52 protein-coding genes (2 of these 52 running past the window's edge) are annotated in these 56946 nt (G+C 63.3%); 33 read left to right on the top strand and 19 right to left on the bottom strand.

All coding sequences use genetic code 11. The features are described from left to right. The 6 genes in view from ACR0NB_RS09995 to ACR0NB_RS09970 are tightly spaced (at most 10 nt apart) and all read left to right on the top strand, a layout consistent with a single transcriptional unit that may run on beyond the window. Positions 1 to 966, top strand: partial view of an FAD-dependent oxidoreductase gene (locus tag ACR0NB_RS09995; RefSeq protein WP_480775549.1) — the final stretch only. The gene continues 1488 nt to the left of window position 1, outside the view; 966 of the gene's 2454 nt are visible here — the last part of the coding sequence; its start codon lies off the left edge, out of view; it ends in the stop codon at positions 964 to 966. Beyond that, positions 963 to 2042, top strand: a complete 1080-nt coding sequence (locus tag ACR0NB_RS09990; protein ID WP_480775548.1) for an alcohol dehydrogenase family protein — start codon at positions 963 to 965, stop codon at positions 2040 to 2042. The genes ACR0NB_RS09995 and ACR0NB_RS09990 overlap by 4 nt, the downstream gene beginning before the upstream one ends. Beyond that, entirely contained in the window at positions 2039 to 2617 is a 579-nt protein-coding gene (locus ACR0NB_RS09985; protein ID WP_480775547.1) for a dimethylsulfonioproprionate lyase family protein, read from the top strand. The genes ACR0NB_RS09990 and ACR0NB_RS09985 overlap by 4 nt, the downstream gene beginning before the upstream one ends. Continuing rightward, positions 2614 to 3720: a mandelate racemase/muconate lactonizing enzyme family protein gene (locus ACR0NB_RS09980; RefSeq protein WP_480775546.1), complete on the top strand. Its 1107-nt coding sequence runs from the start codon at positions 2614 to 2616 to the stop codon at positions 3718 to 3720. The genes ACR0NB_RS09985 and ACR0NB_RS09980 overlap by 4 nt, the downstream gene beginning before the upstream one ends. Then, positions 3717 to 4823, top strand: a complete 1107-nt coding sequence (locus ACR0NB_RS09975; protein WP_480775545.1) for a mandelate racemase/muconate lactonizing enzyme family protein — start codon at positions 3717 to 3719, stop codon at positions 4821 to 4823. Before ACR0NB_RS09980 ends, ACR0NB_RS09975 begins: the two co-directional genes overlap by 4 nt. A gap of 10 nt (positions 4824 to 4833) precedes the next feature. Beyond that, entirely contained in the window at positions 4834 to 6132 is a 1299-nt protein-coding gene (locus ACR0NB_RS09970) for an aspartate aminotransferase family protein (RefSeq protein WP_480775544.1), read from the top strand. Here the strand turns inward: ACR0NB_RS09970 and ACR0NB_RS09965 are convergent. From ACR0NB_RS09965 to ACR0NB_RS09955, 3 genes are all read right to left on the bottom strand, one after another. Beyond that, the gene (locus ACR0NB_RS09965) at positions 6129 to 6347 is read right to left on the bottom strand and encodes a hypothetical protein (RefSeq protein ID WP_093964526.1); all 219 of its coding nucleotides are present in this window, start codon (positions 6345 to 6347) and stop codon (positions 6129 to 6131) included. The two genes, ACR0NB_RS09970 and ACR0NB_RS09965, sit on opposite strands and share 4 nt — an antisense overlap. Positions 6348 to 6470: 123 nt before the next feature. After that, positions 6471 to 6866, bottom strand: a complete 396-nt coding sequence (locus ACR0NB_RS09960; RefSeq protein WP_480775543.1) for a carboxymuconolactone decarboxylase family protein — start codon at positions 6864 to 6866, stop codon at positions 6471 to 6473. A gap of 2 nt (positions 6867 to 6868) precedes the next feature. Continuing rightward, the gene (locus tag ACR0NB_RS09955; protein ID WP_170357027.1) at positions 6869 to 7687 is read right to left on the bottom strand and encodes a cyclase family protein; all 819 of its coding nucleotides are present in this window, start codon (positions 7685 to 7687) and stop codon (positions 6869 to 6871) included. A gap of 251 nt (positions 7688 to 7938) precedes the next feature. On the opposite strand from ACR0NB_RS09955, the gene ACR0NB_RS09950 reads away from it, so the two are divergent. The 6 genes from ACR0NB_RS09950 to ACR0NB_RS09925 all read left to right on the top strand — a co-directional run bounded on the left by ACR0NB_RS09950 (position 7939) and on the right by ACR0NB_RS09925 (position 15562). Then, the gene (locus ACR0NB_RS09950; protein ID WP_480775542.1) at positions 7939 to 10035 is read left to right on the top strand and encodes a 3-hydroxyacyl-CoA dehydrogenase NAD-binding domain-containing protein; all 2097 of its coding nucleotides are present in this window, start codon (positions 7939 to 7941) and stop codon (positions 10033 to 10035) included. After that, complete coding sequence (locus tag ACR0NB_RS09945) at positions 10035 to 11210, top strand: acetyl-CoA C-acyltransferase (protein WP_480775541.1); 1176 nt, start codon at positions 10035 to 10037, stop codon at positions 11208 to 11210. The genes ACR0NB_RS09950 and ACR0NB_RS09945 overlap by 1 nt, the downstream gene beginning before the upstream one ends. A gap of 102 nt (positions 11211 to 11312) precedes the next feature. Beyond that, positions 11313 to 12503: an acyl-CoA dehydrogenase family protein gene (locus ACR0NB_RS09940; RefSeq protein WP_480775540.1), complete on the top strand. Its 1191-nt coding sequence runs from the start codon at positions 11313 to 11315 to the stop codon at positions 12501 to 12503. A gap of 1 nt (position 12504) precedes the next feature. Beyond that, positions 12505 to 13632: an acyl-CoA dehydrogenase family protein gene (locus tag ACR0NB_RS09935; RefSeq protein WP_480632596.1), complete on the top strand. Its 1128-nt coding sequence runs from the start codon at positions 12505 to 12507 to the stop codon at positions 13630 to 13632. Beyond that, a complete protein-coding gene (locus ACR0NB_RS09930) occupies positions 13613 to 14032 on the top strand; it encodes a PaaI family thioesterase (protein WP_480775539.1) in 420 nt (139 codons plus the stop codon). The genes ACR0NB_RS09935 and ACR0NB_RS09930 overlap by 20 nt, the downstream gene beginning before the upstream one ends. A 39-nt stretch (positions 14033 to 14071) precedes the next feature. Continuing rightward, positions 14072 to 15562 (top strand): class I adenylate-forming enzyme family protein, encoded by a 1491-nt coding sequence (locus ACR0NB_RS09925; RefSeq protein WP_480775538.1) that lies wholly within the window; start codon positions 14072 to 14074, stop codon positions 15560 to 15562. Between the two features lie 96 nt (positions 15563 to 15658). Here the strand turns inward: ACR0NB_RS09925 and rpe are convergent, their stop codons facing one another. Further along, positions 15659 to 16348: a ribulose-phosphate 3-epimerase gene (gene rpe, locus ACR0NB_RS09920; protein WP_480775537.1), complete on the bottom strand. Its 690-nt coding sequence runs from the start codon at positions 16346 to 16348 to the stop codon at positions 15659 to 15661. 184 nt (positions 16349 to 16532) lie between these two features. On the opposite strand from rpe, the gene phnC reads away from it, so the two are divergent. From phnC to ACR0NB_RS09895, 5 genes are all read left to right on the top strand, one after another. After that, complete coding sequence (phnC, locus tag ACR0NB_RS09915) at positions 16533 to 17354, top strand: phosphonate ABC transporter ATP-binding protein (RefSeq protein WP_480775536.1); 822 nt, start codon at positions 16533 to 16535, stop codon at positions 17352 to 17354. 68 nt (positions 17355 to 17422) lie between these two features. Continuing rightward, entirely contained in the window at positions 17423 to 18325 is a 903-nt protein-coding gene (gene phnD / locus ACR0NB_RS09910) for a phosphonate ABC transporter substrate-binding protein (RefSeq protein ID WP_480775535.1), read from the top strand. Between the two features lie 66 nt (positions 18326 to 18391). After that, positions 18392 to 19273: a phosphonate ABC transporter, permease protein PhnE gene (phnE, locus tag ACR0NB_RS09905; protein ID WP_170585225.1), complete on the top strand. Its 882-nt coding sequence runs from the start codon at positions 18392 to 18394 to the stop codon at positions 19271 to 19273. After that, complete coding sequence (gene phnE, locus ACR0NB_RS09900) at positions 19270 to 20637, top strand: phosphonate ABC transporter, permease protein PhnE (RefSeq protein ID WP_480775534.1); 1368 nt, start codon at positions 19270 to 19272, stop codon at positions 20635 to 20637. Before phnE (ACR0NB_RS09905) ends, phnE (ACR0NB_RS09900) begins: the two co-directional genes overlap by 4 nt. A 24-nt stretch (positions 20638 to 20661) precedes the next feature. Then, complete coding sequence (locus tag ACR0NB_RS09895) at positions 20662 to 21279, top strand: LbetaH domain-containing protein (RefSeq protein ID WP_480775533.1); 618 nt, start codon at positions 20662 to 20664, stop codon at positions 21277 to 21279. Positions 21280 to 21285: 6 nt separating this feature from the next. Here ACR0NB_RS09895 and phnF read toward each other — a convergent pair whose 3' ends face one another. Beyond that, positions 21286 to 22002 (bottom strand): phosphonate metabolism transcriptional regulator PhnF, encoded by a 717-nt coding sequence (gene phnF, locus ACR0NB_RS09890; RefSeq protein ID WP_480775532.1) that lies wholly within the window; start codon positions 22000 to 22002, stop codon positions 21286 to 21288. A 102-nt stretch (positions 22003 to 22104) separates the two neighbouring features. On the opposite strand from phnF, the gene phnG reads away from it, so the two are divergent. The 7 genes from phnG to phnN all read left to right on the top strand — a co-directional run bounded on the left by phnG (position 22105) and on the right by phnN (position 27355). After that, positions 22105 to 22566 carry a phosphonate C-P lyase system protein PhnG gene (gene phnG, locus ACR0NB_RS09885; protein WP_480775531.1) on the top strand — a complete coding sequence of 154 codons (462 nt, stop codon included), beginning with the start codon at positions 22105 to 22107 and terminating at the stop codon, positions 22564 to 22566. Next, positions 22563 to 23138 (top strand): phosphonate C-P lyase system protein PhnH, encoded by a 576-nt coding sequence (gene phnH, locus ACR0NB_RS09880; protein ID WP_480775530.1) that lies wholly within the window; start codon positions 22563 to 22565, stop codon positions 23136 to 23138. The genes phnG and phnH overlap by 4 nt, the downstream gene beginning before the upstream one ends. Positions 23139 to 23141: 3 nt before the next feature. Then, the gene (locus tag ACR0NB_RS09875; RefSeq protein ID WP_480775529.1) at positions 23142 to 24233 is read left to right on the top strand and encodes a carbon-phosphorus lyase complex subunit; all 1092 of its coding nucleotides are present in this window, start codon (positions 23142 to 23144) and stop codon (positions 24231 to 24233) included. 235 nt (positions 24234 to 24468) lie between these two features. After that, a complete protein-coding gene (locus ACR0NB_RS09870; RefSeq protein ID WP_480775528.1) occupies positions 24469 to 25329 on the top strand; it encodes an alpha-D-ribose 1-methylphosphonate 5-phosphate C-P-lyase PhnJ in 861 nt (286 codons plus the stop codon). Then, positions 25326 to 26096: a phosphonate C-P lyase system protein PhnK gene (gene phnK / locus ACR0NB_RS09865; RefSeq protein ID WP_480775527.1), complete on the top strand. Its 771-nt coding sequence runs from the start codon at positions 25326 to 25328 to the stop codon at positions 26094 to 26096. The genes ACR0NB_RS09870 and phnK overlap by 4 nt, the downstream gene beginning before the upstream one ends. 24 nt (positions 26097 to 26120) lie before the next feature. Next, positions 26121 to 26804 carry a phosphonate C-P lyase system protein PhnL gene (gene phnL, locus ACR0NB_RS09860; RefSeq protein WP_170434290.1) on the top strand — a complete coding sequence of 228 codons (684 nt, stop codon included), beginning with the start codon at positions 26121 to 26123 and terminating at the stop codon, positions 26802 to 26804. Next, positions 26801 to 27355 carry a phosphonate metabolism protein/1,5-bisphosphokinase (PRPP-forming) PhnN gene (phnN, locus tag ACR0NB_RS09855; protein ID WP_480775526.1) on the top strand — a complete coding sequence of 185 codons (555 nt, stop codon included), beginning with the start codon at positions 26801 to 26803 and terminating at the stop codon, positions 27353 to 27355. Before phnL ends, phnN begins: the two co-directional genes overlap by 4 nt. On the opposite strand, the gene ACR0NB_RS09850 is transcribed toward phnN, so the two are convergent. Beyond that, a complete protein-coding gene (locus ACR0NB_RS09850; RefSeq protein WP_170434294.1) occupies positions 27331 to 28014 on the bottom strand; it encodes a DUF1045 domain-containing protein in 684 nt (227 codons plus the stop codon). The two genes, phnN and ACR0NB_RS09850, sit on opposite strands and share 25 nt — an antisense overlap. Positions 28015 to 28066: 52 nt before the next feature. On the opposite strand from ACR0NB_RS09850, the gene ACR0NB_RS09845 reads away from it, so the two are divergent. Continuing rightward, on the top strand, positions 28067 to 29209 hold the full coding sequence (locus ACR0NB_RS09845; protein WP_170357048.1) for an alpha-D-ribose 1-methylphosphonate 5-triphosphate diphosphatase: 1143 nt from the start codon (positions 28067 to 28069) through the stop codon (positions 29207 to 29209). On the opposite strand, the gene ACR0NB_RS09840 is transcribed toward ACR0NB_RS09845, so the two are convergent. From ACR0NB_RS09840 to ACR0NB_RS09810, 7 genes are read right to left on the bottom strand one after another with little or no spacing between them, the layout of a single operon-like run. Continuing rightward, positions 29210 to 29686 carry a class I SAM-dependent methyltransferase gene (locus ACR0NB_RS09840; protein ID WP_093964551.1) on the bottom strand — a complete coding sequence of 159 codons (477 nt, stop codon included), beginning with the start codon at positions 29684 to 29686 and terminating at the stop codon, positions 29210 to 29212. A gap of 18 nt (positions 29687 to 29704) precedes the next feature. Then, the gene (locus ACR0NB_RS09835) at positions 29705 to 30457 is read right to left on the bottom strand and encodes a polysaccharide deacetylase family protein (protein ID WP_480775525.1); all 753 of its coding nucleotides are present in this window, start codon (positions 30455 to 30457) and stop codon (positions 29705 to 29707) included. Next, entirely contained in the window at positions 30454 to 31596 is a 1143-nt protein-coding gene (locus tag ACR0NB_RS09830) for a glycosyltransferase family protein (protein ID WP_480775524.1), read from the bottom strand. The genes ACR0NB_RS09835 and ACR0NB_RS09830 overlap by 4 nt, the downstream gene beginning before the upstream one ends. After that, positions 31593 to 32177 carry a histidine phosphatase family protein gene (locus tag ACR0NB_RS09825; protein WP_480775523.1) on the bottom strand — a complete coding sequence of 195 codons (585 nt, stop codon included), beginning with the start codon at positions 32175 to 32177 and terminating at the stop codon, positions 31593 to 31595. The genes ACR0NB_RS09830 and ACR0NB_RS09825 overlap by 4 nt, the downstream gene beginning before the upstream one ends. After that, positions 32174 to 33250, bottom strand: coding sequence for a glycosyltransferase family 4 protein (locus ACR0NB_RS09820; protein ID WP_480775522.1), 1077 nt, complete (start codon positions 33248 to 33250; stop codon positions 32174 to 32176). The genes ACR0NB_RS09825 and ACR0NB_RS09820 overlap by 4 nt, the downstream gene beginning before the upstream one ends. After that, positions 33250 to 34497 (bottom strand): glycosyltransferase family 4 protein, encoded by a 1248-nt coding sequence (locus ACR0NB_RS09815; RefSeq protein WP_480775521.1) that lies wholly within the window; start codon positions 34495 to 34497, stop codon positions 33250 to 33252. The genes ACR0NB_RS09820 and ACR0NB_RS09815 overlap by 1 nt, the downstream gene beginning before the upstream one ends. Continuing rightward, positions 34494 to 35708, bottom strand: coding sequence for a glycosyltransferase family protein (locus tag ACR0NB_RS09810; RefSeq protein WP_480775520.1), 1215 nt, complete (start codon positions 35706 to 35708; stop codon positions 34494 to 34496). The genes ACR0NB_RS09815 and ACR0NB_RS09810 overlap by 4 nt, the downstream gene beginning before the upstream one ends. A 373-nt stretch (positions 35709 to 36081) precedes the next feature. Here ACR0NB_RS09810 and ACR0NB_RS09805 point away from each other — a divergent pair, with 373 nt between their 5' ends. Beyond that, positions 36082 to 38454 (top strand): mechanosensitive ion channel domain-containing protein, encoded by a 2373-nt coding sequence (locus ACR0NB_RS09805; protein WP_480775636.1) that lies wholly within the window; start codon positions 36082 to 36084, stop codon positions 38452 to 38454. Between the two features lie 84 nt (positions 38455 to 38538). Here the strand turns inward: ACR0NB_RS09805 and ACR0NB_RS09800 are convergent, their stop codons facing one another. From ACR0NB_RS09800 to ACR0NB_RS09780, 5 genes are read right to left on the bottom strand one after another with little or no spacing between them, the layout of a single operon-like run. After that, positions 38539 to 39888, bottom strand: coding sequence for a CoA transferase (locus tag ACR0NB_RS09800; RefSeq protein ID WP_480775519.1), 1350 nt, complete (start codon positions 39886 to 39888; stop codon positions 38539 to 38541). Then, positions 39885 to 41039: an ABC transporter permease gene (locus ACR0NB_RS09795; protein ID WP_170357056.1), complete on the bottom strand. Its 1155-nt coding sequence runs from the start codon at positions 41037 to 41039 to the stop codon at positions 39885 to 39887. The genes ACR0NB_RS09800 and ACR0NB_RS09795 overlap by 4 nt, the downstream gene beginning before the upstream one ends. Then, positions 41036 to 42064 carry an ABC transporter permease gene (locus ACR0NB_RS09790; RefSeq protein WP_093964561.1) on the bottom strand — a complete coding sequence of 343 codons (1029 nt, stop codon included), beginning with the start codon at positions 42062 to 42064 and terminating at the stop codon, positions 41036 to 41038. Before ACR0NB_RS09790 ends, ACR0NB_RS09795 begins: the two co-directional genes overlap by 4 nt. 13 nt (positions 42065 to 42077) lie before the next feature. Continuing rightward, positions 42078 to 43991 (bottom strand): ABC transporter substrate-binding protein, encoded by a 1914-nt coding sequence (locus tag ACR0NB_RS09785; RefSeq protein WP_170369774.1) that lies wholly within the window; start codon positions 43989 to 43991, stop codon positions 42078 to 42080. After that, positions 43984 to 45756 carry an ABC transporter ATP-binding protein gene (locus ACR0NB_RS09780; protein ID WP_480775518.1) on the bottom strand — a complete coding sequence of 591 codons (1773 nt, stop codon included), beginning with the start codon at positions 45754 to 45756 and terminating at the stop codon, positions 43984 to 43986. Before ACR0NB_RS09780 ends, ACR0NB_RS09785 begins: the two co-directional genes overlap by 8 nt. 230 nt (positions 45757 to 45986) lie before the next feature. Between ACR0NB_RS09780 and ACR0NB_RS09775 the strand changes: the two genes are divergently transcribed. The 7 genes from ACR0NB_RS09775 to ACR0NB_RS09745 all read left to right on the top strand — a co-directional run bounded on the left by ACR0NB_RS09775 (position 45987) and on the right by ACR0NB_RS09745 (position 53999). Continuing rightward, positions 45987 to 46484: a class I SAM-dependent methyltransferase gene (locus tag ACR0NB_RS09775; RefSeq protein WP_480775517.1), complete on the top strand. Its 498-nt coding sequence runs from the start codon at positions 45987 to 45989 to the stop codon at positions 46482 to 46484. A 92-nt stretch (positions 46485 to 46576) separates the two neighbouring features. Next, positions 46577 to 47206: a glutathione S-transferase family protein gene (locus tag ACR0NB_RS09770; protein ID WP_480775516.1), complete on the top strand. Its 630-nt coding sequence runs from the start codon at positions 46577 to 46579 to the stop codon at positions 47204 to 47206. Between the two features lie 78 nt (positions 47207 to 47284). Next, positions 47285 to 49687: a GcvT family protein gene (locus ACR0NB_RS09765; protein ID WP_480775515.1), complete on the top strand. Its 2403-nt coding sequence runs from the start codon at positions 47285 to 47287 to the stop codon at positions 49685 to 49687. A 2-nt stretch (positions 49688 to 49689) separates the two neighbouring features. Then, positions 49690 to 51234, top strand: coding sequence for a trimethylamine methyltransferase family protein (locus tag ACR0NB_RS09760; RefSeq protein ID WP_480775514.1), 1545 nt, complete (start codon positions 49690 to 49692; stop codon positions 51232 to 51234). Position 51235: 1 nt separating this feature from the next. Beyond that, the gene (locus ACR0NB_RS09755) at positions 51236 to 51922 is read left to right on the top strand and encodes a TetR/AcrR family transcriptional regulator (RefSeq protein ID WP_480775513.1); all 687 of its coding nucleotides are present in this window, start codon (positions 51236 to 51238) and stop codon (positions 51920 to 51922) included. Beyond that, positions 51909 to 53213, top strand: a complete 1305-nt coding sequence (locus ACR0NB_RS09750) for an NAD(P)/FAD-dependent oxidoreductase (RefSeq protein WP_480775512.1) — start codon at positions 51909 to 51911, stop codon at positions 53211 to 53213. The genes ACR0NB_RS09755 and ACR0NB_RS09750 overlap by 14 nt, the downstream gene beginning before the upstream one ends. Before the next feature lie 54 nt (positions 53214 to 53267). After that, on the top strand, positions 53268 to 53999 hold the full coding sequence (locus tag ACR0NB_RS09745) for a hypothetical protein (protein WP_170357064.1): 732 nt from the start codon (positions 53268 to 53270) through the stop codon (positions 53997 to 53999). On the opposite strand, the gene ACR0NB_RS09740 is transcribed toward ACR0NB_RS09745, so the two are convergent. Then, positions 53987 to 56946, bottom strand: partial view of an indolepyruvate ferredoxin oxidoreductase family protein gene (locus ACR0NB_RS09740; RefSeq protein WP_480775511.1) — the 3' portion only. The gene runs 469 nt beyond the window's last position; only the last 2960 of its 3429 coding nucleotides appear in the window; its start codon lies off the right edge, out of view; it ends in the stop codon at positions 53987 to 53989. The two genes, ACR0NB_RS09745 and ACR0NB_RS09740, sit on opposite strands and share 13 nt — an antisense overlap.

The following is a 56946-nucleotide window of genomic DNA, read 5'->3' as shown; positions in this document are numbered from 1 at the left end:
AAGGTCGAAATCAGCGGCCCGGATGCCCGGGTCCTGCTGGACCGGCTGGTCGCCAACCGCCTGCCGCAAAAGGTGGGCGGTATCGCGCTGACCCACATGCTGAACCGCCGTAGTCGGATCGAGCTGGAGACTACGGTCGTCAAACTGGCCGAGGACCGGTACTACCTCGTCTGTGCCGCCTTCTTCGAACAGCGCCTGCTGGACCACCTGACCCAGCATCGCGACGAAGAAAACGTCGATATCATCCTGCGATCCGACGACTGGGCCGCGCTCAGCCTCAATGGCCCCCGGGCGCGCGAAGTTCTGGCCGCCTGCACCGAAACGGACCTGAGCAATACCGGTTTCAAATGGCTGACCGCGCAGGAAATCGACGTGGCGGGTCACCAGCTCTGGGCTTTCCGCATGTCCTATGCTGGTGAACTGGGATGGGAACTGCACATGCCGCGTGACAGCGCCCTGGCCGTCTACGATGCGCTCTGGGCGGCGGGCGCACCGCATGGCATTACCGACTATGGCTCGTTCGCGATGAACGCGCTGCGGATGGAGAAGGCCTTCAAGGGCGCGGGCGAGTTGACCAACGAGGTCACCTTGGCCGAAGCTGACGTGCTGCGCTTTGCCCGCACCGACAAGGAATACCTGGGCAAGGACCGGACCCTGAACTCCGATCTGCGCTGGGTCTGCGCCTATCTGGAGATCGAACCGGATGGCCAGAACGATGGGCATGGCGGCGAGGCGGTCCTGCTGGACGGCAAGGTCGTGGGTTCCACCGCCTCGGTGGCCTACGGGCATACGGTCGGCAAGATCCTTGCCTTTGCCTATGTCAAACCACAGGCCAATGTGCCGGGAACCGAAGTGCAGGTGGTGATTGCGGGCGTGCCGCATCGCGCGCGGATCCTGGGCGCGCCCGCCTATGACCCGCAAAGCCTCCGGCCCCGCACCGACACCGCGATGGAGGCTGCGGAATGATCCCGAAGACGATGAAGGCCATGGTCCTGACCGGGCATGGCGATCTGGACAAATACGAATGGCACGAGGACTGGCCCACCCCCACACCCGGCCCGATGGAGGTGTTGATCAAGGTGGGCGCCTGCGGGCTGAACAACACGGATGTGAACACCCGCACCGGCTGGTATTCCAAGGCGGTGGACGAGGCGACCACCGGCGGCGCCTATTCCGATTTGGATGACGCCGACAGCACCTGGGGCGGCGCGCCCCTGACCTTCCCGCGCATTCAGGGCGCGGATGCGGTCGGAACGGTCGTGGCCGTGGGCGAGGGGGCCGATCCTGCGATCATCGGCCGGCGGGTGATCGTGGCGGGTTGGCTGCGCGACTGGTCCGAGCCGATGAACCGCGACAAGGCCGGGTACTTCGGCTCGGAATGTGACGGCGGCTTTGCCGAATACACCAAGGCCGACATCCGCGGCGTGGCGGCGATCGACTCCGACCTGAGCGATGCCGAACTGGCGACCTTCAGCTGTTCCTATGTCACGGCTGAGGGCATGTTGGACAGGGCGCAGGTCGGCCGGGGCGATACGGTTCTGATCCCCGGCGCCTCGGGCGGTGTGGGCGGGGCGCTGATCCAGCTGTCCAAGCTGCGCGGCGCCCGCGTGATCGCCATGGCCAGCGAGGCCAAACACCCCGAGGTCGCCAAACTGGGCCCGGATCGCATTCTGCCGCGCAACCCCAGAAACTTGCGGGCCGAGCTGAAAGGCGAACGGATCACCGTCGTCGCCGACGTCGTGGGCGGAGAGATGTGGCCCAAACTGATCGACATGCTGGAGCGTGGCGGGCGCTATACCTGTTCGGGCGCGATTGCCGGTCCGATCGTGCAGTTCGACCTGCGCACCTTCTATCTGCGCGATCTGACCTTCACCGGGTCAACCGTGAACACGCCGCAGAACTTCTTTGATGTCGTGAAATACATAGAAAACGGGCAAATCAAGCCAGCATTGGCCGCCACTTACCCGTTGACTGAGCTGCGTGAGGCCCAGCAGGCCTTCATCGACAAGCATCATACCGGCAACATCGTTGTGATCCCATGACCCTGGAAAACGTTCTCGAAGCCGCGCGGCACCTGCATCAGACCCTGCCGGCGCTGTCCGAATTCGGTACCTGGCCCACCGACCTGACCGCAACCGGTTTGCAACCGCGGGCGATCCCCGCCACACCACTGGTGCAGGCGCTGGATCAACCCGGATCACCCCGGACAACGGGGTTGGTTCAGGCGATCCGGTCGGCGGCGCATCTTGCCCACTGGAAACGCACCTATACCGAGGCAGAGGTCGGTGCCGATTTCCGCAATCGGTACGGGTATTTCGAGCTGTTCGGGCCAACCGGTCATTTCCATTCGACCCAGCTGCGGGGCTATGTCGCCTATTGGGGCGGCGGGCTGGACTATGACTGGCACAGCCATCAGGCCGAGGAGCTTTACCTGACGCTGGCGGGTGGCGCGGTCTTCAAGGTTGAAGGAGATCGGGCCTTTATTGGCGCTGAGGGCACGCGGTTGCACGCCAGTTGGCAAAGCCATGCCATGTCCACGGGGGATCAGCCGATCCTGACATTCGTACTGTGGCGGGGCGAGGGATTGAACGACCTGCCCAGGATGGACGCCGCATGAAGATCACCCGCATCTCGGTCTTTCAAGTCGATCTGCCGCTTGAACACCCCTATTGGCTGTCCGGCGGACGTCTGAAATTCGAGGTGCTGGATGCCACTTTCGTCAAGATCGAAACCGATGCCGGGCTGACCGGCTGGGGCGAGGGCACGCCATGGGGCCACACCTATGTGCCCGCGCACGGGCCGGGCATCCGGGCGGGGATCGAGACCATGGCGCCCTTCGTACTGGGGCTGGACCCACGTCGGGTTTTGGCGGTCGAGCGGGCGATGGACCACGCGCTGCCCGGGCATCTTTATGCCAAGTCGCCGATCGACATGGCCTGCTGGGACATTGCCGGACAGGCGGCGGGGTTGCCGATTGCCGATCTGATGGGCGGCGGGTCGCGCAGCCCCGCGCCGATCGCCTCCTCGGTCGGGGCCAAGACCGTCGACGAAACCCGCGCGGTGATGGATCGCTATCGCGGCCGCGGCTATTGGGTGCATTCGGTCAAAGTGGGTGGCGACGTGGATCGCGACATAGAACGCATCCGCGATGTCGAGGCGCACCGCCCGGCGGGTGAGCGCATCCTCTATGACGTCAACCGCGCCTGGACGCGGCAGCAGGCGCTGCGGGTGATGAAGGCCACCGAGGATCTGGGCGTGATGTTCGAACAACCCGGCGAGACGCTGGACGACATTGCCGCCATCCGGGCCTTGCATTCCGCCCCGGTCAGCGTGGATGAAAGCCTGGTCACCCTGCAGGACGCCACACGCATTGCCCGCGACGGGCTGGCCGAGGTCTTTGGGATCAAGCTCAACCGTGTCGGCGGCCTGACCAAGGCTTCGCGGATGCGGGACATCGCGCTGGCGCATGGCATCGACATGTATGTGATGGCCACCGGCGGCTCGGTTCTGGCCGACACCGAGGCGCTGCATCTGGCCGCCACCATCCCCGACCACAACCGCTTGGGCGTCTGGGCCTGTCAGGACATGCTGACGCTGGACCTCGCGGGCGGGCGCGGCCCGCGCAACCGTCAGGGCCATCTTGAACTGCCCCAGGCCCCCGGCCTCGGCGTAGCCCCGGATGAAGATGCACTGGGGGAACCAAAGGCCGTGTACCAATGACCCGCATCACCCGCATTTCGCTCTGGCATGTGCCGCTGACCAGCCATCAGGCCTATTACATGGCTGACGGCAAGGCCTGCGACACGGTTGAAACGGTGGTTCTGGCGCTGGACACCGATGACGATCTGATCGGCTGGGGCGAGGTCTGCCCGATTCCGCATTACCTGCCCGCCTATGCGCGCGGTGTGGCCCCAGCGGTGCAGGAAATGGCCGCGGTTCTGCTGGGCGCCGACCCGATCGGACCCGAGGCGTTGATGGCGCGGCTGGACCGGCACCTGCCGGGGCATGTCTATGCCAAATCGGCGATCGACATCGCGCTGTGGGATCTGACGGGGCAGGTGGCAGGGCTGCCCCTGCACGCGCTGCTGGGGGGGCGGCAGGCGCAGACGATGCCGCTCTATCACTCGATCACCTGTATCGCCCCGGCCGAGATGGCCCGCATCGCCCACGAGGCGCAGGCACAGGGTATCACCCAGTTCCAGGTCAAGCTGGGCGCGGATGCCGATTGGCAGGCCGATGTCGAACGCCTGCGTCTGGTGCGCGAGGCGGTGGGCGACGGCCCGCTGGTCTATGGCGACTGGAACTGCGGCGCCACGTCTCTGGATGCCAGCCGGGTGGGGCGGGCGGTCGCGGATCTGGACGTGATGCTGGAACAACCCTGTGCTACGATCGAGGATTGCGCCCGCGTGCGCGCCGCCACCGGCCTGCCGATGAAGCTGGACGAATGCGCACACGACACCGCCAGCCTGCTGGCTGCCCATGCGCTGGGCTGCATGGACGCGGTCGCGGTGAAGCTGTCGAAATTCGGCGGGCTGTCGGCGGCGCGCCGCGCGCGTGACCTGTGCCTGCATCTGGGGGCGAAGATGTGCGTCGAAGACACCTGGGGGTCTGACATCACCACAGCCGCCCTGCTGCATCTGGGCGCGGCTACCGAACCGGCGCGCCTGATGAATGTGTGCGACCTGTCGGGCTATGTCGTGCCGCGGCTGGCCCCCGATGGCCCGACCCGCAAGGGCGGCCGGATCGCGCCGCCTGACGGTGTCGGCCTGGGCGTTGCGCCCGACCGCGAATACCTGGGCGCGCCGGACGTAATATTGGATTAGGGAGGCGACCATGCCGCGACATCTCAGCCAATCCGATTGGGGCCAACGCGCCCGCGCGGTGCTGCCCGGCGGTGGCTTTGGCAATTTCGACCCGTCGGTCTTCATCCGCGAGGGCCGGGGCAGCCGCGTCTGGGACGAAGACGGGAAGGAATATGTCGACCTGCTGATCGGCTCGGGGCCGATGCTGCTGGGCCATGGTCACCCCGAGGTGTTGGAGGCCGTCGCCGAACAGATGCCCAAAGGCATGACGTTCTTCGCCAACAACGCGCGCGCGGTCGAGCTGGCCGAGGAGATCTGCGCCGCCGTGCCCTGCGCCGATCAGATCCGCTATGTCTCGTCCGGCGGTGAGGCTGACATGTACGCGATCCGGCTGGCCCGCGCTTTTACCGGCCGCGACAAGATCGTGAAGTTCGAAGGCGGCTATCACGGCATGAGCGCCGAGGCACAAATGAGCCTGGCCCCGTCACGGATGGTGAATTTCCCGCAGGCGGTTCCCGACAGCGCGGGCATACCGGCCAGCGTTCAGGCCGAAATGCTGATCGCGCCGTTCAACGACCCGGACTACATCCGATCGCTGCTGGCCGAGCACGGCAACCAGGTCGCGGGCATCATCGTCGAGCCCTTGCAACGCATCATCCCGCCCGAACCCGGCTTCTTGCAGCTTCTGCGGGACGAGGCCGACAGGTACGGCATCGTGCTGATCTTCGACGAGGTGGTGACCGGGTTTCGTTTCGCCTATGGCGGCGCGCAGGAGCTGTATGGCGTGACCCCCGACATCGCCACGCTGGGCAAGATCATCGGCGGCGGCTTTCCCCTGGCGGCAATCGCCGGGCGGGCCGAGATCATGGCCCATTTCGACAAATCCGCCGTTGGACCTGAGAAATGGCTGATGCAGTTGGGGACCCTGTCGGGCAATCCGGTGGCCGCGGTGGCCGGGCTCAAGACGATGGAAGTGCTGCGCCGCCCCGGTCAGTACGACCGGCTGCGCGCCAATGGTCAGCGTCTGATGGACATGGCCTCGGCCGCGCTGACCAAGCAGGGGGTCGCCCACCGCGTCATCGGCGATCCGACCCTGTTCGAAATCGTGTTCACGGAAGGAAAGGTGCGGGATTATCGCGATGTGGTCCGCGCGGACACGGTAAGGGCAACCCGGTTCAACGCGGTTCTGATGCAGAACGGGATGTTCAAGTCGCCGGGCAAGACCTATCCGTCCCTGGCGCTGACCGAAGCGGACTTTGACCTGTGCAAAGCCGCCTATGCCAAGGCCGCGCAGGCCGTGGCCGAAATGCAGAGTGCGGGCGTGTCTTAGTAGACGCCCGCCATGACCAGGCGAACGATGTCTTCGCGCTTGAGGCCGCGCGCAGCCAGTTCTTCGTCGGTCAACTCGCTGAGTTGCTTGATTTTGATGACCTTGGCGTTTGCTTCGCCCATGCGGATCAAAGCATCATAGATGCCGCTGAACACATCGGCGACGGCCGAAAACAGGTTCAGGATTGCCGGGCGGTGCGTGCTTGTCTGTGCCATGAGCGGAGCCTCTCTGGTCTGTATGTGACCAAAGAGATTTAGACCTGATGCTGCAGTGCAGCTAGACACTTGAGGGAATAGCCGCTGTGCATCTGGTGCAAGTCTGGCCCGACAGGCGCCGCCTCAGACCTTGAACTGGTCGTCCACCGGCACCTGCAAAGCGGTGGCCAGGGCGTTGGTCTGGCTGGCCATCGCGATCACCGCCAGCAGGTCGGCCTGCATCTGATCGGTCATGCCCTTGGAGCGGGCCGCGGCCGAATGGGAGTGCACGCAGTATTCGCAATTGTTGGCGACCGAGACCGCGACATACAGCATCTCCTTCATCAACGGGTCCAGCGCGCCGGGAGCCATGACGGTCTTGAGCCGCTCCCACGTCGCTTTCAGCAGCGCCGGGTCATGGGCCAGAGCGCGCCAGAAATTGTTGATGTAATCGGTGTTGCGGGTGGCGCGGATTTCATCGAAGACGGCCAGCGCCTCGGCGCTGACCTCTTCGTCCGTCAACAGGCGAACCGTTGCCATGCTCAGACCATCGCAAAGATGCGCGCCGGGCCGCCCGACCCGCCACGATGGGCCGGCGCGCCGACCACCAGCGTCGCTCCGCTGGCGGGCACCTTGTCGAGATTGGCAAGGTTCTCAATGCCGTAGCGGTTGGTGGGCAGCCACGCGTAATGCGTCACGAAATCAGCCGATGGCCCGTGGTCCAGCGACAGCGTGTCGACGGCCAGAGCAACCGCGCCGGTTCCTTCGATCAGCATCTGCGCCGCTTCGACGTGGAAGCCAGGGAAATGCATCTTGCCGTCGCCGTCGGCGTTGCGGAACTCGGGAGTCGCGGTTTTCCCGGCCCATCCCGAATGCATGGCGACACAGGCGCCATCGGGGATGTCGCCATTTGCTGCGATCCACGCCTTCAGATCGTCGGGGGTCACCTGCGCATCCGGGTCCTCGGCCGCGCGGGCGGCAATGTCCACCACGCACAGAGGGCAAACGAGGTTCGACACCGGGATTTCGTCCACCGACTGCCCATCCGCCGAGAAATGCAGCGGGGCATCGACATGCGTGCCGGTGTGTTCGTTGACGGCCAGGTTGAACAGGTTGAAGCCATGTTCCTTGAAATTGAAGGCCTGTGTCGCCTCGATCCCCGGCTGGCCGAAATAGGTGGGGAAATCGGCATCGTAGACATGGGTCATGTCCAGCACCTCGCCATGGCCGGCCGCAAGCGCTGGTGGGGCAGCCACCGTCCCAAGCGCCGTGCCTGCCGCCATCGCTGCGCCAGCCTTGAAAAAGGAACGGCGGGACAGCATCCGGTCTTTCACCGCGTTCATTACGCAAACGTCACACATTTCAAAACTCCCTGTTCTGCAATCTGTTTTCGTTCCGGGCCGAATTCATTGGCCGGGTGGGCAAAGCCTAGCACGGTTTTCCGCGATCCGGTTCACAAGTTGTTTGGGGCCTGCTCGCCGGCAAGAAATGCGGCCCGGCGGCGCAGTCGGGTATAAGGGGTTGAACCCGCGCGCGGACGGGTTCAATCTGTTGCGGAATATTGTTCCGCAATGCGGAACAAGCTGGGGTTGGCAAGAGGAGACCAAGTCTGATGTCCGAGGCGGTGGAATACGAACGGATTGGCGATATCGCGGTGCTGGCGGCGAACAACCCGCCGGTCAATGCGCTTGGCGTGGATGTGCGCCGGGGCCTGCTGGCCGGAATCGAACGGGCCGAGGCCGAGCGCGCAAAGGCGGTGCTGATCTACGGCAAGGGCCGGACCTATTTCGCGGGGGCCGATATCCGCGAGTTCGGCAAACCCCCGCAAGAGCCCTGGCTGCCGGGCCTGTGCGACCGGATCGAGGCCTCGCCCCTGCTGGTGGTTTCGGCGCTGCACGGCACGGCACTGGGCGGCGGGCTCGAGGTTGCGCTGTCCAGCCACTACCGCATCGCGGTTCCCTCGGCCAAGGTCGGCCTGCCCGAGGTTAATCTGGGCATCCTGCCGGGTGCCGGGGGCACCCAGCGTCTGCCGCGCGTGGCCGGGGTCGAGGCCGCGCTCGACATGATCACAACCGGTCGCCATGTCCGCGCCGACGAGGCGCTGAAGCTGGGCGTGATCGACAAGATGCAGGATGGCGACCCGCGCGAGATCGGGCTGGCCTATGCGCAGGAGCTGCTTGACTCGGGTGCGTCCCGCCGCGCGGTCGGAGAGATGCCCGCGCCGGACCCCGTCGATTTCGATGCAGTCTACGAGGCCGTTCTGAAGAAGGGCCGGGGCCAGCTGTCCCCCGCCGTTGCCGTGCGCGCGGTGCAAGCCGCCTGCGAGGCGCTCAGCTTTGCCGAGGGCATGGCGCGCGAGCGGGAACTGTTCATGCAGTTGATGGAATCGGATCAGCGCAAGGGCCTGATCCACGCCTTCTTTGCCGAACGCGCCGTGGGCAAACTGCCCGAACTGAAGGGTGTCGAGCCGCGTCCGGTGCATCAGATCGGGGTCATCGGCGGCGGCACGATGGGCGCGGGGATCGCCACCGCTGCCTTGTTGGCAGGTCTGCCCGTGACCTTGCTGGAGATGACGCAGGAGGCCGCCCATGCGGCCAAGGAACGGATCGCCGGAAACCTGGCAGGGGCCCTGAAGCGCGGCAAGATCAGCCAGCAGCAGCACGACGCGATCCTGTCGGACCAATTGCAGCTTGCCACTGGGTATGACGCGCTGAGCGCCGTCGATCTGGTGATCGAGGCCGTGTTCGAGGATATGGACGTCAAGAAGCAGGTCTTTTCTCAGCTGGATGTGGTCTGCAAGCCCGGGGCGGTTCTGGCGACCAACACCTCGTATCTGGACGTCAACGAGATCGCCGCCACCACCACGCGGCCGCAGGACGTGATCGGGCTGCATTTCTTCTCGCCCGCGCATGTGATGAAGCTGCTTGAGATCGTGGTGGCCGACAAGACCGCGCCCGAGGTGGTCGCAACCGGCTTTGCGCTGGGGCATCGGCTGAAGAAGGTCTCGGTGCGCGCAGGGGTGTGCGACGGGTTCATCGGCAACCGGATCCTCAGTACCTATCGCACCTGCGCCGACCACATGGTTCTGGACGGGGCAAGCCCGTTCCAGATCGACAAGGCGCTGACCGATTTCGGCTTTGCCATGGGGCCGTTCGCGGTGTCCGATCTGGCCGGGCTGGATATCGGCTGGGCGGTACGCAAACGCAAACGCGCCGAGGGGCTGGACCCGCGCGCCCGCGACAGCAGCTATGCCGACAAACTCTGCGAGGCCGGGCATTTCGGGCAGAAGACCAGCAAGGGCTTCTATGTCTATGAAAGAGGCAAGCGCGGCGGCACGCCGAACCCCGAGGTTCTGGACCTGATCGCGGCCGACCGCGCGGCGCAGGGCATCACCCCGCGCACGTTCACGGATGACGAGATCGTGCGGCGATATATGGTCTCGATGGTCAACGAGGCCGCCAAGGTGGTGGGCGAGGGCATCGCCCGCCGCCCCTTGGACTTGGATGTGGTGCTGCTCTATGGCTATGGGTTCCCGCGCTATCGCGGCGGGCCGCTGAAATGGGCCGATCTACAGGGCCTGCCGGGCATTCTGGACGACATCCGCGCCTGGTCGGCCGAGGATGACTATTTCTGGCAACCCGCGCCGCTGCTGGAAAAACTGGTGGCCGAGGGCCGCAGCTTTGATGATCTGAACAGGGACGCCCAATAATGAAACAAGCCGTAATCGTATCCGCTGCACGCACCGGGTTGGCCAAGTCGTTCCGGGGCTCGTTCAACATGACCCACGGCGCCACGATGGGCGGCCACGCGGTTCAGGCTGCGGTCGCGCGCTCGGGGCTGGATGGAGCCGAGATCGAGGATTGCATCATCGGTTGTGGTTTCCCCGAAGGCGAGACCGGCAGCAACATCGCCCGCCAGATCGCCATCCGGGCCGGGCTGCCGGTCAGCGTTTCGGGCATGACCGTGAACCGGTTCTGCTCGTCGGGGCTGCAGACCGTGGCGCTGGCGGCGCAGGCCATCAACGAGGGCGGCGCGGGCCCCATCGTGGCCGGCGGGGTCGAGAGCATCTCGCTGGTCCAGCCAAAAACCCGCCCCGTGCCCGAGGCGTGGATTCAGGAGCACAAGCCGGCGATCTACATGACGATGATCGAGACCGCCGACATCGTGGCCGAGCGCTATGGCATCAGCCGAGAAGAACAGGACGCCTACGGCCTGCGGTCGCAGCAGCGCATCGCGGCGGCGCAGGCGGCGGGCAAGTTCGACGACGAAATCGTGCCGATGCAGACCACCATGGCGGTCAAGGACAAAGAGACGGGCGAGGTCTTGCACCGGCAGGTCACCGTGGACCAGGATGAATGCAACCGGCCGAACACGACCCTGGAAGGGCTGGCCTCGCTGGAGCCGGTGCGCGGCCCCGGAAACTACATCACTGCCGGCAATGCCAGCCAACTGTCGGACGGCGCGGCTGCGGTGGTCGTGATGGACAGCGCCGAGGCCGAGCGTCGGGGGCTGGAGCCCATGGGCGCGTTCAAGGGGTTCTGCGTGGCGGGGTGCGAGCCCGACGAGATGGGCATCGGCCCGGTCTTTGCGGTGCCGCGCCTGCTGGAACGGCATGGTCTGAGCGTCGAGGACATCGACCTGTGGGAGCTGAACGAGGCCTTCGCCTCGCAAGCGCTTTACTGCCGCAACCGTCTGGGGATCGATGACGAGAAATGCAACGTGAACGGCGGCTCGATCGCCATCGGGCATCCATTCGGCATGACCGGCGCGCGTATGGTCGGCCATCTGCTGCGCGAAGGGCGGCGGCGCGGGGCCAAGCTGGGTGTCGTGACCATGTGCATCGGCGGCGGCATGGGCGCGGCTGGTCTGTTCGAGATCTATTGAAGCAAGGGGCGCCGGGCCAGCCCATCGAGGGCCGGCCCGGCGCTGCCCGGCCCGTAGGGCCGAGCAGGCAAGGTTCCGATCGCATCGAGGAGGAGGGCGGCTGTGGACTTGAATTATACGGACGAGGAGAAGGCCTTTCGCGACGAGGTTCGAGCCTTTCTGGCCGAAAAGCTGCCCAAGGAGATCTCGGACAAGATCCGGGCTGGCCGGAACATCGGCAAGGAAGGGTATGAGTGGTGGCACGCCACGCTGAACGAGCGCGGCTGGTTGAATTTCAACTGGCCGAAGGAGTTTGGCGGCGCCGAGTGGAATGCGGTTCAGCGCCATATCTTCGAGGAGGTATGCGCCGCCGCCTTTGCGCCGCGCATCGTGCCGTTTGGCCTGTCGATGCTGGGCCCGGTGCTGCAGAAATTCGGCTCGAAGGAACAGCAGGAGTATTTCCTGCCGCGCATCCTGAATGGTGAACACTGGTGGTGCCAGGGCTATTCCGAGCCGGGTGCCGGGTCGGACCTGGCCTCGCTGAAGACCCGCGCGGTGCGGGACGGCGACCACTATGTCGTCAATGGCCAGAAGACCTGGACCACGCTGGCGCAATACGCCAACTGGATCTTCTGCCTGGTGCGCACCGACCCCGAGGCCAAGGCGCAGGAGGGGATCTCGTTCCTGCTGATCGACATGAACACGGCGGGGATCGAGGTGCGCCCCATCGTCTTGCTGGACGGAACGCCCGAGGTCAACGAAGTGTTCTTTGACGATGTGCGCGTCCCGGTCGAAAACTTGGTGGGCGAAGAGAACAAGGGCTGGACCTATGCCAAGTATCTGCTGACGCATGAACGCACCAACATCGCCGGTGTCGGCTTCAGCCAGGCGGGGCTGGACATGGTCAAGCGGATTGCCCGGATCGAAACCGCGAATGGCCGCCCCCTGATCGAGAACCCGCATTTCGCCGCCCGGCTGGCACGGGTCGAGATCGACCTGATGGCCATGGCCACCACCAACATGCGCATCATCAGCAAGGCTGCGGCCGGACAGGCACCGGGGGTCGAAAGCTCGATGCTGAAGGTCAAGGGTACGATCATCCGGCAGGAGATCAACGACCTGGCCCGCCGCGCGGTGGGGCCTTATGCGATGCCTTTCGCCTCCGAGGCGGTGGCAGGCGACAACGACCCGATCGGGCCGGACTATGCCACGCCGGTCGCCGCGCAGTATTTCAACAACCGGAAACTGTCGATCTTCGGCGGGTCGAACGAGATTCAGCGCGGGATCATCGCCAAGGTCAAGATGGGGGGCTGAGATGGATTTCAACCTGACCGAAGAACGGCAGATGCTGCAGGACACGCTGCGGCGCTATCTGGCCGACCGATATACGACTCCGGTGCGCAACGACATTCTGGACAGCGCGGCGGGGTTCAGCGCCGACATCTGGCGCGAACTGGCCGATCTGGGCGTTCTGGGCGCGCTGTTCGGCGAAGCGGATGGCGGGTTCGGCGGGGCGGGCTTTGACATCGCCACCGTGTTCGAGGAACTGGGCCGCGCCGGCGTGGTCGAGCCCGTTCTGGACAGCTGCATTCTGGGCGGTCGGCTGATCGCGCAGGTGGGCAGCCCCGATCAGCGGGCCCTGCTGGATCAGGTGATCTCGGGCGCGTTGCATCTGGCGCTGGCGCATGGTGAGCCTGCCAGCCGGTATGACCTGAGCCGGGTCGAAACCACCGTGCGGACCGACGGCACGGACCTGATCCTGAACGGGCGCAAGGCCGTGGTCGTGAATGCCGAGGCCGCCGGGCAGTTGATCGTTTCCGCGCGCGAAACGGGCGGGCCGTTCGATCTGGACGGCATTTCGCTGTTTCTGGTGCCTGCTGGCACGCCGGGTCTGGGCTTGCGCGGGTATCCGATGCTGGCCGGGGGCCGCGCGGCCGAGGTCACTCTGGACGATGTGCGCCTGCCGGAAACCGCGCGTCTGGGCGCCGCGGGGAAGGCGTTCGAGCCGCTGATGGACGTTGTGGCCGCAGCCAATGTCGCGCTGGTCGCCGAGGTTCTGGGTGCGATGGAAAGCGCGGTGGACCTGACACGGCAATATCTGATGACGCGCAAGCAGTTCGGCCGCCCGATCGGGACCTTTCAGGCGCTGCAGCACCGGTTCGCGGATATGCTGATCGAGTTGGAGCAGGCGCGCTCGGCGGTGATCAACGCGGCCGGTCACCTTGAAGCACCCGATCGCGACCGGCAGATCGCCGCGGCCCGCAACCTGGTGTCGCGGGTGGGCCGGCTGGTGGCCGAGGAAACGATCCAGATGCATGGCGGCATCGCCATGACGCAGGAATATGAGCTGGCGCATATTGCCAAGCGGATCGTCATGTCGGATCACAGATTCGGCGACGCGGATTATCATTTGGAGCGGTTCATTGCACTCGGCGCGGCCTGAAGACGACCCAAAGGTCCGGCGGTCGGGCTGTCAGAACGCGATCGGGTTCGAGGTGGATCTGTCCGACCCCGACGGCCATGCCCGGTGCCATTTGACCATCCGGTCGGATCACCTGAACAGCCAGGGCATCCTGCATGGCGGCATCATCGCCATGCTGCTGGACGTGGCTTGCGGCAACACCGCCTCGGCCTGGTTCGACCGGGACGAACATCCGCTGGTTCTGACCCTGTCACTGAACACAAGCTATGTGGCGGCGGTGCGTCAGGGGCGCGTGACGGCCACCGGGCGCGCAACGGGTGGCGGGCGCACGCTGGCCTATGTGACCGGAGAGTTGCACAGCGACGACGGAACCCTGATCGCAACGGCGGCTGGGGTGTTCAAGCGCACCACGAAACGCTGAGCGCAAAACCGGTTCCGGCGCAGGGGAGGGCGAAGGGACATGAACAAATGGCACGACTATCCGGATGCCCAGATCCGGACCCGCCCGCGGGACCGCGCCTTTGCCGACGGGTTCGGCGCCGATTGGAGCTTTGCTGACCTCGACCGCGCAATTTCCGAGCTGTCAGACATCCTGCTGGCCTCGGGGGCGCGCCCGTGCGATCGGGTCATGCTGGTGCTCGAAAATTGCTGTGCGGCAGTGGCCGCGCTGTTTGCCTGTTCCCGGATCGGGGCCAGCGTGGTGCCGGTGAACGCCCGTCAGACCGCGGCCGAGTTGGCGCGCATCGTGGATCACGTCAACCCGGCGGTGATCCTGTTCACGTCGGAGGCGTCGCCGGAGGCGCGCGATCATGCGCGAAGGGCCGGGGCCCGGCCCGTTTCCGGTGCCTTCGGGCAGTTGCACCTGGCCGCGCCGTACCCGAGCGCGCCCGACCCCGATCTGGCGGATGTCGCGGCGATGCTGTTCACCACCGGCACGACCGGAACGCCCAAGGGCGTGATGCTGACCCACGAAAACCTGCGGTTCGGCGGGCTGACCTCGGCGAATTTCCGAGGGCTGACGCAGGATGACGTGGTCTATGGCGTGCTGCCGATTTCGCACATCTTCGGACTGGCCTCGATCGTCACCGGATCGGCGCTGGCCGGGGCTTTCGTCCAACTGGATTCCAGATTCGCGGCGGACCGCGCCTTTGCCGCGTTGAATGCGGGCGTCACGGTGTTTTCGGGTGTGCCGCAGATGCATGCGCTGCTGATGCAATATGCCAGGGAACAGGGTTTAGAGCGTCTGCCGTCGGACGCCCTGCGCTACACTTCGTCCGGGGCTGCCCCGCTGGATCCGGCGTGGAAACGCAAGGCCGAGGCGTTCTATGGCGTTGCGCTGCAGAACGGCTATGGCATGACCGAAAGCACGGCGGGGATCTGCGCCTCGCACAACCGGATTGGGGATCCGGATATCTCGGTCGGCCCGCCCTTGCCGGGGGTCGATCTGCGCATTGACGAAACCATACCCGGCGGCGGAGATGGCGTGGGCGAGATCCTGACGCGCGGCCCGCATGTGATGAAAGGGTACTATCGCAACGCCGAGGAAACGGGCCGGGTTCTGGCCCAGGGATGGTTGCGCACGGGCGACCTGGGCCGTCTCGACGCCCAGGGCAATCTGCACGTCGTCGGCCGCGCCAAGGAACTGATCATTCACGGCGGCTTCAACGTCTATCCGCCCGAGGTCGAGGCCGCGCTGAACGAACATCCGCAGGTGATCCAGTCTGCGGTGATCGGGCATCGGGTGGGCGGCGACGAAAAGGTGCTGGCCTTTGTTCAGGTGCCTGAAATCGGCGCTGTGTCCGAGGCAGAGTTGGCGGAGTTCGTGGCGGAACGTCTTGTGGGCTACAAACGGCCCGGCAGGATCGTGCTGGCCACGTCACTGCCAGCCGCGCCCACGGGCAAGATCCTAAAACACATGTTGCTAACGCATTTCGCGGATCAACTGGCCTAGGGGCAGGGCCGGCAAAACGCTCCCGCGCCCGCGCGATATCGGGCCCAACAGGAGGAGGCGTTTTGCCAAAACGTCGACGACGGACGGGAGCCGCCGTCAGGCCGCGTGGCTTTCGGCTGCGGCCCGAATGGCGCGGATGTTCTGGCCATAGACGTCCGGGTTCGCAACCGACCCGCCCTTGAAGACCGCGGAACCGGCAACAAGAACGTCGGCACCGGCCGCCGCGACCAGCGGGGCGGTCGAGGGATCGACACCGCCGTCGATTTCGATATGCACTGGGCGGTCTCCGATCATCTCGCGCAGGCGGCGGACCTTCGCGGTCATGTCGATGAATTTCTGCCCGCCAAAGCCGGGGTTCACCGTCATCACGCAGACCAGATCGGCCAGATCCAGCAGGTGTTCGACCGCTTCGGCCGGGGTGCCGGGGTTCAGCGCCACGCCTGCCTTCATGCCCGCCGCGCGGATCGCCTGCAACGTGCGGTGCGTGTGCGGACCAGCCTCGACATGGGCCGTCAGATAGTCCGCGCCGGCATCGGCATAGGCCTGGATGTAGGGGTCGACCGGCGTGATCATCAGGTGCACATCCATCACCGTCTTGACATGCGGGCGGAACGCTTTGACCGCCGGCGGGCCGAAGGTGAGGTTTGGCACGAAATGCCCGTCCATCACATCAACGTGAACCCAGTCGGCGCCTTGGGCCTCGATAGCTTGGATTTCCTGTCCGAAATTGGCGAAATCGGCGGACAGGATCGACGGTGCGATCTTGATCTTGCGGTCAAAGCTCATGGCGGCCTCATGTGACAGATCTGATGGTTCAGGTGTTGAGCCCGCGTATAGACGGGACGAGCGGTATTGCCCAGCCCTTGCATAGGCCATCGGCTTTCAGCCCGTTACAAAAGCTTCACCGGATCGACACATCACCTTTGAGCACCAGCTGTAGACGACCTCCATCACGAATTGGGGGTGGCACGTGCTGCGCATCGAAAAACTGACCAAGCGCTTCGGCGACAATACCGCCGTCGACACCGCAACGCTGGACGTCGACAAGCCATGCATGATCGGGGTCATCGGGCGGTCGGGCGCGGGCAAGTCCACCCTGCTGCGTATGATCAACCGCCTGACCGATGCCAGCGCCGGGCAGATCCTGTTTCACGGGCGCGACGTGACCGCGCTGAAAGGGCGCGAAAAACGTGCGTGGCAGGCCGATTGCGCGATGATCTTTCAGCAATTCAACCTTGTGCCCCGCATGGATGTGGTCTCGAATGTGTTGCACGGAACGCTGAACCGGCACTCGACGCTGGCGACCATGTTCAATCTGTTCCCGATGGAAGACATCCATCGCGCCATCGACATTCTTGACCGACTTGGCATCGCCGAACATGCCCCTAAACGGGCCGAGGCGTTGTCGGGCGGGCAGCAGCAGCGTGTCGCTATCGCGCGCGCCCTGATGCAGGATCCCAAGATCATCCTGGCCGATGAACCCATCGCCTCGCTGGATCCGATGAATGCGCAGGTCGTGATGCAGGCCCTGCGCCGCATCCACGAAGAGGACGGCCGTACCGTGATCGCCAATCTGCACACGTTGGACACCGCGCGCCGCTATTGCGACCGCGTGGTCGGCATGCGCGACGGGCGCATCGTGTTCGACGGCCTGCCCGAGCAGCTGACCACCGGCGTCGCCCGCGAGATCTACGGCGCTGATGCCAGCTTCTCCGAGGCCGCGACCTCGACCGAGATCGAAACGCTGGATGCCACCCGGAAGGCTCTGATGGAAGCCGAGGCCACGATCTGAGCCCCAAACACCTCATTTATCGCCCGGCCCGATGAATGGGGTGGGCCAATCAACCTGGAGAGAGACAGATGAAGAAACTAGTTGCCGCCCTGGTCGCGACCTCCGCCCTGAGCGCGCCTGCCATGGCCGAGGAGATCAGCGAATTCCGTATCGGCATCCTGGGCGGAGAAAACGCGCAGGACCGGCTGAACAACAACGAATGTCTGCGTGAGTACACCGAGGACGCGCTGGGTGTCGAAACCAAGCTGTTCGCCCCGGCTGACTACAACGGCGTGATCCAAGGCCTGCTGGGCGGTACGATCGACATGGCTTGGCTGGGCGCCTCCGCCTATGCCAAAACCTATCTCAGCGACCCCGAGGCGGTTGAGCCGGTTCTGGTCAAGGTGAACGTGGATGGCGGGTATGGCTACTACTCGGTCGGGTTCGCCCGCAAGGACAGCGGCATCACCTCGCTTGATGACATGAAAGGCAAGGTGTTTGGCTTTGGTGATCCGAACTCGACCTCGGGCTATTTGATCCCCTCGATCGAAATCCCTCAGGCAACGGGTTCAACGATGGAGTCGGGCGACTACTTCGGTGAAGTGAAGTTCACCGGTGGTCACGAGCAGACAATCGTCGCCGTGAACAACGGTGACGTTGATGGTGGCGTGACCTGGGCCGACGGACTGGGCAACTGGGAAGACGGCTACAATTCGGGCGCGCTGCGCCGCGCCGTGGATGCCGGACTGGTCGACATGAACGACATGGTCGAAATCTGGAAATCGAAGCCGATCCCCGAAGGTCCGGTAGTTCTGCGCAAGGCATTGCCGGCGGATGTCAAAGAGAAGATGACGGCTCTGATGGCCGGGCTGGCCGACAAAGACCGTGAGTGTTTTTATGGCGTGGCCGCAGGTGAAGCCAAAGCGTTCGAGCCGATCACCCACGAGGCCTACGAAATCATCATTGAAGCCCGCAAGCTGAAGTCGAACTAAGCCTGCGCAACTTCTGTTCGGGGTCCGGCCGCAAACCGGACCCCATTATCCCCATCGGAGCCTTTCATGACCGACCTGACCGCGGGATCCGCCGGCCTCGACCGGATCCGGGAGGATTACACCAGCATGACCCGTCGAAAACGGGTCTACGGTGGGATACTTCTGATCCTGTTCGTGGCACTTATGGTGGCCGGTTTCCGGACCGCCGACATGCGAAACGCCGGTAGTTTTGCCGATGGGTGGAACCGCATTTTCGATTACCCTGCCGAGGTTCTGACTGAGGCCTGGGAGAAGATCGGGGAATTGCCCGCGAATTTGGTCGAGTTCTTCCCCGCGCTGATCGAAACACTGAATATCGCCGCCGCGGCCACGCTGGTGGGCACTCTGGGCGGCACCTTTCTGGCGCTGATGTCTACCCGCGGCATGGCGCTGTGGCCGTCATTGATCCCCGTTTTTCGGCGTATATCTGATATTTGCCGGGCCGTTCCGGAAATTGTCATCGCTCTGGTTCTGATCTTTGTTCTTGGCGGCGGGCCTGTACCTGCAATGATTGCCATCGCCATTCACACTGCCGGTGCTCTGGGCAAGTTGTTTTCCGAAGTGAATGAAAACGCCTCTCTGAAACCGGTGGAGGGGCTGCAGTCGGTTGGCGCCAACTGGTCGCAGCGGATGTATTTGGGCGTGATCCCGCAGGTCGGGCCAAACTATGTCAGCTACGCGCTGCTGCGGTTCGAGATCAACATCCGCGCCTCGGCCATTCTTGGTTTCGTGGGTGCAGGCGGCTTGGGGTACGAACTGCGCAACGCCATGTCCTGGGGGCAGGGGCGTTACGACGAGGCGGCGGCCATCTTTCTGCTTCTGTTCGTCACCATCGTGGCCGTGGATCAGCTGTCCGGCGTTTTGCGTGACCGCCTGACACACGGTTCCGCCAAAGGAGCCGCAGCATGAGCACCTTTGCCACTGATCTGCCGATCAACGACTTGAAAGCCAGAACCGACCAAATCTTTCGGCGTAAACGGGCGCTGAGTTTCGGGTTGCCGGGGCTGGTCATTCTATACCTGGTCTATGTTTTCTTTGCCTTTGACGTGCCCGGCTTGGCCGAGCGGGCGAACTGGGAAAACGGCAAGACGCTTGTATCCGACAGCTACAGCTACAAGACTCACGTGACGCGGGACAATCGAAACGGACAGGTGTCCGTTGCGATCGAAGGAGAGCGCAAGGGCGCTTACCCGGATGGCACTGCGCCGGAATGGGTCGTTTTGGGCGAAACCACCGTGATTGACCTGCAAGACGGCCACATCGTTCGCTTTGGACCTGAAACCGTGGAATATGACATCCCGGGTTACGGAACAGTGCGCGCAACGCCCAGCCGGTCGGCCGGAGTGCAGGCCGAACTGCCGACTGCCGAGGTGCCGAACTGGATCAACATGTCAAAGAACCGCCTGGCGATCACCACGCCGGCGGGCCGGCTGACCGTGACACGCAACCGGGCCGAGGTGTTCCGGTATTTCAACGGGTGGGAGCTGTTCTGGTTCACACTGGACAGCCCCTATCACGGTCAGTCTTTCAGCCAGTTGGTGGGGCGTGCCGCTTCGGGCGAGGCCGCGGAAATCTTTGACGATTTCTGGACCAACAAGATGTGGCGCCATCAGGATGTTGCGTGGGCGATCTTTGAAACGCTTCTGATGGCTTTTCTAGGTACTCTGGGGGCGGGGATGATCGCTTTGCCCCTCGCATTTCTGGCGACACGAAATTTCAATCCGTTTAGAACGGTCCGATTTGCCACTCGTCGTATCTTTGACTTCGTGCGCGGTGTTGATGCGTTGATCTGGACGGTGGTTCTGGCACGCGCCTTCGGGCCAGGGCCGCTAACAGGGGCGCTGGCCATCCTGGTCACCGATACCGGCACCTTCGGCAAGATCTTCTCCGAGGCGCTGGAAAATGTTGATCAGAAGCAGATCGAAGGCGTGCAGTCCACCGGGGCCAATGCGCCGCAGAAATATCGTTTTGGGGTGATCCCGCAGATCACTCCGGTTCTGCTCAGTCAGCTCCTCTACTTCCTGGAATCCAACACCCGCAGCGCGACCGTGATCGGGGCGATTACCGGGGGCGGGATCGGTCTGTTGCTGACACAGGCGATCATCACCCAGAAAGACTGGGAGGAGGTCGCCTATTACATCGTGCTGATCATTCTGATGGTCATGCTGATGGACTGGTTCTCGGGCTGGCTGCGCAGGCGGTTGATCCAGGGCGGGCCGCCCAAGGCGCGCAAACCGCGCGACCCGCAGGCCAAGCCGCTGATGTTGCCTTGAACCGCATACGAGGACTTGCAGACCATGGCGCGCTTGCAGTCGGATCAGCCCTTCATCCACCCGGATTGCCAGATAATCGGCAGCAGCTTCGGCGCCTTTGTCGAAATCGGTGCCGGAACGCGGGTGACGAATTCGGTGTTTGGGGACTACTCCTATTGCGACCGGACCTGCGACATTGCCAATGCCCGGATCGGAAAATTCGCCAATATCGCCAGTTTCACCCGGATCGGCGCCACCGATCATCCGATCGAGAAAGCGTCGCTGCATCACTTCCACTACCGCTCGGCCGACTATTGGGACGATGCCGATGACGACGCGGACTGGTTCACCCTGCGCGCAGGGCGGCTGGCGCATGTCGGGCATGACACCTGGATCGGCCACGCGGCCATCATCAAGCCCGAGGTGACGGTCGGGCACGGGGCAATCGTCGCCTCCGGGGCGATCGTGACCAAGGACGTGCCGCCTTATACCATCGTCGGGGGTGTCACCGCCCAACCCATCCGCCGCCGGTTCCCCGAGCACGTCGCCGAGCGGATGATGGCTCTGGCCTGGTGGGATTGGGACAATGCCCGCCTGCGCGCGGCGCTGCCGGATTTCCGCGCGCTGCCCGCCGAGGCTTTTCTGGAGAAATACGAGGATTGACCGGCATCACCCGTGATCGTCATCCAGCGTCAGAGTGACCCGCTCACCGGCAAAGACGGTCTTGCCGTATTCAATCGGATGCCCCTGCGGATCGGCATTGATGCCGACCGAATGCAGAACCGGAGCGCCCTCGATCAGTTGCAGGTGCCGGGCCTGAACCGCATCGGCCGCGCGGGCGGTCAGGCGGGTCGAGATCCGGGTATAGTCCGCCACGCCGCAGTGCCGCAGCGCCCGCGTGACCGAGCCGTTCTGGGCCAGCGCTTCGGGCAGGTCGGGCAGGCGCGCGGCGGGAAAGACGCTTTGGAACACCGCGATCGGTTGGCCATCGGCCAGCGACAACCCGTCATAGACATGCACCGGGTCGCCGGGGGCCAGGGCCAGCGCCTCGGCCTCGGTCTTGTCGGCGGCGCGGGTGATCAGCGACAGCACCTGCTTGCCTGGGATCTTGCCGCTGGCCGAGATGTTCTGGTGGTACCGGACCCTTTTGCCGATCGGGTAATCGGTCGCTGCTGCCGAAACGAACACGCCGGCCCCGCGGCGCGGATGCACCAGCCCCTGCCGGGCCAGTTCGGCCAGGGCCCGGCGCACCGTGTGGCGGTTCACGCCGTGGGTTGCGGCCAGCTGCGCCTCGGTCGGCAGGCGGTCGCCGGTTGCAAAGCGCCCCTCGGCAATGTCGGCGGTCAGCGCCAGCGCGATGGTCTTCCAGATCGGTGTTTGGCCCATGTCATCAAAACTTCACAGCATATTCGTTGCGAGTCACACTTTGCCCCGCTATGATTTGTCTAGTTGTATAGTAGTTGTAGACAACTTGGCCAAGAGGCTTTGATGGCGGAACAGACAAAAATTGCGACAGGTGATCGACGGGCCTGGCTGGGCCTTCTGGCACGTGCGCCGGCCGAGGCGCTGGCGGCCTTGTGGACCGGCTATGGCGCGCGCCCCGAATTCCAGTGGCTGCGCACGCCCGAGATCGGCGGCGTCATGGTGCGGGGGCGGGCAGGCGGCACGGGCGCGCCGTTCAACCTGGGCGAGATGACGGTCACGCGCTGCGCTCTGGTCTTGGCTGACGGAACCGAGGGCCACGGATATGTACAAGGGCGCGACAAGACCCATGCCGAAACCGCCGCTCTGATCGACGCGCTGATGCAGACCGGGGACGCGGACGCCGTGCGGGCGAAAATCCTGGAGCCGCTTACCCGCCAGGTGCAGGCGGCCAGAACGGCCCGGGCCGCCAAGGCCGCGGCCACCAAGGTCGAGTTCTTCACGATGGTTCGGGGAGAGGATCAATGACCCCACAGACCCGTTTTTCAGGCGGTTTCACCGACGCACCGGTTCAGGCGGCCCACGCCTTTCGTGCGGCCATGACCGTGATGGCGCGGCCGGGCGAGATGCGGCAGCTGGTCGGCGCGACCCCGCCCGACGGCTTGTCGGTCGCCGCAGGAACGCTGCTGCTGACGCTGTGCGACCCGGACACGGGCGTTTATCTGGCGGGCGCGGCCGACAACCCGGCCATTCGCCAGTGGCTGATTTTCCACACCGGTGCGCCCCTCGTGCCCGCCGCGCAGGCGGATTTCGCCGTCGGCCGTTGGCAGGATCTTGTGCCGCTGGACCAATACCGGATCGGCACGCCGGAATATCCGGACCGATCCGCCACCCTGATCGTGGAGTGCGATGCGCTGGACCTTTCCGGTGCCGTATTGCGAGGGCCGGGCATACGCGACACTGCGCGCCTGGCCGTGCCCGATGTCGCGGCGGTTCAGGCCAATTCGGACCTGTACCCCTTGGGGTGCGATTTCTTCTTCACCTGCGGGGATATGGTTGCGGCCCTGCCGCGCAGCACCCGCATCCAGCCCGAGGGTTAGGCCATGTACGTAGCCGTCAAAGGGGGCGAAAAGGCGATTGAAAACGCCCATGCCTGGCTGGCAGAGGAACGCCGGGGCGATCCCGGCGTGGCCGAATTGTCCTTGGCCCAGATCCGTGAACAGCTCAGCCTTGCGGTGAACCGCGTGATGGCCGAGGGCTCTCTGTACGATCCCGATCTGGCCGCGCTGGCGATCAAACAGGCGCGGGGTGATCTGATCGAGGGGATCTTTCTGATCCGCGCCTACCGCACCACCCTGCCGCGGTTTGGTTATTCGACCCCGGTCGATACCGGCGGCATGGCCTGCGACCGCCGGATCTCGGCCACGTTCAAGGATGCGCCGGGCGGGCAGGTTCTGGGCCCGACCTTCGACTACACGCACCGTCTGCTGGATTTCAAACTGGCCGCCGATGGCGCGGAGCCTGAGGCCCCCACCGCCGCGCCGCGTCACGAGCCGACCCCGCACATCACCGAATTCCTCAAGGACGAAGGTCTGATCCAGGACGAACCCGCCAGCGATGAGCCGCCCGGCGACCTGACGCGCGAACCGATGGAGTTCCCGGCGGACCGCCCCCTGCGCCTGCAAGCGCTGACGCGCGGGGACGAGGGGTTCGTGCTGGGCATGGCCTATTCGACCCAGCGCGGCTATGCCCGCAACCACGCTTTCGTGGGCGAGCTGCGCATCGGCACCGTCGCGGTCGAGATGGATATCCCCGAACTGGGCTTCGCGATCGAGATCGGAGAGATCGCCCTGACCGAATGCGAAACGGTGAACCAGTTCAAGGGATCAAAGACCGAGCCGCCGCAATTTACGCGCGGCTATGGGCTGGTCTTCGGCCAGTCCGAGCGCAAAGCCATTGCCATGGCGCTGGTGGACCGCGCCTTGCGCTGGGAGGAATTGGGCGAAGACGATCTGGGCGCTCCGGCACAGGATCAGGAATTCGTCCTCAGCCATGCTGACAACATTCAGGCGACCGGCTTTTTGGAGCATATCAAACTGCCGCATTACGTCGATTTCCAGTCCGAATTGGAACTGGTGCGCAAATTGCGCCGCGAAGCCGAAGAACGCCTGGAACCGCGCGAGGCCGCCGAATGACTTCAGTGCCCTTCCTGCATCCTGTCCGCCGGCCGAGATGCCCTGCCAGCCGCAGCCCGGCGTGGCGCGTCCGCGCTGATCGCAGACCATTCGCCTCGCGCGTCCCGCCGCATGGCCCGGCGCCGTCGCTGGGAATGTATCCTGCGCCAGAGAAAGTAGAGCATGACGACCGCGAAGGCCGAGGTAACCAGAAAACCGTCCACAACAACACCAAAAAACGAAAGTGATACATCAAATGAATGAGTATAACTTCGCATATTTGGACGAACAAACCAAGCGGATGATCCGCCGGGCCATTCTCAAGGGCTTGGCCGTTCCGGGTTATCAGGTGCCGTTTGCCAGCCGTGAGATGCCCATGCCTTATGGTTGGGGCACGGGCGGGGTTCAGGTCTCGGCCGCGACGCTGACACCGGACGATGTGTTCAAGGTGATCGATCAGGGAGCAGATGACACGACCAATGCTGTGTCGATCCGCAAGTTCTTTGAGAAGACGGCGGGCGTGGCCACGACCGAAGAGACCGGGAAGGCGACCATCATCCAGACCCGCCACCGCATCCCCGAGGCCCGGCTGCGCGACGATCAGATCCTGGTCTATCAGGTCCCGATCCCCGAACCGCTGCGGTTTCTGGAACCGCGCGAGACGGAGACGCGCAAGATGCACAGCCTGCAGGAATACGGGTTGATGCATGTGAAGCTCTACGAAGACATCAGCCAGCACGGCGCGATTTCCACGGCCTATGCCTATCCGGTCCGGGTGGCCGACCGCTATGTGATGGACCCGTCTCCGATCCCGAAATTCGACAATCCGAAACTGGAAATGGACGCGATCCAGCTGTTCGGGGCCGGGCGCGAGCAGCGGATCTATGCGGTGCCGCCGCATACGCGGGTGGTCAGCCTCGATTTCGAGGACTACCCGTTCGAGGCCAGCAAGGCCGATCATGCCTGCGATCTGTGCGGGGCCGAAGACAGTTACCTGGACGAGGTGATCACGGACGATGCAGGCAACCGGATGTTCGTATGTTCGGACACCGATTACTGCCGGTCCCGCCGCGAGGCCGGACACCAAGGCCGTTTGGCGCAGGAGGATGCGGCATGACCCCGCTGTTGCAGGTCAAAGGCATCGAGAAGCGCTATGGCGCGCGGATCGGCTGCCGGGATGTCAGTTTCGACCTCTACCCCGGCGAGGTGATGGGGATCGTCGGCGAAAGCGGGTCGGGCAAGTCGACCCTGCTGAACTGTCTGGCCGGGCATTTGAAACCGGATGCCGGGCAGGTGATCTTTGATACCCGCGCCGACGGGCCGGTGGACACGGTCACGATGTCGGAACCGGCCCGCCGGATGCTCGGGCGCACCGACTGGGCCTTTGTGCATCAGCATGCCCGCGACGGGCTGCGCATGTCGGTCAGCGCCGGCGGCAATATCGGCGAGCGGCTGATGGCCGTGGGGAGCCGGCACTATGGCCAGATCCGCGGGCAGGCTCTGGATTGGCTGGGCCGGGTCGAGATTGCAGAAAGCCGCGTGGACGACCGCCCCAGCGCGTTTTCGGGCGGCATGCAGCAACGGTTGCAGATCGCGCGCAACCTGGTGACCGGTCCGCGGTTGGTTTTCATGGATGAACCGACCGGCGGGCTGGACGTCTCGGTACAGGCCCGACTGCTGGACCTGCTGCGCGGCCTCGTGCGCGAGATGGGGCTGAGCGCCATCATCGTCACCCATGATCTGGCCGTGGTGCGGTTGCTGGCGGACCGGTTGATGGTGATGAAGGATGGCGATGCGGTCGAGGCGGGGCTGACCGATCAGGTGCTGGACGACCCGCAGCATGCCTATACGCAACTGCTTGTGTCCAGCGTGCTGCAGGTCTGACACCGTGCGAAAGGAACAACCGCGATGATTGAACTGATCGACGTGAGCAAGAGCTTTACCCTGCACAATCAGGGCGGCGCCGTGATCCCGGTGATGGCGGGCGCGTCGCTGCAGGTCGGGGCCGGAGAATGCGTGGCCCTGACCGGGGCTAGCGGGGCCGGGAAGTCCACACTGATGCGGGTGATCTACGGCAATTACCTGGCGGCCTCGGGTCAGGTGCGGGTGGGTGGCCTGGACGTCGCCCGGGCCCAACCGCGCGAGATCCTGCAGCTGCGCCGCGAAACCCTGGGCTATGTCAGTCAGTTTCTGCGTGTCGTGCCGCGTGTGCCGACGCTGGAGGTCGTGGCTGAACCGCTTCTGGTTCAGGGGTGCGAGCGGCAGACCGCACTGGACAAGGCAGCGGGCCTCCTTCAGCGCTTGAATATTCCGGAAGCGCTCTGGCGCCTCAGCCCCACGACGTTTTCGGGCGGTGAACAGCAACGAGTGAATATCGCGCGTGGATTTGCGCATGACTATCCGGCTCTGTTGCTGGATGAACCCACGGCCAGCCTTGACGCACGAAACCGCGAAACCGTGCTGTCCCTGATCCAAGAGGCAAAGGCCCGCGGCGCGGCGATCATTGGGATATTCCACGACCAAGAGGCCCGTGACCGGGTCTGCAGCCGCGTGGTCGACGTCACGCAGTTTGCGCCGGGGGCGGCGGCATGAAGATGGCCCCGGTCATTGCAGTTGTCGGGCCTTCGGGTGTTGGAAAAGACAGCGTGATCCAAGCACTGCTGGCGCGCGCGTCGAACTTCGAAAGGGTGCGTAGAGTCATCACCCGTCCCCATGGCGAAGGCGGTGAGGATTTTGACCGCGTGTCCGACCGGGCGTTTCAAACAATGGTCCAAAAGGGCAGCTTTGTTCTGTGCTGGGCCGCGCACGGGCTGCACTACGGCATACCCGTTGCGATCACGGACCAACGCCGAAGGGCCGATGCAGTTCTGGTCAACCTCTCAAGGGCTGTGTTGCCCGAGGCGCAGAAGGAATTTCGAGAGCTGATCGTGATATCCCTGACGGCCGAACCAAAGGTTCTGGCACAACGTCTGGCAGTGCGCGGCCGGGAAAGCGCGGCTGATCAAGCCCGGCGTTTGGGGCGCGCCACTGCAGCCCTACCCGAATGCCTGAACCACGTGATCGAGGTCGACAATTCCGGGTCACTGGATGCAACCGTTGAAACCATCTTGTCCGGCCTTCAACCCGAAAGGGCGTACCGTTGAAGCATATGGAACCGCCCGTCTTCAGCCTCGCCCACAAGGGCCAGGTCCCCTATGTCAAAAGGGGCTGGCAGCAATGGGACAAGCCGTTGGTTCAGCACGGTTTGCACGTTTGCCAGCATCGGTTTGCTCAGGCGACCGGACAGGGTGATGTGAAAACGGAAAGCCTCCAGAACGTATGGGTAGCCCCAATTCGTCAGATTTGCGTCCTGCTCCATGGTCAACCCGGCCGCTCGGCGCCGGTTCATCTCGGTTTCCGAGGCCGGGGCACGAAAAGGGTCCAGGTCGCGGACGCAAGCCGCCGCAAGCGCGTTCAGGTCTCGTGTGTCGCCCACGGGCCGCAAAGCAAGAAACCGACCAAGGCGTGCAACTTCGAGCCCGTCCAGCGAAACGGGGGCGAATTTACCGGCCAGACGAGCGCAGGTATCCTGCAAAGCAGACAGCGACTGATCTTCACGCAAGCGAAACGGCGGCTTCATCGTGGCATGAAGCCCGTATTTGCGCGGCACTTGTGTTACCGAGGCGACGTCCAACCCGTCGATGGCCGGATGGTCGACGGTCCGTCCCGCATCGATGTCCCACCCCAGCCACGCGGTTGCAAACCTGCTCCAGTCGGATTGGGCTGGGGGAACGAAATAGATCGCGTATCGCGCAAAATTCACAATGGCCTCCTGTTGCGTGGCCTCTCCTTACCTCAAACCACGTGAAAATCCGATGACAGATGAACTGACCCTTGCCAATGCGTTGCTTGTTCTGCCGGATGAGACCGTCCGGGGGTGTGTCCGTATCGTTGGCCAGACGATCGCTGACATAGACACCGGCGCGGCTGTTCCGAAAGGCGCGATTGACTGTGGTGGGGACTATGTGTCGCCCGGCCTGGTCGAGTTGCACACCGACAACCTGGAACGCCACATCCAGCCGCGGCCCAAGGTGGACTGGCCCCATGCCGCAGCCATTCTGGCGCATGACGCGGAACTGGCCAGCACCGGGATCACGACGGTCTTTGACGCCATGCGGGTGGGGTCGATCCCCTCCGGTGCTGGACGGTATCTGAAATACGCGCGCGGACTGTCGCGCGAGCTGTGGGAGTTGCGAGAGCAGGACGCACTCAAGATCAGCCACTTTCTGCATCTGCGCGCCGAAGTCTGTTCTGAGACGCTGGTCGAGGAATTGCAGGAATTCGGTCCAGAAGACCGGGTTGGCATCGTTTCGTTGATGGATCACACGCCCGGCCAGCGCCAGTTTAGGGACCTGTCCAAGTTCGAAGCCTATCTCAAAGGCAAGTACGCTATGGATGACGACATGTTCGCACGGCACGTCAACCAGTTGCGGGGGCTGAGGGACCGCAATGGAGACCGCCATGAGCAAGAGGCCGTGGACGCCGCGCGCCGCTTCGGAGCGGTTCTGGCCAGCCACGACGACACGACCGAGGCGCAAGTGGCGACATCCGCCCGTCATGGCATTCGGCTGGCCGAATTCCCAACGACGGTCGAGGCCGCACGGGCCTGTCACGTTCATGACATTCAGGTCATGATGGGCGCGCCAAACCTGATCCGGGGCGGGTCACATTCTGGGAATGTGGCAGCACGGGAACTGGCCGACTTGGGGTGTTTGGACATTCTGTCGTCGGACTATGTGCCGTCAGCCTTGCTGCTGTCAGCCGTTACTCTTGGGCGCATCTGGGATGACATGGCGCGTGGCATCGCCACTGTCACACGGGCTCCGGCACAGGCGGCGGGCCTTGCGGATCGCGGCGCTCTGAAACCGGGGCTGCGGGCAGACCTGATCCGTTTTCGAATGCGGGGCGACGTCCCGGCCCTGACCGCGGTCTGGTCGCGCGGGCAGCGCGTGGCTTGATCAGGCCAAGTAGAACAGATAGCGGTCCGGCGCGATGGAGTCCGGGCCGTTGATCTGCTCGAACCCTTCCAGCGGTTGGCCGGATATCAGCAACCCGCCTGGAACCATGACCGAGCCAATCAGCTTGCTGAGCCTCGCCGCTTCGGCCACGTCTTCGTGTTTGATCCCGCGACCGAAATCATAATGCGCCAATGCGATCCGCGGGCCATCTTCGGCCAGCTTCTTCAGCATCGGTTCAGCCTCGCCCTGCAGAAAATCTTCGGCCGGAGGGGTGCTGTCCGGGTGACATTGCAGAACCCGGTCCATGACCCAGATGCGCCGGTCGGGCAGGATCTCGCGCAGGTGGTCATAGGTGCGGCCGTTGCCCAAACCCATGTCCAGAACATCGCCTTTCAGCCCTTTGATCCGCGCCGCAGCCCAGTTCAGCCCGTCGCGCTGGGCGGTCAGGCGTCGCAGCATGGAATCCAGTCGGCTCATCAATGTCTCCTCGGGTAATCAGTGTGGTCCTGCGGACCAGACGCGTGTGGGGCCCGCCATGAGACAATCCAGAAGCGCCTCGGTAAAGTCCCAGATCTGTTGATCATGGACAAGATGATGGGTCAACACGCCAAAAGGTTCGGTTGGGTCGGCACGTTCCTCGCGGCGATCCTGCAGCATCGAGACGGTTTTGGCGATCAACGCATTCGGATCGGCCAACCCTCGCGTACCGCGCCAGTCGATCGGATCCAGATGGGTATTGACCTGAGTCAGGCCCGGCGCTGCTTCTACGTGCGTTCTGGGCGTGGCCGTGGACAGGAACCGATACCCGATCTCAGCAAGCTCTGCCGTCACTTCGGGCGCGATGCGATTCCAAGGGGGGACGAACATCGGGCACAGACTAGCACCGAAGAACTCCTGCAGACGCAGGAAGCCATGGCGTGCATCAGACACAATCGAGGCGAGCGGACGATGCAAGCGGAACTCGGACTTCTTTTCGCCTTTTGGTGCGTGGTTCTGGTGCGCCCAGCCGTGAACCACCGGAACCAAGCTGGGCTGGTCGGCAACCTGGTCGACCAGACCCTGACTGGCATCGCGTGGAATGATGGCCAGATGAACCGGCAGCCCGGTTCGGGATGACAGGCCCACCAAACGGTCCAATTGCCGGCTGGGCGCGATCGCGTCATCGTCCCGCCACCACAGTGGAAGCGTAAGCCCAGCCTCTCGCCACACCTGCAATTCGGATCGCAGCGGTGTCCAATCGGTTGTCATTGCCGAGCCTCCCAGAGTGAGGTGGCAATCTCTACCGACTTGCGGGCTCCGTCAAACCCGCCGTTCAATGGTTCGCGCGGGCCTTGATGCAGAACGCGGTCGACTGCTTGGGCCAATGCCTCTCCGGTCAGCTTCGCGCTGGGCAGCACGTCGACGGCCGGCAGGCGCGCGAGGCTCTTTGCCCTCAGGGTCTGCTCCACTTCCTTACCATCGTCGAATGGGATCAGAACGGCCGGGGTCGCGCATTGCAGCAAGTCCATGGCGGTGTTGTACCCGCACATGCTGACCGAGGCTGCGGCCAGCGGTAGCATCTGTCTGAAATCCGGACGTACGGGCTCCAGAATGACATTTTCGCCATTTGTCATATGCCTCAGTTCGGCAATCCGGTCTTCGGCATCCTGACCGCCGACCAGCAGGCGCCAGCGCCTGTTGGGCATCTTTTGGGCGGCCTCGATGGCCGCGCGAAAGATCGGTTGTCCGACCGATCCGCCGCCAGCGCTGACCAGGATTTCATTCGCTCCTTCCCCTTGTTCATGAGGGCCCGGCGCAGGCGGGGCAACAAAGCCCGTATAGAACATGCGCCCGGCCAAACTGTCTGTAACCGGCCAGCTGGCATCCAGCGGCGTGATTTCTGGGTCGGAATGAACCAGTACGCCGTCATAGAAACGCTCAGTGATTTCTTCGGTCCGCGCAGCTTTGGCGGGTTTCGACGGTGGCGCGAGGATGTCCCGGACCGAGCTCAGAACAACCGGTCTGTACGGCAGTGACCGCGCAGTGGACAACAGGCCCAGAAACTCGTCGGCCAGGCTTCGGCGCCCGAAGGGATAGAGTTCCGTTATCAGGACATCGGGGTTTACCCGTCGAACAGCCTCGGTCAGGGCAATAGCGCGGGAGTTCAGATAGGTCGCGTCTGCAATATTTCCGTCGGCCGTCAGCAATCGCGTGAAATCGGTACCATCCGAACGCAGCGGTGGCAGCGCCAGCAGGGAAACTCCATCCGTGTTCAGTTGAGGTGCAGGCATCCCGCCGGATGCGACGGTCACGTCGTGCCCGGCATCCGCAAAAGCCCGACCCAAGGTCAATGCGCGGCTGAGATGTCCGGTCCCCAGCAGATGGGTGACGATGATCATGGTCCTCATGACCGGGCCTCGCGCGGGATAAGCCGGACGGGCTCTGCCTCCGGTCGCATTTGCTCCAAATCGACCACGTAGAGACGATTGCGTTTGATGCGGAACGGCGCGGGGCCCTGGAACTCCCACCCCCAGGCAAGGGCCAGGATGACCCGCATGATTCCGATATGGCAGACGGCTACGTTGTCACCGGTCAGGCTGGACAGCCATGGCACAAGGCGGCGGCGAATGTCGGCCGGGCTTTCGCCGTTGGGGGGGCGAAATTCCCAGCTCCAATCCTCGATATGCCGGTATCCAGTGTTGGCATCTGCAATCAGGTCTTCCCCGCGTTGGCCTTCCCAGTCGCCCCAATTCATCTCGACCAAAGCGGCCGAGGTTGCGGGTTCGCGCCCGGCGACCAGCTGCGCAGTTTCGCTGGCGCGGGTCAGGGGGCTTGACCATAGTTCGGCCCGGTCCCAAGGGGCGGGCAAGTGATATCCGGCCAGTTCGGCCTTTGCCTGATCATCGAGGCTGATGTCGCTGCGCCCCTGAATGCGCCCTGCGCGGTTCCAGGCGGTATGACCGTGGCGCAGAAGGGCCAGACGTGTCATGACATTTCCCCTACCAGCGAAGAAACACCCGACCAGAACGTCCGTGTTGCGTTTGGCATCAAATGACGGCCGGCCACGTAGTCGCGCGCTTTTTGACCTTCGCTCCGACGCAGTTCGGGATCGGACAGCAGCCGGTCAACTCGCTCGGCCAGCGCGGCGGCGCCGTATTCTGGGGCAGGATGATCGGCAGGCGCCAGTACGTCGCGCACACCGGGACGATCCTGGGCGACAACAGGGACGCCCGCGGACTGCGCCTCGAGATAGGTCATCCCGTAGGCTTCGTTGACGCCCGGCCAAACCAACAGAGCAGCATCGGAGTAGATCGTTTCAAGGTCATCGCGGCTCAGCAGGCCCAGAAAACGGACACGTGTGCCGAAGGAGGACATCAAAGCCTCGACTTCCGGGCGGGCTGGCCCGTCGCCGGCGATGTTCAGCGTCCAATCCCCCTTCAGCAAAGCCAGCGTATCGGCCAGAATGCGGAAGGACTCCAGCTTGTCCCCGTAACGCATCATTCCCACCGTCAGCATCGGCCCCGCGCATCTAGAGGGTCGAGGCAGCTCCGATCGGGGCAGGAAGGGGGGGAGTTCAATCAATGACTGATCACCGAACCGCTCGCGTTCCAGTGTGATCAAGTCATTTGCTGTGTGGTAGAAGATCATCTGTGCGGCGTTGCAGGCATCGTGCGCAGCTTCGGCAAAGCCGGCCCAGGGCCCGGAAAGGCGCGACATGGCGCGGGTGCTCTCAAGCTGAACATAGGGTATTCCGCGCGCCCGGCAGACCGCCGGCCCCAAAAGGTCCGGAGCTTTGTAGTAGTTGTGATAGGTCACCCAGAGGCCTGTATCCGCAGGTAGTTCTGCGCTCAGTCGGGTGGCCTCGGTCGCGGCTTCGCGGTAGAGACGGTTCTGGAGGTCCAGGTCTCCGGTCTTGTCATAGATGCGCAGCCGCGAGACCAGATCAACGCGATGCCCATCGGCCCCGATTGCAGCCATCAGGTTACGAGCCATTTCGCGGTCGCCTGATGGTACCGGGCTGTCTGGGGCTTTCATCGGCGCATAGAAGGCGACCCGAACCATCAGGCACCCTCCGCGCACAAGGCTTTCAGGCGGCGGGACAGGCGTGCAATGCCGGGGTCCATGCGAAAATTCGCAAGCAAGCGGTCATAAGCCGCATCGGCCATGATTGCCGCTTTCTGCGGGTCGGCGGCCAGGGTGGAAATAGCGTCTGCAAGCGCCTTGGGTTCGTCATCGGACAAGATGCCGTGCACGTTGGTCTGGATGAATTCGGGAATGGCCGAGACCGGAGTGGACAGGATCGGTAGTTTTTGCGACGCGGCTTCCATCAGGACATTGGGCAGTCCGTCCCGGTCCCCGTCCGCGGCGATGCGGCTGGGCAGCACGAACAGATCCGCCTCGCGCATGGCCGCAATGACTTCGGGTTGATCGCAGGCGCCTTTCCAGGCGATGCGATCCTGTAGGCGCAGGTTTTCCGCCAGGCCGCGCAGGTTGTCCGACAAGGTGCCGCCGCCAATGTGGGTCCAGTGCCAGTCGATCTCTGGGGGGAGTATGGCCAAGGCGTGGATCAAGCGATCAAAGCCTTTCTTTTCTACCAGTCGTCCGACGGACAACATATGGAACCGTTCATCGACGGATCGCAGTTTTCGTACGGGCGGCTCAGGAAATCGCGTCAGGTCCAGCCCGTGATAGATCAGATCGACACGGGCGGGGTCATCGGCCAGATCGCGCAAGTGCCGCGCGCCGATCTCGGTGCAGGTTGCGCCGAACGCCGCTCCGAAGGTGTCAGCGTGAAGTTTTTCACGCTTTTCCCACTCGGGCGACGTCCAGATATCCTTGGCGTGAGCCGAAAAGCTCCACGGCAGGCCGCGCATGATTGCAGCATAGCGGGCAACCGAGGACGGGGTATGCAGGAAGTGGGCATACAGCGCGCGCGTGTCGCCGGGCAATTCCGCGGCCAGAACGCAAGCCTGTCCAAAGCGGCGGATCCGGTTGTGCGTGGGATCGCGACGCAGATCCTGTCGCCACACCCGGTAGGCCTGTGCGTAACCCGGAAGCGCCTGTGCGGTTCGTCTCGCCGCCCATACGCGTTGGGGTTCCTGGTACAGGTATTCGGGAAGATAATGCACCCGCCCCTGAAACCGGTCGTGCAGGGGGTGGCGCTTGGTGTCGGTCGGGTGGCGCAATGACCAGATGTCGAAGTCGTGGCCGGCATCCTGCAAAGCAACCAATTCCTGAGCGATGAACGTCTCGGACAGGCGCGGCCAACCCTTGACCAACACCGCCAGTCGCGGCTCTGCGTCGGTCATCCGGTCGCTCGTTCCTGTTCCACGCTCAGCAGGGCCTCGACCCGATCAGAGACATAGTCCAAGCCATCCAGCAAACCGGCCCGGATCGCCTGCGAGGGAAGGGGTTGCTGCTGCAGGTTGCGGATGGCCGTGATCATCGCATCGGCCGTCAACCCATCGCGGGTTTCGTCCAGCATCCGCACAAGACCCAGTTCCTCGGCGCGCGAGGCGCGAATCCACTGTTCCAGCCGCGGGGTGGTTCGCGGGACGATCACCGCGCGTTTGTCAAAGGAGAGCACCTCACAAAACGTGTTGTATCCGCCCATGCAGACCACACCCGCCGCGCCGGCGAACAGGGTTTCGATCTGGGATTCGAACCCGACCGCCGTCACACGACCGTTCAGGGCCGCCACGCGGGCCTCGAATTCTTCGCGCAACTCACCGGACAGGAAAGGGCCATAGACGAGCAGGGCTCGGGGGGACAGATCAGGGTCTTTTTCATATGCGGATAGGACAAGGTTGACCATTGCCTTCCCGTCGCCACCGCCTCCGGGCGTGATAAGGATATAGGGCTGCTCAGGAGGTTCGCCGACAGGGCCGAGATCGCGGCGCAGATAGCCGGTCCAATGAATCCGCGCCTGCGCCGACGGGCTGAGCGGCAATCCTTCTGTCGGGTCATAAACCGACCGCAGGCCGTAGACCCAGATTTCGTGATAGTATTTCTCGGTCGCGGCGACGGCGTCCTTTCGGGCCCATTCCGCCGCCAGAACCTCGGGTTCGTCCAGAACGTCGCGAAGGCCCAGTACCAGTTTGGCGCGCCCGGATTGATGCAGCTGTTCAAGGGTAGGAAGCAGTTCGCCCCGGAAGCCGGTCGGCTCCTTGTCGACGACGACGACGTCTGGGTCGAATTGGCGCATGGTGGTCTGGATCAGTCCCGAACGCAGCTCGGTGACCTCGTCAATCCCCATTCCGATCGTGCGCGCGGCATACGAACCATCGGCCCGCTTGGTCACGCCCGGCAGGCGTACATGGTCCACGCGCCGCGGAAAAGTGAAGCGCCCGGCAACGGGCGAGCCCGTCAGGATCAGCGCCGAAGCCCGCGGGTTCGCCCGCGTCATTGCCGCAGCCAACGCTCGGGAGCGTCTGAGATGACCCAGTCCGAACGTATCGTGACTGTAGAACATTATGCGCGGAGCGCGACCGGTCTGTTTGTCGTCGATGCCTAGGCTCATGCCCTCGCTCGTATCTTTGTTACGGTGCAGTTTCCGCGCGTTTCGCACCAGTTATCTTATATTTTTTGACGCCGCCTGCCAAAGGGTCTGTGTCAAAGCCGCAAATGCGTCAATCATTGCGATTTGGCAACAGCCATTGCGCAAGTCACCAATAACGCTAAGCCTGCAACATTCCCCGAAGTTGGCAAAGCCAGGATTTGCCGGATGCTGCCTGCTCTTATAGGAATTCCATAGGGTTGGAAACATCCTGCCTTTGGGCTTGCGCCAAAAACACGGTCCTACACGATGTCGGGAAGCAGCGAGTGGATCGTTTGATCAAGGCCGGTGCGTTCTATAGGCTGTCGTGCAGCAAGAGATCAGGATGCAAGACCTTATGAAACCGAACTTTCTTGTCCGTGTACTGTTCCTGACGTGGACAATCGCTCTGGCCTTCGCGACCGGTGCGGCGGCGCAGACCTCGCTGATCCCGGGGTATCCCGGGGCGTCCGGTGAAACAGAGGCCCCGCAGGACAACGATGTCGCGGCCGCGATCCGCGCCGCGACCGAGGCGGGCGCCAGCGTGATCGTCATTGACAGCGCCGGGCAGGTCGTATCCTCGGTCGGGCAGGCTGGTGGTCAGCCCGAGGACGTCGCACATGATCCGATGGCGGAAAGTTCGCAGTTGATGAAGGCGCAGGAGCGCTTTGCCAAGTTCAGCGAAGCCGTGCGATCCCGCCTTGAGGCGTTGCCCTATTCGATCTTCGAGGTGCGCTACATCCTCGAGCAAACCAGTCCTGATGGCCGGATTTTCACCTATGTCGAGGTGCTGGGATGGAACATACTGTTCCTGATGGTTGGCCGATGGCTGTCGATCGAGCTGTACGGCAAGCGCTTTGCCCGACGGTGGGTCGTCGCCCGGATCAAGGAAAACCCGCAGGGGTATCGGGAAAAGATGCCGTTCCTTGTGTTCCGGTTTCTGATGGGTATCGGGGCCACGGTGTTTGCAATGCTGATGGCTCTGATCGTTGGGTATCTGTTTTTTGGCGAGGCCGAAGATATCTCGATCCAGTTCACCGTCACGGCGATTTTCACGGCGTTTTTCCTGTCACGTACGGTTTCCGACCTGTGGCGGATGGTACTGTCGCCGTATCTCAGCCAGTACAGGCTGCCGCCGTTCTCGGATCGTGACGCCAAGCGGCTGTACATCTGGGCATCGGCGCTGGCGACCTATGATATTACCGCTGTTCTGTTTTCCACTTGGGTGGCGGATTTCGGGCTGAACTACAACGTCTACGCGATGGTTTATGGCGGACTGACCCTGATCGGGATGGTCGGAAACATCCTGATGATCCTGTTCAATGCCCGGGCCATTTCGAACGCCATCCGAGGCGGCCGTCAGCCGGACCAGGTGTCTTGGTTGCTGCGGTTCGTGTCATTTGGCTGGGCCCCGGCCCTGATCGTGTATCTGGTCTTCAGCTGGTTCAAGCTGGCGGTGGATCTGGTGCTCGAGACCGAGGACTCGCTGCCGATCGTCGCAAGCAGCTACATGATCTTCATGTCGGTCGTCATCGCATATGGCGCCATGAACTATCTGCTCGAGCGGTACTTCGATCGCAACCGGCAGATCGAGGCTCTGAATGCCGAACTCGATTCCGATGAGGAGGCCGTTCGCACCTCGGAGACGCCCGAGGCGGAGAAGCGCAAGCACACATTGGTGACCTACGAAGATCTTGCGCGGCGTGTCGCGGGCATCCTGGCCTTTGTCGTCGGCATCTATGCGCTGGTCGTCATCTGGAATCCCGAAGCCAGCTGGAGCGAGGATTTGCCCATTGGCAGGGCGCTGGATGTGATGGTGATCCTGTTCATCGGCTACATCCTGTTCCACTTCTTCCGGATCTGGATCGACACCAAGATCGCTGAAGAAACCGATGATGGAGCCGCCGAAGCCGAGTTGGGTGACGAGGGCGGAGAGGGCGGTCAAAGCCGCCTTGCCACGCTGCTGCCTCTGTTCAGGGGCGCCATACTGGCCGTGGTGGTCGTGACCATCGCGCTGATCGTTCTGATGGAACTGGGAATAAATGTCAGCCCGCTGTTTGCAGGCGCCGGCGTTGTCGGTCTGGCCGTGGGCTTTGGCTCGCAAACCCTGGTGCGGGACATTTTCTCGGGCGCGTTCTTCCTGCTGGATGACGCGTTCCGCAAGGGAGAATACATCGACATCGGAGATGTCAAAGGTACGGTCGAAAAAATCTCGGTCCGGTCTTTCCAGCTGCGCCACCATCTGGGGGCCCTGAACACGATCCCGTTTGGTGAAATCAAGGTTCTGACCAACTACTCGCGCGACTGGGTGATCATGAAACTGCCTCTGCGCGTGACCTATGACACGGACGTCGAGAAGGTCCGTAAACTGATCAAGAAGCTGGGACAGGAGTTGCTGGAGGACCCGGTGATCGGGGACAACTTCATCCAGCCGCTCAAGTCGCAGGGCGTTATCGAGATGCAGGATTCCGCGATGATCATCCGGGTGAAGTTTATGACCAAGCCGGGCGACCAGTGGCTGGTGCGCAAAAAGGTGTACCAAGAAATCCGCGAGTTGTTCGCGCGCGAAGGCATCAAGTTTGCCCACCGCGAAGTCACGGTACGACTGGCCGATGGCAAGGAGCCCGAAGACCTGTCTCCGAAACAACGCGAGGCGGTCACCGGCGCGGTGCAAGCCGCGATTGACGAGGATTATCTGGACGATATCGGCCCCGGTGGAGACGACCGCTAGGGCGCTCCCGCCCCTTTGACCTGCGGCGCAGGTGTGCCGCCGTTCCAAGCGTTGGGCAGGGCCGCGCGGCGGTCGGGCCTTTGTTCAGGTGGTTTGCCACGTTGGATCGGACGTGCCGAGCCGGGATGCCGGGATCGGCCAGTGCATCCGTGCCTCACCGACGCTCAGCGCGGGTTTCAGCCGTTTGCCGGGGCCCCAGCCGGACTCTTCCGATCGGGATGCGTAGTCCCCGGGTTCGGCAGCGGTGATCGGGTCGCCTGTCTCGGATTTCGCGAGGCTGGCCAGCAATTCGGCGGTGCGCGCCAGCGACAGGCGCCCATCCATGATCGAATGCCCCGAAGCCGCTTCTGTCAGGGCCGAGAGGACAGCGGCGGCCATCAAATAGCCGGTGGCATGGTCAAGTGCTTGAACTGGCAACGGGGTGGGTTTGTCGGCTCCGGCCCAAACGCGACCGGCGTCAGCGATCCCCGCGCTCATCTGGACGAGGCTGTCAAATCCGCGACGGGTGGCCCAAGGCCCCTGCCAACCATAGGCATCCAGCGTAACCTCGACCCGGTTTGGAGCGACCGTATCGCGCACCTCTTTGGTCAGGCCCAGAGCATCCAGCGCACCGGGGCGGTAGCCATGGACAAAGACATCCGCTTGCGCGAGCAGCTCTTGCAGCTTTTCCAGGCCAGCGGGTGGCTTGAGGTCCAGATACGCGCAGCGCTTGCCGAGCGAGATATCGGGGATCACGCCCGGCTCATCCCAACCCGGTGGGTCGATGCGCAGCACTTCGGCTCCGAACCCGGCCAGCGTGCGGGTGGAAACCGGGCCGGCCAGCACGCGCGTCATGTCGAGAACCCGAAGCCCGGCCAAAGGCCGATCCGCGCGCGCCTGAGGCCTGTCGCGCAGCGTGATCCGGCGTGGGCCGTGCCAGCCGATCAACGGATCCCGCGTCACGGCGCGGCCTTGAGGGTGGTCAAGCCACTCGGCCCGGCTGCGCATGGCGGCGGCAACACCACCCTGCGCCACGATATCCGTTTCAAGGTTCGAGACCGACCAGCTCTTGATGGCCTGCGTCACCGCCGCACGATTCCCCTCGGTCGCCAAAACCTTGAGGGCCGCTTCCCTATGGTGGGGGAGGTTGGTGTGCAACCTGATCCAGCCATCGGCCCCCCGATAGTCGCCCGCGATCGGATCCCAGAGGCTTGGCATATCCCAGCCTTCGGGCTTGAACGAGTATCCGAACCACAGCGACGCAAGGCGGTGATCGACCATTGCCTTGGGTGGGAGCGAGACAAGATTGGTGGCCTGCATGAACCGTCCAAGCTCGTGGCCCACGGCAGCAAAGCTGGCTGTTGCCAGCTCGGATACGGCAAAGGCGCTGGGAAGCGCACCGGAACCGGCGACCCGATAGGCCTCGGACGGTGGAAGCGAAGCCAGCAGGCTCATTGCTGATAGGGGTCCAGACTGTCGCGCAGCCCGTCACCCAGGAAATTGAAGGCTAGCACCACCACGATGATCGGTAGCATCGGGATGGCCGTCCACGGATAGATCTCGATCGAGGCGAGGTTTTGCGCGTCGTTCAGCATCACGCCCCAGCTGACCGCCGGTGCCCGCAGGCCGAGGCCAAGGAAGCTGAGTGCCGTTTCCCCCAGAATCATGGCGGGGATCGACAGCGTGGCCGAGGCAATCAGGTGTGACATGAAGTTCGGCAACAGGTGCTTGCGGATCACCCGGCCGGAACTGGCACCCATCATCTCGGCGGCGCGCACATATTCTTCTTCGCGCAGCGACAGGAATTTGGCGCGCACGGATCGGGCCAGCCCTGGCCAGTCGAGGATGCCGAGGATGATCGAGATGATGAAGAACACCGCAACCGGCGACCAGTTCGACGGAACTGCGGCCGATAGTGCCAGCCACAGGGGGAGTTCGGGCAAAGACCGCAGGATTTCGATCACGCGGTTGATGACCCAGTCGATCCGCCCGCCGAAATAGCCGGCCAGCGACCCGAACAGGATGCCAAGGAAGAACGAGACCGAAATGCCGATCAGGCCCACGGTCAGCGACAGCTGCGCGCCATAGAGGATGCGGCTGAAGATATCGCGGCCCAGCCGGTCCGAACCCCAGAGGAACAGTGTCGTGCCTTCCGGGGCGCAGAACAGATGCGTGTTTGACCGGATGAGCCCGGCCAGCTTGTACTCGGATGCCTCGCAGAAGAACCGCACGGGTCGCGGATCCTCGGTGTCAGGGACGAATTTCCATTGGAACGTCTCGAGGTCGGCCTCGGCAACGATCGGGTAGACGAACGGCCCAATGAACTCGCCCTGGTGGAACCAGTTCACCGATTGGGGCGGTGCGTAGAGATGTTCGCCATTTCGTTCGTTCGGGCCATAAGGCGCGATGAACCCTGCAAACGGGAGCATCAGATAGCACAGCAGCAGAAAAATGCCCGATATCAGACCCAGCCGGTGTGTCTTGAACTTGCGCCAGACCAGAACCCAATTCGGGGCGTCCAGATCCCTGCGCTCCAATTGCTGCAAAGATGCTTCGGGATCAAACGGGGCGTCGTCGACAAAGCGACCGTCGGGAAGTTTGCTCATGCTTCGCGCCCCTCGTACCGGATACGCGGGTCAAGCATGACCAGCAGAATGTCGGAGATCATGGTGCCGATCAGCGTCAGCAGCGCCACGAACATCAGAATGAAGGCTGACAGGAACTGGTCCTGTGTCTTAAGCGCCGTCAGCAACGTGGGGCCGATGGTCTGCAAACCCAGCACCACCGAAACCAGAACCGATCCCGACACCATCGAGGGCAGCAGGTTGCCGATGTCGGCCACGAAGGGGTTGAAGGCGACGCGCAGCGGGTACTTGGTCAGCATCCGCGACGGCGACATGCCCTTGGCTATAGCGGTTTCAACATATGGCTTGCCCAATTCGTCCAGCATGTTGGCGCGCAGGCGCTGCATCATGGCCGAGGCGCCCGAGGTGCCGATCACGAATGTGGGCACGATCAGATGAACCAGGATGGACTTCATCTTGTCCCAGCTCATGGGTTGCCCCTCATACACCGGGTCCATCAATCCGCCGATGGGCAAATCGAGGTAGCGGTGCCCGTAATAAAACAGGATGAGCGCCAGCAGAAAGTTGGGCGTCGCCAATCCCAGATACCCCACGAAGGCGGTCGAATAGTCCACCCAGGTCCGCGATTTGGCCGCCGCCATAACGCCCAGAGGCAAGGCCACGGCATAGACGAACAGGATCGCGGCAAGGTTCACGACCACGGTCAGCCACAGCGTGTCCCCGACGATGTCGGCAACCGGACGATCGAATTCGAAGGACCAGCCGTAGTTGCCCTGCAGCAACCCCTCAAACCCATGAGGGCCGGGAAAGAAGCCGACCCAGATCAGGTATTGTTCCCACATTGGGCGGTCCAGAGCGTATTCCTTTCGCAGGAATTCCGCCTTGGCCACACCGGCCGACTGCCCCGAAGCCTGCAGCTCGGCAATCTGATTGCTGAGATAATCTCCTGGCGGCAGGTTGATGATCACGAAGATCAGCATCGATACCACCAACAGGGTCAGCAGCATCGTGAAAAAGCGATACACCGCGTAGCGGAGCATGATCATCTATCCGCTCCTGTCAGTCGGCGAAAAAGAATTCGTCTGGGCGGTGCACTCCGAAATGCGCGCCGGGTTCCCAGGCCCACATGGCCTGTTCGGGAACATTGCGCAGACGGTTTGAAACCACGATCGGCTGGGGCGCGCCGTTCAGAATTCCGATGCCATAGATCTGGTCGGCGTGTATCTTCAACATCTCCTCCCAGACCGCCCGGCGTTCATCCTCGGTTTTTGCAAGTTCCCAGATGTGGTTCAACTCCAGCAAACGCTGGGCTTCGGGCAGATCGGGCGGCTCGCCGGCTTCGCCGCCGGTTTGATAGTGCTGCCCCCATTTTGGCCAGGCCAGAAACACCTGGTCGGTCGGGGCCAGGTAAACCGGTGATGTATGCAGCTGCGGGATGCCATCATCCCAGCCATACCAGACCGAAGCCATCGTATTGCCGGCAAAAACACGGTTGCGCAGGATGTCGCGGTCAAGCGGACGCATGACCAGTTTCACCCCGATTTCCCGCCACGTATCAGTCACGATCTGCAGCGCGTTCTCGACCTCTTGGCGTTCCCCGGCCGTCTCGATCACCAGTTCCATGGGGCGGCCGTCCGGCAACAGGCGTATGCCGTTCTTGTCGCGCTGCGTCAGCCCGACCTCGTCCAGCAGGGCGTTGGCCTGTGCGACGTCGTATTGCGCCCAGGCCTGCGCATTCTCTTCACTGTAGAAGGGCGAGGCAGGCAAAACGGACATGGCGGCCGGATGCGCCAGTTTGAAATACAGCGCCTGGTTGATGGTCTGACGGTCGATGGCCAGCGAAAGAGCGCGACGGACACGGACATCGCGCAGCACATTGCGCCAGACCTCGTCTTCGAAATTCAGGTTGGGGTAGATCGCGATCTGTGACGCAACACCGGTTTTCCAGAGTAGCGTCTTGTAATTTCCGTTGGCTTCGCCCTTTTTCAGGATCGAGGCATCCCGAAAATCAAGCCCACGACCCTGCAGGTCGGTCTCACCGGCATTGGCCTTGGCCGCCACTAGGCCGGGAGCCACGATCTCCATCTCGACCACGTCGATGTATGGCAGTTGCAAACCCTTCGAGTCGATGCGGTGGTAATAGGGGTTGCGGACGAAATTGTGCCGGATCTTCTTGCCCGAGCTCGCGTTCAGCCACGGCTGCAGAGTGGGCAGTTCGTGATTGTCGTACTTGTAGAGGTTATCCAGCTTGTTGTGCAGGGCGGCCCAGCTCTTGACACGTGCGTCACTGACCTCGAAGTCCAGCTTTTCCTTGTCGGCATATTTCTCATGATAACGCTTCAGGAACGCAGCAGGGCGGTAGATGAATGGTGGTCGCGCCTGCGCCAGTGAGGCCAGAAAGTTCGGGTTCGGGTCGTCCCATTCGTAGATCACCGTCGTTTCGTCCGGGAACGTGACAGTGGGGAGTTTGCCCTCAACCCGCAGGAAATCTGGGGGGCCGGACGGGCTGAGGAGCTCGTTGTTGGCCACGTCTTCCCACCAGTATCGGAAGTCTTCCGAGGTGAAAGGTGTGCCGTCCGACCATTTGTGCCCCTTGCGCAGGTGCAGAGTGTACTTGCGGTTTTCTTCGTTGTCGTAAGACGCCAGCAGATCGGGGACCAGATTGTACTGGGCATCGAAGCCCACCAGTCGGGCGTAGCCATAGACCACCATCTGCCGGATATCCTTGGACCGGGTGACCATCGTGCGCAGGGTTCCGCCCTGTTTGCCGAATTCGCGCCCTTTCGAAGACAGGTCGACGATCAGCGGTTCCTGCGGGATGCGATCTTGCACCGGGGGCAGGTTTCCGATGTCCACCTCGGCTTTCCAGAACGTGCTTTCCTGCAGGTCGGGAAGGGTGTCGGCCCAGGCGGGCAGCGCCGCGCCCAGCGTCAGCGCGGCGGCCAGAAACTTGAATCGAGTGGTCTTAAACATGGCAACGTACCTTATGGCCGGGCTCCATTTCCACGAGTGAAGGTATCATGGTGTCAGAGAATCTAAAGGCGTCATCCCAACTGTCCGGAGACCCGGCGCCAAGGGCGACCAGCTTCAGATCGATGGGACGATTGATATCGGGTTCGGGTTGTGCGGCAATCAGAGCCTTGGTGTAGGGGTGGCGCGGGTTGTAGAACAACGTCTCGGGTGGAGCCTGTTCGACGACCAGCCCCTGGCGCATGACCGCGACCTCGTCCGCGATACGGGCGACCACGGCCAGATCGTGAGAAATGAAAAGATAGGACAGGTTCAGACTGTCCTGCAGTCTTTCCAGAAGGGTCAGGATTTGCTCTTGGACCGAAACGTCCAAAGCCGATGTCGGCTCGTCGCAGACGATCAGGGACGGATCCAGCATCATCGCACGGGCGATTGACAGGCGTTGGCGTTGACCGCCGGAGAAAGCGTGGGGGTAGCGCTTGAGCATCCCGGCGTTCAATCCCACGCGTTCGAGCATCTCAGCGGCCTTGTCGCGGCGCTCGGCCGTCGTACCGATATTGTGGATCTCCAGCGGTTCGGTCATCGCATCCTGAATGCGCATGCGCGGGCTCAGAGAACTGTAGGGATCCTGAAACACCATCTGAGCCTTGCGCTGAAACGCCGTGCGCTCCTCGCGGGTCATCTGGTGGACGCGTATCGGGTCCTCGCCCGGCGCGGCGCGAAAAAGCACTTCGCCGCCCGGGTCTGGCAACTCGGCCCCCAGCGCGATCCGGGCCGCGGTGGTCTTGCCCGATCCGCTTTCGCCGACTACGGCCAACGTCTTGCCGCGGGCCAGTTTCAGGTCGACGCCCCGGCAGGCATAAATCAGCTTGTCCGCTTTCCAACCGCGCGACGACCGCATCGTGTAGGTCTTGCACACATCCTTCATGTCGAGGATCAGATCCTCGTCCGGCATCGGAATTCCCACCGCTTCCTTGTCCGGGATCTCGGGGGCCGCATCAAACAGCTGGCGGGTATAGGGATGGGCCGGAGCATTCAGGATCAGCTCGGCCGAACCCGCCTCCATCACCCGGCCTTTGTGCATGACGACGACCTGTTCGGCCATATTGGCGACCACGCCCAGGTCATGCGTCACCAAAACCAGCGCCATGCCAGTTTCTTTCTGCAAATCCTTGATCAGGCCCAGCACCTGAGCCTGGGTCGTCACATCCAGCGCAGTTGTCGGTTCGTCGGCAATCAGCAATTCCGGTTTGGACACCATCGCCATCGCAATCATCGCGCGTTGGCGCATCCCGCCTGAAAGTTCGAAAGGATACGAGTCATAGGCACGCGCCGGATCGGGAAAGCCCACGCGTTCGAACTGCGACAGCACTTCCTTGCGGGCCTCAGACTCGGAGGCACCCCGATGCAGCCACAGAACTTCGCTGACCTGATTGCCGATCTTGTGCAACGGAGACAGCGACCGCATAGGTTCTTGAAAGATCATCGAAATTCGATTGCCGCGGATGCCACGCATCTCACGTTCGGAAATTTCGGACAGCGCGACGCTGCCCTTGGAAGTGTTCAGCTGCATTACGCCGCTGCGGATCTGGGCTGTCCTGGGCAGAATGCGCAGCACCGCCCGGCAAGAGATCGTCTTGCCCGACCCGGATTCCCCGACCAATGCCAGCGTTTGCCCGGCCTCGACATCGAAATTCACATCTCTGACGACGGGCTCCCCGGCGCCGAAACCGATGGTCAGATCTCGGACAGACAACAAGGCCGTCATTCGGGCTTTCCACCCGTGTGGCCACCGCGTGACATTGGTTTTGAACTCCCTGGTTTTTTGTCGCAGTTTCGCGCGCTTGGGGGCGACTAGTCAAATACCTTCTTGGGCTGAAATGTCGCGGAAACGTGACGAACAGTGCATTGTGCCTACACAAAGTCTTGAGTTTTTGTCATCAAAGCCGCGATTGACCATGATTGGTGGTCGTTAAGGTATCAGGGAGATATTTCGCAATGTCTGACGCGCAAAGCCGACTGGATCTGTTCATTGATCGCATGGTCTCGCAGCGGGCATGTCTGGATTTCGCGATTGCCGACACGGCCAACTTGGCCGGTCCGGTGTTCGAACTGGGTCTGGGAAACGGGCGTACCTATCATCACATGATGAACCGGGTCCGAAACCGACCCGTCTATGTGTTCGAGCGCGCTGTGGCCTCGCACCCCGATTCCACTCCGCCTGAAGATCGCCTGATCCTGGGCGACGTGCGCGAGACTCTGCCCGCCGCGCTTGATCGGTTCGGCGCAACAGCCAGCGTGATTCATGCCGATCTGGGCGGTCACAACCGCGAAAAGAACGACGCTTTCGCCCGCTTTGTGTCACCCCTGATCGAACCGCTGCTGGCCAAGGGCGGGCTGATGGTCTCGAGCGACCGGATGTATTTCGAAATGCTGACGGAACAACCCCTTCCCGAAGACGCGGTTCCGGGTCGCTGCTTCATCTATCGGCGCTGAGCGGCGTTCCGCAGGGTCACTTTGCACGGGGACTCGATCCCGGCACGGCGGGCGGTCTAACCTTCGCGTGACGCTCACGCAAAGGACCGCCCATGCTGTTTTACGATTGCTCGACCGCCCCGAACCCGCGCCGCGCCCGCATGTTTATCGCCGAAAAGGGGCTGCAGATCGAAACCCGCGACATCTCGATCGCCAACGGCGAGCAAATGAGCGAGGCGTTTCGAAAGGTGAACCCCCGCGCCACCATTCCGGTTCTGGTTACCGACGAGGGGACCGTTCTGACCGAGAACCTCGGCATCGCCGCCTATCTCGAGGCGCGCTTCCCCGAGCCCCCGTTGATGGGGCGGACACCGGACGAGAAAGGGCTGGTGCTGATGTGGAACGCGATCGTCGAACAGCAGGGCGGGGCGCCCATCGCCGACGCGCTGCGCAACACGCATCCGGCCTTCAAGGAGCGCGCCATTCCCGGCCCGCAGAACCACGCGCAGATCCCGGAACTGGCCGAACGTGGCATCGCGCGCGTCGGAGCGTTCTTCGACCTGCTCGAAGAGCGCCTGCAAGACAGCCCCTTCATCGCGGGCGAGGCGTTCTCGCTGGCCGATATCTCGACCTTCGTGTTCGTGGATTTCGCCCGCGTCATCAAGATGCGCATCCCCGAGGGCAACACGGCAACCCGAGCCTGGTTCGACAGCGTGCAGGCGCGGCCCAGCGCCAGCGCCTGACAGCACTGTACAGAAATGTCTAGACAGAAGTGAACAGTGCCCCTAGCGTCCTTTGGGAATCGTCCAGGGGAGGTCGGGATGAAGTCGCAGTATCGCGTTGTGGTCATCGGGGGCGGCGTCGTCGGCGCCTCGGTTCTGTATCATCTGGCCAAGTTCGGCTGGTCGGATGTGGTCATGCTGGAACGCCGGCGTCTGGCCTCGGGGTCGTCATGGCACGCGGCGGGTGGCATCCACGCGCTGAACGCCGATCCGAACATGGCGGCGCTGCAGGCCTACACGATCGACCTGCTGAGCGAGATCGAGAAGGAATCGGGCCAGAATATCGGCCTGCACATGACCGGTGGTCTGACGCTGGCCGGAACCCCCGAACGGTGGGAGTGGTTGCAGGCGAACTACCGCATCTTCCAGTCCATCGGCATCGACGATTGCGAATTGCTGAGCCCGGAAGAGGCGCAGAAACGCTGCCCGATCATGTCCACCGATGGCATTCTGGGCGCGATGTGGGCCGACCGAGAGGGGTATATTGACACCACGGGTACCGTGCAGGCCTATGCCACTGCCGCCAAAAAAAGCGGGGCGGAATACTACGAGGAAACCAAGGTTGAGGAACTGATCCAGACCGCCGATGGCTGGCAAGTGGTGACCGACCGGGGCACGATCACCTGCGAACATGTGGTCAACGCCGCCGGCCTATGGGCCAAGCAGGTGGGGCGCATGGCAGGGGTCGAACTGCCGGTTTCTCCGCTGAAACACCACTATCTGATCACCGACACGGTGCCCGAGGTCGCCGCGGCCGATTTCGAGATGCCGATGACCGTGGATCTCGAGGGCTTCACCTACATGCGGCAGGACCAGAAGGGTGTTCTGGTCGGCATCTACGAGGTCGATCACGAACACTGGGCTATGGACGGCGCGCCGTGGAATTATGGCGAGGAGCTGTTTCAGGAGCAGCTGGACCGCATCGAGAACGAACTGACGCTGGGCTTCGAACGCTATCCGGCGATCCAGAACGTGGGCATCAAGACATGGGTGAACGGTGCCTTCACCTTCTCGCCCGACGGCAACCCTTTGGTCGGTCCGGTGCCGGGCAAGCGGGGCTATTGGACCGCTTGCGCGGTGATGGCCGGGTTCCTTCAAGGCGGCGGCGTCGGCAAGACGCTGGCCGAATGGATGATCCATGGCGAGCCCGAGGCCGACGCCTGGCCGATGGACGTGGCGCGCTATGGCGACTTTGCCCAGAACAAGCGCTACATCCGCGAGACGACGGGCCAGTTCTATTCACGCCGTTTCGTGATGACCTATCCGAACGAGCAATTGCCCGCCGGACGCCTGTTGAAAATGTCGCCGGCCCATGACGCGATGATCGAAGCGGGTTGCAAATGGGGGGTCAGCTGGGATCTCGAGGTGCCGCTCTATTTCGCGCCCAAGGGGTTCGAGGAAACGCCGACCCTGAAACGCTCGAACGCCTTCGACATCGTGGCCGAGGAATGCCGCACCATCCGCGAAGGCGTGGGCCTGATGGACATCACCGGGTTCTCACGGTTCGAGGTTTCGGGGCCCAATGCGGAAATCTGGCTCAACAAGGTGATGGCCTCAAAACTGCCGGGACCGGGCCGCGCGAAATTGGCGCCGATGCTGGGCGAGAACGGGCGGCTCAAGGGCGACCTGACGGTGCTGAACTGGGGCGACGGCACCTGGTGGATCATGGGCAGCTATTACCTGCGGGCCTGGCACATGCGCTGGTTCGACGATCACATGATCGATGGCGTACAGGTGCGCGACCTCGGCGAAGAGGTCTGCGGCTTTGCCGTGGTTGGCCCGAAATCACAGGCGGTGGTCGAGAAACTGGCCGAACAGGATATCTCAACCCTGAAATTCATGGGCTGCGGTGACTACGACATCGGCCTCGTGCGCGCCCGGGTGGCCCGCATGTCGGTCACTGGCGAAAAGGGTTATGAGATCAACTGCCGGTATGGCGACCACATCGCCCTGCGCCGCGCGCTGCTCGAGGCCGGAGCCAGCGAAGGCATCCGCGAATGCGGCTTCAACGCGATGCTGTCCACGCGGCTTGAGAAGAGCTTTGGCATCTGGTCGGCCGAATTCACCCAGGCCTACACCCCCGGCATGACTGGCATGGACCGTTGGATCGACTGGACCAAGGACTTCATCGGCAAGGACGCGGCATTGGCCCAGCGTGAGGGCAACGGCCCGGCGCAGGTTCAGGTGACGCTCGAGGTGGACGCGCTGGATGCGGATGCCAGCGGGTACGAGCCGGTCTGGGCGGGTGATCAGCGCGTGGGCTTCGTGACCTCGGGCGGGTATGGCCACTATATCGGCAAGTCGCTGGCGATGGCGCTGGTGGACCGCGACAAGGCACAGCCGGGTACCGAACTGTCGGTGCATGTGGTCGGGGTCGAGCGGCCCGCGCGGGTAATCGCGCCGTCGCCCTATGATCCCGAGGGCAAGGCGATGCGGGGCTGATCGTGGCGGCCCGGGGCAGGGATCGGCGAAGGCGGGGCCGGGGTGCGGAGTCCGCACCCGCGACCCATCGGGACGTGAATTATCGCCACTTGCGCAACCCGTTTCCGGTGATGGAGGTCTTTCCCGTCGACCAGATCGCCGACATGCACGAAACCGCTCTGCGCACGCTGGAGGAACTGGGCGTCAAGGTCCTGCTGCCCGAGGCGCGGCGCCTCTTTGCCGCTGCAGGCGCGCGGGTGGATGAAGACAGCCAGATGGTGTTCATCGGCCGCGATCTGGTCGAGGCTGCGGTTGCCTCGGCCCCGAAATCCATCGTCTGCCGGGCAGGGGCGCGGCATCGCGACTTTACGCTGGAACTGGGGAGCCTTGTCTTTCAGCCCGGCGCAGGGGCGCCCAATGCCACCGATCTGGAACGCGGCCGCCGCCCGGCCAGCGGGCAGGATTACCTCGAATTCCTCAAGCTCACCCATCATTTCGACGTGTTCCAGATGATCTCGCCGCAGGTCGAGCCGCAGGACGTGCCCACACACCTGCGCCACTATTTCACCACGCAGGCGCAGATGGAGCTGACCGACAAGTTCCCGTTCTTCTTCTCGCGCGGGACGCCGCAGGTGATGGATTGCTTCCAGATGCTGGCCGTCGCGCGCGGTCTGTCCGATGACGAGTTCCGCGCCCACCCGCATTGCTACACGATCATCAACACCAACAGCCCGCGCACCCTGGACATTCCGATGGCGCAGGGGCTGATCGACTTTGCCCGTCACGGGCAGATGTCGATCATCACGCCGTTCACGCTGATGGGTGCAATGGCGCCGATCACCGTTGCAGGCGCGATCACCCTTTCCCATGCCGAGGCGCTGGCCGCCCTGACCCTGACCCAACTGGCAAAACCCGGCGCGCCGGTCTGCTATGGCACGTTCACCAGCAACGTGGACATGAAATCAGGCGCCCCGGCCTTTGGCACGCCCTCGCATTTCCAGGCCTCGCTGGCGGCGGGGCAGTTGGCGCGGCATCTGGGCCTGCCGTGGCGGTCGGCGGCCGGGTCGGCGTCGAACGCCAATGACGTGCAGGCGGCCAACGAAAATCAGTTCGGGCTGTGGGGCTGCCTGATGGCGGGGGCCACGGTGATCATCCATTCGGCCGGGTGGCTCGAGGGCGGCCTGACCGTGTCCTTCGAAAAGCTGGTCTGCGACGCCGAGGTGCTGAGCATGGTGGCCGAGCTGTGCGCAGGGGCTCAGGCCGGTCAGGCCGAGATCGGCTTTGACACTGCCTTGCGCGAGGTCGAGCCTGGCGGCCATTTCTTTGCCACCAGCCAGACGATGGAGCGCTACACCACCGAATTCTACGAACCGCACCTGCATGACTATGCCAATTTCGGCACCTGGACCGAACGCGGATCGGTCGATGCGAACCACCGGGCCACTGCGGTTTGGCGTGACATTCTGAACAATTTCGAACCACCTGCGCAGGCCCAGCCGGGGCTGGACGCCATGCGCGACTTCATCGCCCGCCGAACCGCCGAGGGCGGCGCGCCGCCGGAGAGTTGAGATGAACAGCAAACCCATCCTGCATCGTGACGACCCCAAGGCCGAGCCGCTTGTCGGCAATGTCAAGGTCACGCGCGATGACTGGTTGAACGTGGCGATGGATGTGCTGATCTCGGATGGGGTCGAGCAGGTCAAGGTTCTGAACCTGGCCGACCGCATGGCGGTGTCGCGGTCCTCGTTCTACTGGTATTTCAAATCCCGGCAGCAGCTGTTGGATGCGCTTCTGGATCGCTGGCAGGCCACCAACACCGCCGCCCTGATCGCGCAGGCCGAGGCCCCGGCCCAGACCATCACCGCCGCCGTCTGCAACGTGCATCGCTGCGTGGTCAACACCGCCCTGTTCGACACGGCGCTGGACTTTGCCGTGCGCGACTGGGCGCGGCGGTCGGGCAAGGTGCGGCGGATGCTGGACCAGTCCGATGCCCGCCGCTTGGCCGCGCTGCGCGCCATGTTCGCCCGCCATGGCTATGAGGCGGTCGAGGCCGAGACCCGCGCGCGCGTGCTGTATTACATGCAGATCGGCTATGATCTGGCGCAGTTGAACGAGCCGCTGGCCACGCGCCTGTCTCTGGTGCCGCACTACCTGTACGTCTTTACCGGGGTCGAACCGCGGCCCGAGGAAATCGAGGAATTCAGCGCCTATGCCAAGCGCTGTTGGGAGGGAGGATCAAGCCATGAGCCAGCCTGACGCAATCATCATCGGAACCGGCGTGATCGGCGCGGCCATCGCGTTCGAGATGGCCAAGGGCGGCTGGAAGACCCTGTCGCTGGACCGCAACGCGCAGGTGGGGCACGGCTCGACCGCCGGGTCCTGCGCGATCATCCGGATGCATTACTCCACCTTCGACGGCACAGCCTTTGCGTGGGAGGGCTACCATTACTGGCGCGACTGGGCCGACTATCTTGGCCTGCCCGATGGGGCCGATCTGGCGCAGTTCCGCGAGACGGGCTGCCTTGTCATGAAAACCGAGGCCAACGGCCACCTGTCAAGGCACATGAAATACAGTGCCGAGTTGGATTGCCCGTTTGAGGAATGGTCGGCCGAACAGTTACTCGACCGCCTGCCGATCTATTCTCTGGACAGTTTTGCCCCGGCCAAACGGATGGACGATCCAGCCTTTGGTCAGCCCAATGGCAGCAGGATGCAGGGGGCGGTGCTCTGGCCCAAGGCCGGTTATGTCACAGACCCGGCCCTGTCCGCGCAGAACCTGATGCAAGCGGCCACGCAGCGCGGCGCGCAGGTGCGGACCGGGGCCGAGGTCGTCGAAATTCTGCAGGAAGGTGGCAGAGTCAAAGGCGTCAGGCTGGCCTCGGGCGAAGAGATTTACGCGCCGGTGGTGATCAACGTGGCCGGGCCGGGATCGTCGATCATCAACCGCATGGCGGGTGTGCTGGACGACATGACCATCGAAACCCGCCCGCTGCGGCAGGAGGTGGTCCACGTTCCCGCGCCGGAAGGGTTCGATTTCGAGCGTCAGGGAACCATCGTATCGGACGGCGATATCGCCTGCTACTGCCGGCCGGAACATGGCAACCATATCCTGATCGGCTCGGAAGACCCGGACTGCGACCCGCATCAGTGGTGCGAGGACGATGTGCACTACAACCACGACTTCACCGACCAGTGGACGACGCAGGCTATGCGATACGCGCAGCGCGTTCCCAGCCTGGGCATTCCGTCCAGAACGCGGGGAGTGGTCGATCTGTACGACGCCTCGACCGACTGGATCCCGATCTATGACAAGTCCAGCCTGCCAGGGTTTTACATGGCCTGCGGCACCAGCGGGAACCAGTACAAGAACGCGCCGATCGCGGGCAAGATGATGGCCGCGTTGGTCGAGTATTGCGAGGGCGGGGCGGATCACGACGCCCAGCCCCTGCAATTCGAGCTGCCCCATATCAAACGCACCATCGACGCGGGCTTTTACTCCCGCAAGCGACCCATCAACGAGGAAAGCAGTTTTTCCGTCCTTGGCTAGCCAAGCCGGACAAATGCGCTAGCTCTCTGGAAACACTGAGAAAGGGCGGGCGCGATGGCGGAGAATGACACCAAAGTTCTGATCTTGGGAAGTGCGCCCGCAGCGCTGGCGGCACGGGAATGGGCGCGTGGGCCGTTCACTCACATCGTGGTCATCAACAACGCCTGGCGCATCCGCGAAGATTGGGATTTCCTGATCCATCCCGAGGATTTTCCGGCCGAGAACCGTCCCGACTGTCTGACAGCGACACAGCGCATCGTGACGGCGCAGGATTATGTCCCGATCCAGAACGCGTATGGCGGTTTCGTCTATGCCGGAGGCACCATGGCCTTTACCGCCGGGTACTGGGCGCTGGGCGCTCTCAAACCATCGGTGATTGCCTTCTTTGGCTGCGACATGGTCTATCCGCGCTCGGGCAATACGCATTTCTACGGCCAGGGAACGGCCGATCCCTTGCGTGCTGACGTCACCCTGCGTTCGCTCGAGGCGAAATCGGCACGGCTGGCGCTGCTGGCGGCGCGTCAGGATTGCAACGTGGTGCGGTTGTCCGTTGGACCCAGCCGGCTGGTCTATCCGTCCGTCTCTCATACCGAAAAGATCCCCGAGGCCCGGCCGCGCACTGAACACGTCGATGCTCTGCTGCAGGCCGAGTACGAGGCGGGCTACATGGTGCCATCCGGCCGGTATTGGGAGGTCGAAGACCGGTTCAATCCAGCCGTTGTCGACCGGCTGGATGCGGCTTGGCTTGCGGCCTACAAAGCCTCGGCGCTGGATCAGGCGGCCTGAGCGCGCGGCGCGCGCAACAAGTCATCGACCTTTCGTCTGGCGGTCTCGGCCGCTTGTATCCGAACCGGGCCGTAACCGCGGATCTCGTCAGCGCAGGACAGGATGCTTTGCCACGTTTCGGTATCCCGATCCCCGTACTCTGCCACAAGGCGGTCCAACAGCCCCTGGTACCAATTCAGCAGATCGCGGTGCAGGCGCGCTTCGGCATGATAGCCAAACGGATTGAGAGCTGTTCCGCGCAGCGCCCGCATCTTTGACAGGCCCCGCAGAACCGGCTGCATCCAAGGTCCGAACGCCTTTTTCAGCGGTCGGCCCCTGGCGTCCGTTCTGCGGCTCAGAAGGGGCGGGGCCATGTGGAAGCGGACCGCAAAATCGCCCTCGAACTGATTGGCCAGATCCTTTGCGAAATGGTCCGAAGTCATCAGCCGCGCGACTTCGAATTCATCCTTGTAGGCCATGAAGCGGAACAGGTTGCGAGCGACACTGCGCAGCAGGCTCTCTTCTGCCTGCGGCAGCGCCGAGCGGAGGGTAGCGATCCGATCGGCGTAGGTCTGCGCGTATATCGCGTTTTGATACTCGGTCAGGTAGGCGGTGCGGCGCGCAATCATCTGATCCAGAGATTCATCTGAATCAACGTCGTCGGAAGGCAGCGCCAGAATGTCCGGACGAACTGCCATGTTGCGCCCGATTGCAAAAGCCAGACGGTTCTTTTCGGCAGCGACGCCGTTCAGCAAAATGGCCTGACCCAGCGCGACTTGCGATACCGGCACAAGACCGTGCTGCCAGGCAAAACCCAGCATGATCACATTGGCAAACACGGCATCACCCAGCAGGGTTTCCGCCACCGCGTTGGCGTCGAAACCGAACAGGTTTTCCGCCCCGACCACGTTCTGAATGGCCTGTTCACGGGCCTGTACCTGTAACTGAGCGTCGCGACGCAGAACGATATCGCCGGTCGGCATTTCCGCCCGGTTCAGGACCACGCGCGTACCTTTGCGGTAATGCGCCGAGGCTTTGGGGGCCGAACTGACGACGACGTCGCAACCAATCACCGCATCGGCCGCGCCCTGATCAATGCGGACCTGGTTCAATGCGTTCGGAGTGTCGCCCAAACGGATATAGCTGAGAACGGTTCCGAATTTCTGAGCAAAGCCTGTGAAATCCAAGACCGAGGCGCCTTTGCCTTCGAGATGGGCCGCCATCGTGATCAGCGCCCCCACCGTTACCACACCCGTGCCGCCGACGCCGGTGACCAGCAGCTCGAACGGTTTGTCCAGACGAGGCAGGGCGGGGTCAGGCAGCCCATCCTCGAGTGTTGCCAGATCCAGCTTTGCCATGCGTTTGCGGCGTTCACCGCCTTCGATGGTCACGAAGCTGGGGCAGAATCCGTTGAGGCACGAGAAATCCTTGTTGCACGAGCTCAAATTGATCTTGCGCTTGCGGCCCAGCGGCGTTTCGCGTGGCTCGACGCTCAGGCAGTTCGACTCGACCGAGCAGTCGCCGCAGCCCTCGCAGACCAAATCGTTGATCCAAACGAACCGCTTGGGGTCCTCCATCGTGCCGCGCTTGCGGCGGCGGCGCTTTTCGGTGGCGCAGGTCTGTTCATAGATCAGAACGGTCACGCCCGGGATCTCGCGCAGCTCGCGTTGCAAGATGTCCAGTTCGGCGCGGTCGTGGAATGTTGTCTGCGCCGGAAAATCCGCGTGGTGGAACTTCGAGATGTCGTCCGACACGATGGCGATCCGTTCCACGCCCTCGGCGCGGCAGGTCTGGGCGATGCCGGCCACGCTGACCGGGCCGTCCACCGGTTGGCCACCGGTCATGGCCACGGCGTCGTTGTAGAGAATCTTGTAGGTGATGTTGGTCCCGGCCGCGACCGCCTGACGGATCGCCAGCGAGCCCGAGTGATACCAGGTCCCCTCGCCGAGGTTCTGGAAGATGTGCTTGCCGCCGTTGAACTTGGACGCCACCACATGCGGCACGCCTTCGCCGCCCATCTGGGCATAGCCGACGGTGTGGCGATCCATCCACGAGGCCATGACGTGGCAGCCGATGCCACTGGCCGCGATCGAGCCGTCGGGCACTTTGGTCGAGGTGTTGTGCGGGCAGCCCGAGCAGAAATAGGGCGTGCGGGTCGCGCCCGGCACATTGATCAGTTGCGGCGGCTGGTCCGTCAGCGCCTTGGCCTTGGCGGGCAGGTCCTCTTCGGGGAAAAACCGGTGCAGGCGGTCGGCCACGATGGGCACCAGCATCCGCGGGCTGAGTTCACCCGTCCAGGGGATCAGCGGCTCGCCGTGGCTGTCGTATTTGCCCACCATCTTGTGCGGCTTGTCGCCGGGCCAGTCATAGAAATACTCCTTGAACTGGCTTTCGATGATGCCGCGCTTTTCCTCGACGACCAGAACCTCGGCCTTGCTTTTCACGAAACGCAGCGCGTTGCGCCGCGCCAGTGGCCAGACCATGCCGACCTTGTAGATGTCGATGCCCAGGCGGTGGCAGGCGGCCTCGTCCAGTCCCAGCAGGCGCAACGCCTCCATCAGGTCAAGATGGGCCTTTCCGGTGGTGACAAAGCCGAACTTGGCGTTGTCGCTGTCATAGATGCGCCGGTCGATCGGATTGGCCTCGGCAAAGGCGCGCACGGCGCGCAGCTTGTGTTGGATGCGGGTCTCGATCTCGGGCGAGGGCAGGTCGGCGGCGCGCACATGCAACCCGCCGGGGGGCAGGTCGATCTCGGGCAGGATGAACTGTCGGTCGGGACGCAGCTCGACCGAGCGGGCGCTTTCGACGGTTTCCGAGATCGCCTTGAACCCGACCCAGGTGCCGGAAAACCGCGACAGTGCAAAGCCGTATTCGCCGAATTCCAGGTACTCCTCGACCGAGGCGGGGTTCAGCGTGGGCATGAACCATGCCATGAAGGCGACGTCGGACTGGTGCGGCATCGAGGAGC

The organism is Ruegeria sp. CG3, from assembly GCF_056537205.1.
This window is presented reverse-complemented; position numbering and strand designations above follow the sequence as displayed.

Coding starts and splice junctions, on each gene's coding strand:
- ACR0NB_RS09990 (WP_480775548.1), top strand. CDS start 963: ATGATCCCGAAGACGATGAAGGCCATGGTCCTGACCGGGCATGGCGAT.
- ACR0NB_RS09985 (WP_480775547.1), top strand. CDS start 2,039: ATGACCCTGGAAAACGTTCTCGAAGCCGCGCGGCACCTGCATCAGACC.
- ACR0NB_RS09980 (WP_480775546.1), top strand. CDS start 2,614: ATGAAGATCACCCGCATCTCGGTCTTTCAAGTCGATCTGCCGCTTGAA.
- ACR0NB_RS09975 (WP_480775545.1), top strand. CDS start 3,717: ATGACCCGCATCACCCGCATTTCGCTCTGGCATGTGCCGCTGACCAGC.
- ACR0NB_RS09970 (WP_480775544.1), top strand. CDS start 4,834: ATGCCGCGACATCTCAGCCAATCCGATTGGGGCCAACGCGCCCGCGCG.
- ACR0NB_RS09965 (WP_093964526.1), bottom strand. CDS start 6,347: ATGGCACAGACAAGCACGCACCGCCCGGCAATCCTGAACCTGTTTTCG.
- ACR0NB_RS09960 (WP_480775543.1), bottom strand. CDS start 6,866: ATGGCAACGGTTCGCCTGTTGACGGACGAAGAGGTCAGCGCCGAGGCG.
- ACR0NB_RS09955 (WP_170357027.1), bottom strand. CDS start 7,687: ATGTGTGACGTTTGCGTAATGAACGCGGTGAAAGACCGGATGCTGTCC.
- ACR0NB_RS09950 (WP_480775542.1), top strand. CDS start 7,939: ATGTCCGAGGCGGTGGAATACGAACGGATTGGCGATATCGCGGTGCTG.
- ACR0NB_RS09945 (WP_480775541.1), top strand. CDS start 10,035: ATGAAACAAGCCGTAATCGTATCCGCTGCACGCACCGGGTTGGCCAAG.
- ACR0NB_RS09935 (WP_480632596.1), top strand. CDS start 12,505: ATGGATTTCAACCTGACCGAAGAACGGCAGATGCTGCAGGACACGCTG.
- ACR0NB_RS09925 (WP_480775538.1), top strand. CDS start 14,072: ATGAACAAATGGCACGACTATCCGGATGCCCAGATCCGGACCCGCCCG.
- rpe (WP_480775537.1), bottom strand. CDS start 16,348: ATGAGCTTTGACCGCAAGATCAAGATCGCACCGTCGATCCTGTCCGCC.
- phnD (WP_480775535.1), top strand. CDS start 17,423: ATGAAGAAACTAGTTGCCGCCCTGGTCGCGACCTCCGCCCTGAGCGCG.
- phnE (WP_170585225.1), top strand. CDS start 18,392: ATGACCGACCTGACCGCGGGATCCGCCGGCCTCGACCGGATCCGGGAG.
- phnE (WP_480775534.1), top strand. CDS start 19,270: ATGAGCACCTTTGCCACTGATCTGCCGATCAACGACTTGAAAGCCAGA.
- ACR0NB_RS09895 (WP_480775533.1), top strand. CDS start 20,662: ATGGCGCGCTTGCAGTCGGATCAGCCCTTCATCCACCCGGATTGCCAG.
- phnF (WP_480775532.1), bottom strand. CDS start 22,002: ATGGGCCAAACACCGATCTGGAAGACCATCGCGCTGGCGCTGACCGCC.
- phnG (WP_480775531.1), top strand. CDS start 22,105: ATGGCGGAACAGACAAAAATTGCGACAGGTGATCGACGGGCCTGGCTG.
- phnH (WP_480775530.1), top strand. CDS start 22,563: ATGACCCCACAGACCCGTTTTTCAGGCGGTTTCACCGACGCACCGGTT.
- ACR0NB_RS09875 (WP_480775529.1), top strand. CDS start 23,142: ATGTACGTAGCCGTCAAAGGGGGCGAAAAGGCGATTGAAAACGCCCAT.
- ACR0NB_RS09870 (WP_480775528.1), top strand. CDS start 24,469: ATGAATGAGTATAACTTCGCATATTTGGACGAACAAACCAAGCGGATG.
- phnK (WP_480775527.1), top strand. CDS start 25,326: ATGACCCCGCTGTTGCAGGTCAAAGGCATCGAGAAGCGCTATGGCGCG.
- phnL (WP_170434290.1), top strand. CDS start 26,121: ATGATTGAACTGATCGACGTGAGCAAGAGCTTTACCCTGCACAATCAG.
- phnN (WP_480775526.1), top strand. CDS start 26,801: ATGAAGATGGCCCCGGTCATTGCAGTTGTCGGGCCTTCGGGTGTTGGA.
- ACR0NB_RS09845 (WP_170357048.1), top strand. CDS start 28,067: ATGACAGATGAACTGACCCTTGCCAATGCGTTGCTTGTTCTGCCGGAT.
- ACR0NB_RS09840 (WP_093964551.1), bottom strand. CDS start 29,686: ATGAGCCGACTGGATTCCATGCTGCGACGCCTGACCGCCCAGCGCGAC.
- ACR0NB_RS09835 (WP_480775525.1), bottom strand. CDS start 30,457: ATGACAACCGATTGGACACCGCTGCGATCCGAATTGCAGGTGTGGCGA.
- ACR0NB_RS09830 (WP_480775524.1), bottom strand. CDS start 31,596: ATGAGGACCATGATCATCGTCACCCATCTGCTGGGGACCGGACATCTC.
- ACR0NB_RS09825 (WP_480775523.1), bottom strand. CDS start 32,177: ATGACACGTCTGGCCCTTCTGCGCCACGGTCATACCGCCTGGAACCGC.
- ACR0NB_RS09820 (WP_480775522.1), bottom strand. CDS start 33,250: ATGGTTCGGGTCGCCTTCTATGCGCCGATGAAAGCCCCAGACAGCCCG.
- ACR0NB_RS09815 (WP_480775521.1), bottom strand. CDS start 34,497: ATGACCGACGCAGAGCCGCGACTGGCGGTGTTGGTCAAGGGTTGGCCG.
- ACR0NB_RS09810 (WP_480775520.1), bottom strand. CDS start 35,708: ATGAGCCTAGGCATCGACGACAAACAGACCGGTCGCGCTCCGCGCATA.
- ACR0NB_RS09805 (WP_480775636.1), top strand. CDS start 36,082: ATGAAACCGAACTTTCTTGTCCGTGTACTGTTCCTGACGTGGACAATC.
- ACR0NB_RS09800 (WP_480775519.1), bottom strand. CDS start 39,888: ATGAGCCTGCTGGCTTCGCTTCCACCGTCCGAGGCCTATCGGGTCGCC.
- ACR0NB_RS09795 (WP_170357056.1), bottom strand. CDS start 41,039: ATGAGCAAACTTCCCGACGGTCGCTTTGTCGACGACGCCCCGTTTGAT.
- ACR0NB_RS09790 (WP_093964561.1), bottom strand. CDS start 42,064: ATGATCATGCTCCGCTACGCGGTGTATCGCTTTTTCACGATGCTGCTG.
- ACR0NB_RS09785 (WP_170369774.1), bottom strand. CDS start 43,991: ATGTTTAAGACCACTCGATTCAAGTTTCTGGCCGCCGCGCTGACGCTG.
- ACR0NB_RS09780 (WP_480775518.1), bottom strand. CDS start 45,756: ATGACGGCCTTGTTGTCTGTCCGAGATCTGACCATCGGTTTCGGCGCC.
- ACR0NB_RS09775 (WP_480775517.1), top strand. CDS start 45,987: ATGTCTGACGCGCAAAGCCGACTGGATCTGTTCATTGATCGCATGGTC.
- ACR0NB_RS09770 (WP_480775516.1), top strand. CDS start 46,577: ATGCTGTTTTACGATTGCTCGACCGCCCCGAACCCGCGCCGCGCCCGC.
- ACR0NB_RS09765 (WP_480775515.1), top strand. CDS start 47,285: ATGAAGTCGCAGTATCGCGTTGTGGTCATCGGGGGCGGCGTCGTCGGC.
- ACR0NB_RS09755 (WP_480775513.1), top strand. CDS start 51,236: ATGAACAGCAAACCCATCCTGCATCGTGACGACCCCAAGGCCGAGCCG.
- ACR0NB_RS09750 (WP_480775512.1), top strand. CDS start 51,909: ATGAGCCAGCCTGACGCAATCATCATCGGAACCGGCGTGATCGGCGCG.
- ACR0NB_RS09745 (WP_170357064.1), top strand. CDS start 53,268: ATGGCGGAGAATGACACCAAAGTTCTGATCTTGGGAAGTGCGCCCGCA.